The 44,574-nt window shown below is 59.1% G+C and carries 36 protein-coding genes and 1 pseudogene; 15 read left to right on the plus strand and 22 right to left on the minus strand.

Annotated features, from left to right (window positions below; translation table 11 throughout):
* Window positions 1-442: 442 nt before the first annotated feature.
* From IAE33_RS19085 to IAE33_RS19100, 4 genes are all read left to right on the plus strand, one after another.
* Window positions 443-1,564: an NAD(P)/FAD-dependent oxidoreductase gene (locus IAE33_RS19085; RefSeq protein ID WP_201164657.1), complete on the plus strand. Its 1,122-nt coding sequence runs from the start codon at window positions 443-445 to the stop codon at window positions 1,562-1,564.
* Entirely contained in the window at window positions 1,558-2,577 is a 1,020-nt protein-coding gene (locus IAE33_RS19090; RefSeq protein WP_201164658.1) for an arsenic resistance protein, read from the plus strand. Before IAE33_RS19085 ends, IAE33_RS19090 begins: the two co-directional genes overlap by 7 nt.
* Window positions 2,578-2,677: 100 nt before the next feature.
* Complete coding sequence (locus tag IAE33_RS19095; RefSeq protein WP_201164659.1) at window positions 2,678-2,887, plus strand: hypothetical protein; 210 nt, start codon at window positions 2,678-2,680, stop codon at window positions 2,885-2,887.
* Window positions 2,887-3,213 carry a hypothetical protein gene (locus IAE33_RS19100; protein ID WP_201164660.1) on the plus strand — a complete coding sequence of 109 codons (327 nt, stop codon included), beginning with the start codon at window positions 2,887-2,889 and terminating at the stop codon, window positions 3,211-3,213. The genes IAE33_RS19095 and IAE33_RS19100 overlap by 1 nt, the downstream gene beginning before the upstream one ends.
* A 522-nt stretch (window positions 3,214-3,735) precedes the next feature.
* On the opposite strand, the gene IAE33_RS19105 is transcribed toward IAE33_RS19100, so the two are convergent.
* The 3 genes from IAE33_RS19105 to IAE33_RS19115 all read right to left on the minus strand — a co-directional run bounded on the left by IAE33_RS19105 (window position 3,736) and on the right by IAE33_RS19115 (window position 7,686).
* On the minus strand, window positions 3,736-3,966 hold the full coding sequence (locus tag IAE33_RS19105) for a hypothetical protein (protein WP_201164661.1): 231 nt from the start codon (window positions 3,964-3,966) through the stop codon (window positions 3,736-3,738).
* A 133-nt stretch (window positions 3,967-4,099) separates the two neighbouring features.
* A complete protein-coding gene (locus IAE33_RS19110; protein ID WP_201164662.1) occupies window positions 4,100-5,758 on the minus strand; it encodes a UvrD-helicase domain-containing protein in 1,659 nt (552 codons plus the stop codon).
* Window positions 5,755-7,686 (minus strand): ATP-dependent nuclease, encoded by a 1,932-nt coding sequence (locus IAE33_RS19115; RefSeq protein WP_201164663.1) that lies wholly within the window; start codon window positions 7,684-7,686, stop codon window positions 5,755-5,757. Before IAE33_RS19115 ends, IAE33_RS19110 begins: the two co-directional genes overlap by 4 nt.
* Before the next feature lie 1,947 nt (window positions 7,687-9,633).
* On the opposite strand from IAE33_RS19115, the gene IAE33_RS19120 reads away from it, so the two are divergent.
* A complete protein-coding gene (locus IAE33_RS19120; RefSeq protein WP_201164664.1) occupies window positions 9,634-11,367 on the plus strand; it encodes a DUF262 domain-containing protein in 1,734 nt (577 codons plus the stop codon).
* Between the two features lie 187 nt (window positions 11,368-11,554).
* Window positions 11,555-12,112 (plus strand): hypothetical protein, encoded by a 558-nt coding sequence (locus IAE33_RS19125; protein ID WP_201164665.1) that lies wholly within the window; start codon window positions 11,555-11,557, stop codon window positions 12,110-12,112.
* 162 nt (window positions 12,113-12,274) lie between these two features.
* Here IAE33_RS19125 and IAE33_RS19130 read toward each other — a convergent pair whose 3' ends face one another.
* The 5 genes and pseudogenes from IAE33_RS19130 to IAE33_RS19150 all read right to left on the minus strand — a co-directional run.
* Window positions 12,275-13,741 carry a tyrosine-type recombinase/integrase gene (locus tag IAE33_RS19130; RefSeq protein WP_201164666.1) on the minus strand — a complete coding sequence of 489 codons (1,467 nt, stop codon included), beginning with the start codon at window positions 13,739-13,741 and terminating at the stop codon, window positions 12,275-12,277.
* Between the two features lie 84 nt (window positions 13,742-13,825).
* A complete protein-coding gene (locus IAE33_RS19135) occupies window positions 13,826-14,473 on the minus strand; it encodes a hypothetical protein (RefSeq protein ID WP_201164667.1) in 648 nt (215 codons plus the stop codon).
* A 41-nt stretch (window positions 14,474-14,514) separates the two neighbouring features.
* Complete coding sequence (locus tag IAE33_RS19140; RefSeq protein WP_201164668.1) at window positions 14,515-16,581, minus strand: integrase; 2,067 nt, start codon at window positions 16,579-16,581, stop codon at window positions 14,515-14,517.
* The gene (locus IAE33_RS19145; RefSeq protein ID WP_201164669.1) at window positions 16,568-18,859 is read right to left on the minus strand and encodes a hypothetical protein; all 2,292 of its coding nucleotides are present in this window, start codon (window positions 18,857-18,859) and stop codon (window positions 16,568-16,570) included. Before IAE33_RS19145 ends, IAE33_RS19140 begins: the two co-directional genes overlap by 14 nt.
* Before the next feature lie 532 nt (window positions 18,860-19,391).
* Window positions 19,392-19,709 (minus strand): annotated as a pseudogene (locus IAE33_RS19150) (nicotinamidase); the annotation flags it as partial.
* Between the two features lie 138 nt (window positions 19,710-19,847).
* Between IAE33_RS19150 and IAE33_RS19155 the strand changes: the two are divergent.
* Window positions 19,848-20,552, plus strand: coding sequence for an NUDIX hydrolase (locus IAE33_RS19155; protein WP_201164670.1), 705 nt, complete (start codon window positions 19,848-19,850; stop codon window positions 20,550-20,552).
* Window positions 20,553-20,561: 9 nt separating this feature from the next.
* Here IAE33_RS19155 and IAE33_RS19160 read toward each other — a convergent pair whose 3' ends face one another.
* Entirely contained in the window at window positions 20,562-21,974 is a 1,413-nt protein-coding gene (locus IAE33_RS19160) for a purine-cytosine permease family protein (RefSeq protein ID WP_201164671.1), read from the minus strand.
* Between the two features lie 378 nt (window positions 21,975-22,352).
* Between IAE33_RS19160 and IAE33_RS19165 the strand changes: the two genes are divergently transcribed.
* Window positions 22,353-22,985 (plus strand): LysE family translocator, encoded by a 633-nt coding sequence (locus IAE33_RS19165; RefSeq protein ID WP_028633778.1) that lies wholly within the window; start codon window positions 22,353-22,355, stop codon window positions 22,983-22,985.
* Between the two features lie 85 nt (window positions 22,986-23,070).
* On the plus strand, window positions 23,071-25,242 hold the full coding sequence (locus IAE33_RS19170; protein WP_201164672.1) for a response regulator: 2,172 nt from the start codon (window positions 23,071-23,073) through the stop codon (window positions 25,240-25,242).
* Here the strand turns inward: IAE33_RS19170 and IAE33_RS19175 are convergent.
* From IAE33_RS19175 to IAE33_RS19220, 10 genes are all read right to left on the minus strand, one after another.
* On the minus strand, window positions 25,239-27,035 hold the full coding sequence (locus IAE33_RS19175) for an ATP-binding protein (RefSeq protein WP_201164673.1): 1,797 nt from the start codon (window positions 27,033-27,035) through the stop codon (window positions 25,239-25,241). The two genes, IAE33_RS19170 and IAE33_RS19175, sit on opposite strands and share 4 nt — an antisense overlap.
* 73 nt (window positions 27,036-27,108) lie before the next feature.
* Entirely contained in the window at window positions 27,109-27,672 is a 564-nt protein-coding gene (locus tag IAE33_RS19180; RefSeq protein ID WP_201164674.1) for an NUDIX hydrolase, read from the minus strand.
* A 2-nt stretch (window positions 27,673-27,674) separates the two neighbouring features.
* A complete protein-coding gene (locus IAE33_RS19185) occupies window positions 27,675-28,427 on the minus strand; it encodes a GntR family transcriptional regulator (RefSeq protein ID WP_060483146.1) in 753 nt (250 codons plus the stop codon).
* 89 nt (window positions 28,428-28,516) lie between these two features.
* A complete protein-coding gene (locus IAE33_RS19190; protein ID WP_060483147.1) occupies window positions 28,517-28,906 on the minus strand; it encodes a carboxymuconolactone decarboxylase family protein in 390 nt (129 codons plus the stop codon).
* A gap of 62 nt (window positions 28,907-28,968) precedes the next feature.
* Entirely contained in the window at window positions 28,969-29,454 is a 486-nt protein-coding gene (locus IAE33_RS19195) for a flavin reductase family protein (RefSeq protein ID WP_028633784.1), read from the minus strand.
* 13 nt (window positions 29,455-29,467) lie between these two features.
* Window positions 29,468-30,949, minus strand: coding sequence for an aldehyde dehydrogenase (locus IAE33_RS19200; protein ID WP_201164675.1), 1,482 nt, complete (start codon window positions 30,947-30,949; stop codon window positions 29,468-29,470).
* The gene (locus tag IAE33_RS19205) at window positions 30,946-31,779 is read right to left on the minus strand and encodes an alpha/beta fold hydrolase (protein WP_028633786.1); all 834 of its coding nucleotides are present in this window, start codon (window positions 31,777-31,779) and stop codon (window positions 30,946-30,948) included. Before IAE33_RS19205 ends, IAE33_RS19200 begins: the two co-directional genes overlap by 4 nt.
* Before the next feature lie 68 nt (window positions 31,780-31,847).
* Entirely contained in the window at window positions 31,848-32,444 is a 597-nt protein-coding gene (locus IAE33_RS19210; RefSeq protein ID WP_003256068.1) for an amino acid synthesis family protein, read from the minus strand.
* A gap of 348 nt (window positions 32,445-32,792) precedes the next feature.
* A complete protein-coding gene (locus IAE33_RS19215; protein ID WP_060483149.1) occupies window positions 32,793-33,833 on the minus strand; it encodes an LLM class flavin-dependent oxidoreductase in 1,041 nt (346 codons plus the stop codon).
* A gap of 75 nt (window positions 33,834-33,908) precedes the next feature.
* Window positions 33,909-34,394 (minus strand): flavin reductase family protein, encoded by a 486-nt coding sequence (locus IAE33_RS19220; protein WP_028633788.1) that lies wholly within the window; start codon window positions 34,392-34,394, stop codon window positions 33,909-33,911.
* 314 nt (window positions 34,395-34,708) lie between these two features.
* Here IAE33_RS19220 and IAE33_RS19225 point away from each other — a divergent pair, with 314 nt between their 5' ends.
* Window positions 34,709-36,109 carry a purine-cytosine permease family protein gene (locus tag IAE33_RS19225; protein ID WP_201164676.1) on the plus strand — a complete coding sequence of 467 codons (1,401 nt, stop codon included), beginning with the start codon at window positions 34,709-34,711 and terminating at the stop codon, window positions 36,107-36,109.
* A gap of 57 nt (window positions 36,110-36,166) precedes the next feature.
* Here the strand turns inward: IAE33_RS19225 and IAE33_RS19230 are convergent, their stop codons facing one another.
* Window positions 36,167-37,792: a methyl-accepting chemotaxis protein gene (locus tag IAE33_RS19230; protein WP_201164677.1), complete on the minus strand. Its 1,626-nt coding sequence runs from the start codon at window positions 37,790-37,792 to the stop codon at window positions 36,167-36,169.
* A 219-nt stretch (window positions 37,793-38,011) separates the two neighbouring features.
* Window positions 38,012-38,923: an AraC family transcriptional regulator gene (locus tag IAE33_RS19235; protein WP_201164678.1), complete on the minus strand. Its 912-nt coding sequence runs from the start codon at window positions 38,921-38,923 to the stop codon at window positions 38,012-38,014.
* Between the two features lie 101 nt (window positions 38,924-39,024).
* Between IAE33_RS19235 and IAE33_RS19240 the strand changes: the two genes are divergently transcribed.
* The 5 genes from IAE33_RS19240 to IAE33_RS19260 all read left to right on the plus strand — a co-directional run bounded on the left by IAE33_RS19240 (window position 39,025) and on the right by IAE33_RS19260 (window position 43,517).
* Window positions 39,025-39,588 carry a carboxymuconolactone decarboxylase family protein gene (locus IAE33_RS19240; protein ID WP_201164679.1) on the plus strand — a complete coding sequence of 188 codons (564 nt, stop codon included), beginning with the start codon at window positions 39,025-39,027 and terminating at the stop codon, window positions 39,586-39,588.
* A gap of 99 nt (window positions 39,589-39,687) precedes the next feature.
* Window positions 39,688-40,752, plus strand: coding sequence for an acyl-CoA dehydrogenase family protein (locus tag IAE33_RS19245; protein ID WP_201164680.1), 1,065 nt, complete (start codon window positions 39,688-39,690; stop codon window positions 40,750-40,752).
* On the plus strand, window positions 40,749-41,570 hold the full coding sequence (locus tag IAE33_RS19250; RefSeq protein WP_201164681.1) for an ABC transporter ATP-binding protein: 822 nt from the start codon (window positions 40,749-40,751) through the stop codon (window positions 41,568-41,570). Before IAE33_RS19245 ends, IAE33_RS19250 begins: the two co-directional genes overlap by 4 nt.
* Window positions 41,557-42,762 (plus strand): ABC transporter substrate-binding protein, encoded by a 1,206-nt coding sequence (locus tag IAE33_RS19255; RefSeq protein ID WP_201164682.1) that lies wholly within the window; start codon window positions 41,557-41,559, stop codon window positions 42,760-42,762. The genes IAE33_RS19250 and IAE33_RS19255 overlap by 14 nt, the downstream gene beginning before the upstream one ends.
* Entirely contained in the window at window positions 42,762-43,517 is a 756-nt protein-coding gene (locus IAE33_RS19260) for an ABC transporter permease (protein WP_201164683.1), read from the plus strand. The genes IAE33_RS19255 and IAE33_RS19260 overlap by 1 nt, the downstream gene beginning before the upstream one ends.
* Before the next feature lie 33 nt (window positions 43,518-43,550).
* On the opposite strand, the gene IAE33_RS19265 is transcribed toward IAE33_RS19260, so the two are convergent.
* Complete coding sequence (locus IAE33_RS19265) at window positions 43,551-44,237, minus strand: GNAT family N-acetyltransferase (RefSeq protein ID WP_028633797.1); 687 nt, start codon at window positions 44,235-44,237, stop codon at window positions 43,551-43,553.
* Window positions 44,238-44,574: the final 337 nt, after the last annotated feature.

Consider the following 44,574-nt stretch of genomic DNA (forward strand, 5'->3'; position numbering starts at 1 on the left):
TGTGAACACCTCAAAAATTGGATAGGTGTCCAACTTTTGTGGGGCAGTCCATACCTGCAGCAGCAGAAAACCCAGATCTAGAGCATTGGAGAGTACCACAGGGATTCTCGCGCCTTGTCAGGCCCCAGGGAATGCAAGCGATCGCACGCGGGTTGCGTAGGTTTTCATGCCGCGCTTAGGAAGAGGTGGCGGCTTGGTACCTTTTCGGGTGTGACGGCTGGTTTCTGTACGGTGCCAATGTTGCGCACCCTGAATGGATGATAAGCGTGAATTGATATGTTATAACGTGCCAATTGATCTTATTTCACAGGGTCTGATCGCTTGCGTTTGCGGGAGGTTTTTCGCCCTTTGGATCATCTCAAGAGTGGCTGACGGAGAGACCTGCAGCCAACGATAGGACGCGGGCTGGCTTAAAAACGGCTCAGCCTTCCAGAGGATACTCATGCGCAGCGTTGACGTGGTAATTGTAGGCGCCGGGCCAGCGGGCATTGGCATGGCCATGGCACTGCAGCAAGTTCGTGGGCTGGAGTGTGAGGTGCTGGAGCGTGGGCAGCTCGGTGAGTCGTTCCGTCTGTGGCCCACCCAGACGCGTTTCATAACCCCCTCCTTCTACAGCAGTCCTTTTGGCCTGGCTGACCTGAATGCAGTTGATCCAATCAGTTCACCTGCTTTGTCTGCCGGTACAGAGCATTTGAGCGGTCTGCAGTACGCAGATTACTTGAGGTCGGTTGTAGAGACTGCGCAGTTGGCAGTGAGCTGTGACTGCGAGGTACATGAAGTCGCGTCAACCGCAGATCACCGCTTCCGATTGACGACCGAGCAGGGTGACTACGATACAAAGTTCCTGATCTGGGCTTGTGGCGAGTACCAATTCCCTGATCTCAAGCCTTTTCCGGGCGCGCAATGGTGCCTGCATTATGCAAGCGTGACAGATTGGCGGGACATGGAACCAGGCCATTTTACAGTCATCGGCGGCTACGAAAGTGGAGTAGATGCTGCATTCAACCTCCTACAGCACAATCATGGGGTGCGCCTGCTCGTACGTCGGAAGACTTGGGATCTGCCCGATGTAGATGATCCTAGCCAAGTTTTATCGCCATATAGCCGCGAGCGCTTGCGTGTGATGGAAGACGCTGGTGCACTGGAAGTCGTCTACGGGGTCGATGTCGTCGAAGTAAGCTGCGATAACCAAGGGGGTGTCCGTGTCCATGCTGGTGATGGCCGTTACTGGGACAGCCAGACTCCACCGATACTGGGAACTGGTTTCGTCAAGGGCGGTGGTGCGCGACAGATTGCTGAACATTGGTCGTGGGATGAAGCAGGGCGCATTCGACTGAGTGAAAATGATGAGTCCTTGCGCACGCCTGGCCTATTTCTGGTCGGCCCGCAGGTTCGCCATGACGCGATGATTTATTGCTTCATCTACAAATTTCGACAACGGTTTGACGGTATTGCGCGCGAGATCGCTAGGCGTTTAGAGCTTGACTGCACTGCGCAGATATTGACTAGCGGCACTTGGGGCCCTTTTGGCAATCCTGAATGCTGCGAGGGTTGCGCATGTTGAAGACGGTGTTCTCCTCCCCAATGCCACTGGGCGCGAGTTTGGCTACCATCATTTTGCTGTGCTCCATCGTGATCGGTGCCGCGGCGGGCAGTAGTGCGCCAATCGCAGGAAAATGGCTGGGCCAGCAGGTGGATTACACACTGTTACTGTTGGTAGGTTCTCTGTTTTTCAGCGTACGCTTGGATGCATTGCTGGAGGTAAAAAAGCATTGGCCGTTCATGCTTGCAGCTTTGGTAGCAAACTTCGTCATTGTACCGTTGATTGGTTATGGTGTAGCAACGTTCTTCCTAGGCTCGCAACCCCTGGTGTTCGTTGGCTTGGTCATCTATTTTATGTCGCCTTGTACCGATTGGTTTTTGGGGTTTACTCGGCTGTCCGAAGGTAATGTTGCGCTCGGTTCAGCGCTGATCCCGATAAATATGACCTTGCAGCTGCTGCTTTACCCACTATATATGATTCTCTTCGCGCAGCATGCGGTCACCGTAGATCCAGGCGTCATTGGTACCACGCTGTTTCAATGGTTTTTGGCGCCGCTGATGGTCGCGTTATCTGCGCATAAATTTTTACGTGCCCGACTAGGCACAATACGGTTTCAGAAACTTCTGTCGCACATTGATCAGGGGCTGCCTTGGGTAATGGGGCTGCTGGTGATGGAGATATTTGCCGCTAACATCGACGTAATCCTTTTGCACAGTGGCGTGTTTGCCAAAGCACTCGTCGCAGTCTTCATCTTCTTCGTACTCACCTTTTTGATGGGAGAAGGGCTCAGTCGTCTGCTACATTTCCGGTACCCTGAGCATGCATTGCTGAGCATGACCACTGCAGCTCGTAACGCACCGCTAATGCTCGCTGTGACCATGGTGGCGCTCCCGGGCCAGCCGCTGATCTACGCCAGTTTGATAATAGGCATGCTGCTTGAGTTTCCTCATTTAACCGCTCTGTGCCGAGTGTTGTTAGGCTTGCAGCGACGACAAACCGTTGCTCATTTGAAATCAGCGGCTGGAGATCCTTGATTTGGTTTAGGTCGCCTACCGAAGTCGCTGTTGGATCCCTGTGAGTATTGGCTCGCCGAGACTCTACTCGATCACAAGATAACGCTATCAAGGGGGCGTGATGAACAATCATCTGATTTTACAATATGGCGCGGAAGTCTTTGTAACTGGCGGTTTCAAAATCTGTATTCGGCAGATTCAGGAAGATACTCAGCAACTGCTTGTTTTTGATGATGAACAAATCGATGGGCTGATAATCGCTTTGCAGCGGGCTCAGCAGCAGGCGCGCCACGAGAGGAAGTTAGACATAAAGCAAGGAGGCGAAGAGTGATGAACTCTGGGCACTCGCCTTCGCCTGAACAGGCATACTTCGATGTCCCAGAAGTCTCTCTTGAAGCTGCCCCTATTCGAATTCCTCACAAATTTTCGTACGCAAACGATTCTTACCAGATGTTCGTGCATTTACTGGGTGTGGGCAGTGAATTTAGTTCGCCGCGCTGGGCGGTTGCGATAGAGGTGCTTCAGGGTCAAGAAATTATGTTGCCTGTAACTCGGGTCGACAGTGAGCTGTATGACTATGTGGACACGGCGCGGCAGGTTGGCCTCAAACACGTGATGCAATGGGTAGAAAACCACCAACTTTCTGGCAGCGTTTGATCATGCGCAATAAACGCTCAACCTCGGTGTGAGCCTAGACCTTGCCTCCAATTTGTACAGGGCGCGGCTCGCTGCGTTTACTGTTCTTTTCCCAGTGCTGTGCCGATTGGAAATTGCCAGATGGTTTGGCGACCCGCAGACGCTGACGCTTCTCAGCCCAGATATCTACCGCCGACGCTGTCCGGTCTCGTTGTGATGAAGCTCTCGCCGAAATCCCAACGAGATTCTCAGGTACCTATCAGCATCGAAATGCCTTTCCACTTGTTAATTCATACCGTGAAAAGGCCATATTCATGTTGAGATGGTTACGCCCGCTTTATCCGAGGGCTTGCCTGGGTACTAGAGCTTTCAGGGGACGAGGGTCAACAGACCGGCCATCACTCGCCCAGACGTGAGCAACGCGGTGATGACCGGCGCTTCAGTTAGCCGTATAGAGGTAGCCTTTAGTGGGAGAATGCAGACGCGCTGCGCCGGGAAGCCAAGAGCACCTCCGCGTCCGGTCAACCCAATGACAGCCACTGATCAACACTGAGCGCTAAGGTTTGCCTCGTTTGCATACACCAGTGCTTCTTCCGCCAACTCAAGCATTTTCGCTAGCGTTTCCGCATCCACGGCGTGTGCATCACGCAGCGCGTATGCCTGGTGCAACAGTTCTCGATGATGCTTCGTGGGTTCGCTGATCAGCGCATCGGTGTCTTGGAGGAGGTGATACCACTCGGGAATGGTGATCAGCTTGGTTTGTTGAGCGAGCATGTGGAACCTGTGACTTATGCTGTATGTGCATACAGTATCAGAAAACGTTTCTCAAGTACAGGGCAGTGTGAGCCTCGTCTGGATTGAGCTGCGCCCAGTTTATGAGTCGCATCACAAATGTTGCCCCGAGAGCCTATAACCGGCCCGTAAGATGCCTTGTCACTTGAGAGACGAACTCGCCATGAGGAGTGCGGTGCTCTGTCCAGCGACCCGCGCCCTTGGGCTTCGCTCGGTGCTCTGCTGTTGTGATCAAAAGTCGTTCTTTGGCACGTGAAACGCCTACAAAATAGACGCAGCGTTCCTCCGCAAGCTTGCCCCAGAATGCCTGGGTTTCGACCCCGAGAATGATGACCGTGTGAAACTCAAGCCCCTTGCTTTTGTGGATTGTGAGAAAGCGTACGGCCTGGTCGTCTGACAGCCGGGCGAGCGCACCGGGAATGGTGTTCTCGCTGACGAGGAGCGCTCCGATCCTATCTCGGACTTCGCGCAGAATTTCACGCAGGCGCGGCTTCGACTCGTAGTCTCCAGAAAGCGCCGTTAGAATCGGATAGCCTACGTCCTTGAGGAAGCTGCTTGAGAGAGTCCACCAGGCCTCATAGGGCGAGGTGGTTTTAGCCGCGGCCTTAACTTGGCGCACATGGGCGCGATATGTCGTTTCAAACAACCTGTGAAGGTGGTCACGACTGGCCTCCTCATAGGGGGTGAACAAGTCCATCAGACGCGCCCAGGCATCCGACTGGCCTTTGCCATACAAGCAGGTGAGGTAGTCAATTATCAGCCGGGCTGCAGGCTCTTTTAGCAAGTCCTGCAGCTCGCTGTCGTTCCGTGCAGCAATGCCCCGGCTGGCAAGCTCCGCCATCAGGGCCGAGCCGTAATCGTCAACTTGGCGAGGCATCAATATTGCGATTTCTCGCGGTGGAACTCCCGCTTCGATCCACTGGCGAATGTTGTCAGCCAGCACCATCGCTTCTTGTGAAGAATGCTGGAAATGAACCGCCAAGACCTCCCCCTCATCACCCGAGATCAGCTCTGCCGGCGTCACTGCTGCGGGGTCAATTTCACGGATGATTTCATTCTGAACGCGCAGCAGATTGGGCTTCGATCTGAAATTCGCGTATAGGTGGAGGGGAAGGGCATCGAAGTCAGTCGCATACGTCTTGAAGATGCCCTCCAGCGCTCCCGCCCACCCCATGATCATTTGCTTGCGATCTCCGACTGCGGTGAGGTGGATGCCGGTACCGAGGAAGAGCAGCTTGATGAGCTCATACTGGTCAGCGGTGCAATCCTGGAACTCGTCCAGGAACACATGCGCGTAGGTTTTGCGGATTGCGTTCCGGGCAACCTCGCTGCGCTGAATGATCTTGATGGCGAGGGGCAGAAGCTGCTTGAAGGTGATCTGCTTGCCTGGAATGGCCTCTGCGCCAATTGCGTAATCCGGACTTAAGCCTTCCTCCGCAATGATGGGGAGGAATTTATCGATGATCCGTTTTGCGAAGCCATGGAACGTCACACTGTCGAAGCGTGATGCGAAGTTCCAGCCACAGCGGAGCTGAATCCTCTCCTTCAGGTTACGACTGGCATCTGTCTTGAACGACACCGCAAGGATTCGCTTGGGGAAGCGGCAGCTGTTGGTTCGCAAAAGGTAATCGGCACGTTGGGCCAGCACCTCGGTCTTGCCGGCGCCTGGCCCCGCGGTAAGCAAGATCGACCGATCAAGCTCGCGAACCACGCTCCATGCATTTTTCTCCAAGCGCACGCCAGGCGAGGGAGCCCATTGATCATGAGAAATCACTCGGGAGATTCCTCGAGCTTGGCTTTGAGCCGGTCTGCTAGCCGATTAAGGGACGGTGGAAGCGAGGCCAACAGCTCCGCGTCAGTAAGGTTGCCCAGCGCATCCAAGTGAGCTGCAGGCTTACTGCTGAGCTTGAACAGCTTGTGGTAGGCCGCGAAGAGTTGCTGCTCATCAGCATCGTACTGCCCCGGATTGAAATGGCTCTTGCCAAGGACGGTTACGTGATCGTGCGGTGTAGGGGCTGAACGCTCGGCACCAAAAGCATCGGGAAACGCTTTGAGCATCGCGAAATCCAGATCCAGTGGATCCGAGAAAAACACGTCTCGTTTTTCCAGCTCCGCAAATATGCTTGTTGGGCCTTCGTTGCCATTTGGGAAACAGTGCGCACTCCTTATCAGATATTGAGGATTATCCCAGGCAAGGCGCTCCCAATCACTGGGGATGTTACGCGCGGGATCAAACCTGTCGAGTTGGTCACGTATGTAGTTCACACGGCCCCAGCCACCTTGATGGCGACCCACATCGAGGTCGAGCAGTGTGATATGAGGAGTACCTAGCGCGTTCAGCAGTCGCCAGAAGTGATTCACATGCCGGCCTCCCAGCGGAGCGATCGCCACAGCGTACTCATCAACGGGAGCTCCCTTGGCTTGAAGAATGCGAGGCAGCACGATCTCTTCACTGTCGCCTTCACCGAGCACCACCAGGCGTGCGAAATAGAGTTCGGGGAAGGCTTGGACAGCTTCTCTGACGAACTTGTATGCGTCGCTGCGCTTGTCTGGGAGCACGATGGTCGATACATCCGTTTCGCGCTTTGAATTCAGACGCAGGTACCTAATCTGGTCAGGTTCAACTCGTCTGAGCATCGACGGGGCCTGCGTGGCGATCAATGCTTGTGCGTCCACACCCACGGATGATTTTAGGGAGCTCACGATACGCCCCAGGTAATGAGGAGACAGGCTGTTCTCGGGTTCTTCGACCGCCAGAATCGTATAGGCAGCAGGCTTTAGTTTGAGGGGATCGAACGAGGTGTTCTGTCCTGATCTGACGTCGCGGCCAATGGTCAGGGATGTGAGAACGAGGGAGAGGTACAGCATCGATTTCTGTCCGTCACTGAGCCTTGCGTAATCCACGTGGCTTTCACCATGGCCAGGCGTGAAGGAGATCGAGAGGTGCCGCAGGATGGCCTCTATTTCAGAGTTCGCGAAGGTAAGAGATGGATTTGCGAAGAAGTCGCCCTTGTGAAGACGTTGCCATGCACCACTTAGGCTAGTGCTCAAGGTCTTGATCGACTCGTTTTCCGACAAGCAGTCAGTGATTTGCTCAGTTAGCTGCTTGATTGAGTCCCGGTCATCGCTCCAGTTGACGGCTCGAAGGAGGCGGCCTAAAAGCGCGCTAGCACCAAAGGCAATATGATCAGCAGGATCCCGGCGAGCAGGTAGGTAATGAACGTGTATCTCGTCTCGTTCACGCTTCGCAACGGGCTTGAGCGTCGTGGGCTGCCCATGCTCGTCCATCCGGGTCACGTAGAGTAAACGCTCCTCTACCTCGCCATCAGCGTGGAGAACGCCTTCCAGGCGGTAGCGAATACGGGGAACCCCGTCAGCCGCCTGTAGCGTCATTTGCGTGAAAAATGGCGGTACTGTGTCGTCTTCCTCATCATCGAGCGTTTCGTCGAACGTGAAGTCCGCCTCAATCCAGAGCGAGCGCTGAGCGGGTATTTCCTGCTCGTTCAAGGGGACATGGAAATCTGATCGACGCAGGCGACGTAGGCCTGGCTCGAAACCAAACATGCGCGCCAATGCCTGCAGAGTTGCAGTCTTCCCGGAACCGTTTGGCCCTAGAAGGTATGTAACGCCGTCGAAGGTTATGTCAGCGACGTCTTGTCCAAACGACTGAAAACCGCTGATCCGCAGACTGCAAATCTTCATGTGATGGGATTCCTTTCGGCTCCTCCTGATCTCTCGCTCGGACTTACGAGAATAGGGTGAGGAGGTGGCACCGTGCCGCTACAAGATACGGCATGCCCTATGGAGTGACTAGATAGGCCGGATTCCATAGGTGTATAGCTTTTAGGCCAGCGAATCGGTGCTGGTTCGAATCGAAGTGATCCATGGCGGGGAAGGGTGGAGTTGGGTAGAAGCTTGTAATGAAAAACGTATTCGAGTGGGGGAGCAGGGCATGCTGAGGTGCGGCGGTGGGTTCTGCTCGCAGGTATTACGGTCTAGGTGTGTGTGATTTATTTAGCCTGCCAAGATCGATCTTTGCTGATAACCGATCCTGTCTGACCTGCTTGTAATTGCCTGGCTTTGCCATGGTGGAAGCAAGGCTGCCCAATCCTGGTGAGAAAGGCTACCCCTGAGCGGGCTGGTATCAAGGTGACTCAGGGGTGAGCGGCGCTGCCTTGTCCTGATTTTTCTGGCGCCTCAGCCGCTCAGCAACTGCAAACAGGTTATCTGCCGGGTCTGGGCGATGACTCTGGTAATTATTGCGCGCCAGAGCGGCAAACTGGATCCTGGTAGCTACCTCAATCAATGGCACTGATCGTCGGGTGCTTCGTGCTCGATAGGCATGATGAACAGTAGAACTCACGAAAGAAGGGGCTCTTGCGAGCCCCGGCTCACTACTGGCGATCTAGCATTCCACGCAGTTCCTTGAGCGTTTCCGGCATGGATATTGATCGCCGCACCTCCAGCCAAGTGATCTTACGATCAAGCCCAGCATCTGGGCCCCACTTATGGATCAACGTGCTTATCCGGTGCGACTGCATCGGTTGCTTCGGATCACGTTTCGATGGGAAGAGGTAAGAGCCAGGCCCTAGCTTACTGGCTACCGCGTACGCCGATACCTCCTTGGACATGATGAGTTGGTAAGCACCTCCGGTAAATTTCTTGCCCACAGGGCACCTGGCACCCTCTGCGCTGACGAGGCCATACTGAATCTCACCCAACCGTAACCCTGACATCAGTAATTCAAACAGGGCGAGACCGCGTAAATCGCCTGACTTCACCAACGCACTCTTGATAACAAACAGCTCGTGCGGCGTCAGTGGCTTTATTCTGTCGGGCCACGTGTATTTACCAGCCATACCTTCTCTACGCTCGATAGAGCGAGATTCCCGCATTTTGAGGAGTGTGCGCCCTAGGTGAGTTGAGGCGTCGCGGCCTGGCTGATGAGGAGTCTCTGGGGTGGAAGTAGCATCAGGGAGATGACTGAGAGCTTTTAGCACGTTCAGGGGCAGCGACCTCACAAGCGGTTCAATTGTGAGAGTCACTGGAGTGATCGCTTGGTCGCGAGACAGCCTTTCGCTTATAGCTCCTGACAGAAGAGCAATGACTTCATCCTCGCTGGGTACTTGAGTCTCATCCGATAGCTCGTCGACTGACTGATACGCATCGTGGTAGTCCCGGTAGCCCAAGCCTCTGGCCAAAACTTCTAATGACTGTGACACGGTAATTTGCTGGGTGCTAGGCCAGGTTCGGCGAATATTTTTGGCAAGTCGCTTAAAGCCGTGTTGGGGCAGCAGGTCGGCAGGGGTGAGGGGGACGCGCATCGCAATTCTCCAATACTCGTCAGGGTGCTGGCTGTCCGCTGACTATTGTCGAAATGCGTACAAGGAGGAGGGGTGAAGCACCTGTGACTACGTCTTCGCTGGCCAGCCGCTCGATCCAGGTCGACCGATAAGCAAAGCGTATCATTTGCGGTTAGAGCCTGTCTAATTCTCCCTGGGGACGCTACGACGATGACTTCATTTAGCGCATTGCCACAACTTGTGGCACAGTGCTATCGCGCGGGTTTGCCTGCGTTTCAGTGCTGTGCTGGACAGGATTTTTTGCCAGTAATTACACGTTGAGCGAAAGCCCAGAAAGGAGGTTGACTTGCTTGATGCTGCGCAGTTGCGAATTGAGGCCGCACACAAGAAAGTTGCGGAGGTCTTTTCCAAAGAGTATGCGTTCACTATCCCGGCGTATCAGCGCCCTTATGCTTGGGAGGCGACCCAGGCGGAGGAGCTATTGGCAGACTTAAAAGACGCCATGGCGCAAGACTCCGCAGCAGGAGGATTCTACTTTTTGGGTAGCATCGTCCTAGTGAAAGCCCATGGAAATCCGGCATCGCGCGTGGTGGATGGTCAGCAGCGGCTAACCACGCTGACGCTCTTGTTCAGTGTTATTCGTGACCTGACGACGGACGCTGAGAAGCAAGTGCAGCGCGAACGCTACATCAAGCAAGTAGCCAATGATGATGAGGGCATCCCTGAGGCGCTGCGTCTGCAGTTGCGGCCTAAGGATCAGGGCTTTTTTGAGAAGCATATCCAGAAGCGTGGTGTGACTGATCACCTCCCGTCACTGGATGGTCTGACAGACTCAAAGGCACGAATCGTAGAGAACGCCAAGCTCATTCGCGACAGGTTAACCGCGATGGGTGAGAAGGAGCGTGATGAGCTGCTGCGCTTCCTGCTGCAGAACTGCTATCTCGTCGTTGTCGAAGTGCCATCGGATACAGCTGCGCGACGTATTTTCACTGTTTTGAATGCTCGAGGCCTCGATCTTTCGGCTACTGACACCCTGAAAGCCGATCTGCTGGCGAGAGCAGGCGTGGAAAAAGAGTCGTACCTTTCTCAGCGCTGGGAAGAGGTAGAAACGGCACTTGGCCGCGATAGATTCAGCGCCCTGTTCACTCACATCCGCATGCTCCATGAGCGTGACAAGCCTCGGTCTGCGCTTGAAAGCGGTTTTGCAATTCATGTCCCCGTGTTTCGCGATAACCCAGGCGCATTCATCGATACGGTGTTGGAACCTTATGCTGACGCGCTCCTGTTGGCACGGGATGACCAGCAGCTACGCAAGCGCTTCGGCCCCAAGTGCGCTGACCTGGTGCGCTCACTGGAACGTCTGGATAACCGAGACTGGTTGCCCCCTCTGCTTCTTTGCTTGCGACTGTCCAATGGTGGAGCCGACATCGACGTCTTAGAGTTTGTGTTCCAGCTCGAAAGGCTTGCCTATTTCCTCTTCCTGACCCGCGCCGATGTGAATGCGCGGATGTCGCGCTATGTTGATGTACTAGACGACATCGACCCGCCCATTGAGCCGAAAGCTCGCTCCACCCAGCGCGGGCGCTCCGGCGGACTGAAGATTGAGCAGCCTGAGGCATCGATGCTTTTCAGCGCATTGGATGGCAACGTGTACCTGGTCTCGAAGGTCGTCAAACCACTATTGCTTCGTCTGGAGCAAGCTTCCACTGATGGTTCAGCCAATTACAACTATCCGGTGATTTCGGTTGAGCATGTATGCCCCCAAACCATCGCACCTGGTTCACAGTGGGCTCAGTGGTTTCCCGATACTGATGCTCATGCAGCGTGGGTGCACACCCTGGCGAACCTCGTGCTGCTCAACACGCGTAAAAACTCTGCGGCGCAGAACTACGACTTCGACAGGAAGAAGATGAAGTATTTCGCCTCTGGCGATACCTGTGCGTTCACCCTCACCAACGAAGTGCGTAGCTATCCTCAGTGGACACTCGAAGAGCTGGAGCTTCGCAGGGTCGAATTGCTTGAGCGGTTCGCCAAGACCTGGCGTTTGGAGTCGAGCCTTGCAAAGTGGTGGGAGGAGTAAAGGCGAGGGCGTGAAGCGTACCTTGTAGTAAGCTGCCGCTTGCGTATTCGTTGGCGCAGGGGGTCGCTAGCATCTAGGGATGCCTGAGTGCTGAGGCCGCCTGTGCGGATACGTAGATACCAAGGTCTGACGGCTGTTTCGCACGGTCTGAGGGCCTTGCCCTGAGCTATTGGAAGCAATTACAAGCATGCATCAACCGATTTCCGAATCTCAATTCGAGACGCTTTATGACCACTACATGGACGTCCTTTCCAGCTACCTGGACGACCTATCTGAGGGTGGAGAGAGCACCGGTACGCCTCCCTGGTTTTCTTGTGTTGTGCCTGATGCCATCTATGAGCTGGTGAGCGTAGCGGGCGTCAGGGATAAACTCTCAGTACGCAAGCTTGATGAGCTGTGGCGCCTGGCGGGCAAGCACTATTCCCGGTTTGAGCTGTATCGGATTTTCAGGGAGAGGATTGGTGGTAGCTCGGCTATCGAGCTGTACTCGCCCGTCATGCGCAAGATCGCTCGAAAAAGCCCGGAGCTTGAGGCGGGGGCCAGTGTATTCGAACCTCTCTCAGCGCTCGGCGCTGCGCTTTACGCCGCGTCGCAGGAGCAAAGAGAGGAGGGGCCGCAGGTGGACGCTTTGCCGCAGCTTGCCTGGCGAGACTTCAATCAGGTTCTGCTCAAGCGGCTGGTGCTTGATGGTCATCTGACAGGTGAGGATCGCGACCAGCTAATCGCGAGGGAGCTCGGTTTGTGAATTCTTTGCGAGCTGATTGTGAGGGCGGTTCGTTGCAGCAGCGCTTTTAGCAGGGAGCTGCCAGTAAGGTTGTCGTAGCCACCTTGAAGAGCCCTCACCCGCACCACGATATCTCATCAGCTCCCTCTTGCCGCCTTGAGATGCTCAGACCGATGAGAACGGTCACGCTTGCTCCTCAAAGAACGTTTTATTGAGCTCGTCGAGCGACTCATCTCCGCCTGTAGCTCCAGCTTTCAAATCCTCTTCCCGCTGCCGTTTCAGCTCCTGAAGGCGCATCTTGTATTCAGGGATGGAGATTCCTTTATCCAGCTCATCGAGCAACTCCTCTTCGGCGCGATCGTAGATCCGGTTGGTTCGGACGATATGCACAGAAGCTACCGTTTCTGCATATCCTTCAATCTGGGCGAAGGCGAGGTGGATGTAACGCTCAACAGAAGATGCAGACTGCTGACCCGTCCACATCATCACCTCCGCGATGAAGTGGGCACTATTGATCAACGTATTGCGGAAGTCATCTTGGTTCTTGAACTTGTGGCGCTTGATCAGCAGTACGAAGAGATTGGTGATAAATGCATGACGGAACATGTGGCCACATGCCTGATGATCAATCTCCGCGTGTTTTCGAAGCGCGCTGATTTCGGAGGTCAGCGTGTACTTGCTCAGCGGCTTCCCTGTGATTTCCTGCACCATCAGGAAGCCGTGATCCTTGCCGCCCTTGTAGCGTCGCATCGTTTTTTTACGGGCCATGTTGATGTATTTGTTGGCTTCAGTGAGCACAGCACGCGAAATGGGGATTAGGCGCTCCGATGGCCCCCCCACCTTGAGCGTGATCAAGCGCAGCATGGGTCTCTTCATGCTCATGGCGTTCTTGATGTCATCCACTCGGATGTTAGCGATCTCGCCTCTCCTAGCGCCAGTGTGCTCATACAGCGACAGCATCATGTTGCGTCTGAGCTGTACGTGTCTTGACGAACTGAGGCTGTTCACAGCGGCTCTCAGCGCCTTGATGTCAGCGAGCGTAATCGGATCCCGAGTGTGATGGCGGCGACCGGCAATGGTAAGAGAATGGTGATGCAGGAAAGTTTTTTTAACAGTGCGCCCTCCTTTGGTCGTCACCAGAAACTCTTCCTCCGTAACGCGGATGCTGCCGTTCTCGGAAACAAATTGCGGTTCGCCATAAAACCGCCCAACGAACTGGAGAAAGTCAATACACGCTCTGCCGACGTCTATCAACGTTGTCTCAGTCCGCACGCGAACCGCAGGATTATCTAGCGCCCTTTCTTCTCTCAGATCCTCGATGAGCTTGGAGAACAGTTGATCATTGAGCTGAATGAAGTCCAGCTTCGCATCGAAACAAAAGCGTATCAGTGGGCTGATCCTGGCAGCGTAAACACCGATCGTGCCGCCTTGCTCTCCTTCTCGCGACAACCCCTGGCTGCGGCCCCGACCTGGTCGGTCACGAAGGGCAAGCATGTACAGGTTGGCGATTGAGCAGGGCGCGCCGTTTGGCCACGTCAAGAAGGGCAGGCCGCCAGCATTTTTAATCTCGGTCTTCCCCAGCGCACGATGCCCGAACAGCTTGAGGTCAGGCAGGACGGAAAAGAGTTTTCGGGTCTTTTGGTTTTTCATGACATTATCTGTGAGTAATTGGCCAGGTTCAGCTGGAGCATTCGTGCTTGCTGCTTTAGGCTGGTGCCCTCAGGGCTGAGCCTACTATCGGTAGTCGTCCAAATCGGTGACCTTCCTGTCGGCCTCCCTTTTGGCTTGGCCAGCAACGCCAGTAGTGCCAGCTTGGGTGTCTGAAGGCAGGCTATTGAACGGAGGAGGGTTGAGGCCCACAAGAGCAGTGAGCGTCTCGATCGCATCCTTGGCACGCTTTTCTAGGAGCGCAGGTTTAACGTCTTGTCGGATGGTACGGAATTGGCCGATGGCTATGGACAAGCCCTGGAGCAGCAGCATGTTGATCATCTGATGCTGCTCCAGTTGAGTCTCAAGTTCAGCAGCGCGCTTGGATAGGCCGTCCTTTGTCCTCTTGTTCGAGGATTCGCTCCGATTCTTGAAGCCTGTGATCGCATCCGCCGCGCCGACCCGCAATGCATCAAAGCCCTCGAAGCCCAGCTCAAACACGTTAGCCGTGTGGGCTTTGAGTGTATTAATGCTCATGCGCTCTTTGCGCTTGAGTTCGCCATCCTCCTCGAATTCGATCTCAAAAGCAGCGACGGCGCCTTGGCTATTCAGGGCCTTCAAGAGCTCTTCGTTCTCCGCGAAGCGGGCTGGTTGACGAATGACCAGTTGTAAGAGGTCTCGCAGCGCCAGTAAGGACTTGGCATTTTTTTCATATGCAGCAGTTACTTTGTTCATCACTCACCCTGAAAATTTCAGATAATTGATTTTAACAATGGTCATGCTGCGTGCTCCACAATTTTCACAACAACGCGCATTTGTTCGCCGTTTTCATCTTCAAAGAAATCAGGGTCAATCTCAACCAACCCTTCCTTCTGAAGGTGGGTGATTTCGTCCTCAAGGTCATCAATGTCCCACAGGAGAAATTCATCCGACCCATAGCGTCCTCTCAGGAATTGTTTCAGGTTCTCGTAGCTTTCAAGACCGTTGTGATGCATCTGTTCAGCCACATGCTGCGATTTAGAACTCATCAACTCCGCTCCCGTCATGCTCTCCGTGATATAGTTCCAAACGTGGCGACGATTGGTGTGCGCAAGCATCCACTGGAGAGTTTCGAGTCCACCAAAAGAGCTGCTGTGGTAGAAAAGCATAGCGAAAAAACGTCTGAGTTGATGCTGTCTGATGTAGTAGCGCTCCCCGACATTATTTTTCGCAGTTTGAAAATAATCGCAAAAATAGTCGAGACTTCTGTTGAAGTTCTCACTGGTGCAGCTGTAGAAACCTCGGCTACCGCGTGAGCAGGGGACTGCAAATAGGCTCGTCATCTCCTTGATATAACCGATCCTCTTCAGGACTTTTTGCATCCGGATCAGGCTCTTGATCATCTCTACCGCGATTGGCTCAATGGGACGTGCCTGGATATTACGAATGCCAAAAGTGCTTGTTGTGCTTTTTCTGTTCAAAAACAACAGCCACTGCTCTGTTGAGTCAAGGCAGGTTAAGCATTTGAGATCAATTAACTCGCCGGATCGTCGAGCCATCATGGCTCCTACGACGATTTGAACGCTACCAATATATACGCGGACGAGTTCAGACAAGGACGCGTTGCTCCGGAGTTCGGAGAAATAGTCCTCTCGCACTCGTTTTTCATCGCTATCCATCAAGCTCGCTTTCGTCACCCCTAGCTCAATGGTTTGCGCTCGCAGAATCTTAGACAGAGCAGTGCCATGAAATGCCCGCGGTGATTTACCAGTTCGCACGCTTTGAATGGCAAGTTTGCAGAAACTGCTGATGAGATGCTCGCCATTTTTGAGATGAAACTCAATGGCATCCCTCACTGCGCCAAGTGCAATCGCGCTGGGTAGCGTGCGGTATCGTCCCGGCTTGGCGAGGTCTGCCTCGCACGACAGGATGGCGTTGATATCATCAGGGGCCGGAGCAGGAACTCCAGTTTCATGTAGTGTGCCGATCCTGTGAAGCACCATTTGGAAAGTTGAAAATTGTTTAGTCGATGCTTGCTCAGTGGAGCCTGTTGTTACGCGGACAGCTGGACACTCCCTGCGGTTACCCGTGCTTTCCGCTCCATAGGACAGGGTAGCGATGGGGGGGCGCTTTCTCTTTTTAGCAAAAAGAGTTTTTGCATAGATGATTTCGGTGATTGAAGAGACCTTGATTTGCCAGCGCTTATTAAATTTATGTAGTAGGTCTTGGTTATAGAGGGCGGCGCGGGCGTAGGGGATGTCCGAAACAGCGATGCCGAGACTATTTTCATCCTCTTGCTCAGAACTTACCAGGCGCATGGCCGGATGTTTATTGAGGATTTCTTCAAGTAGCTCTCTTGGTAGAGACTCAATGAGTTTGATGCATAGGCTTCCAACGGAGGGCTGCCAATCGAAGAAATTATCGGCATCTTCTTTGCCAGCTTTCTGAAGGATTGCAATGAGATGATTTTCATTTAGCCCTTCAAGGCCGAATGTTGCCAGTTGATAATAATTGCTATTGAGCAGCAGGTGGTCGATGATTCGGCCGGTGTAATCGAATAATGTTCGCTGACTAGAAATGGCGTTTGTTTCTGAGATCATGTCAGAGGCATTTTTAGTCGAGGTGATTAGATATTGCTTGAGACCTTCTAGAAGATCTTTATGTTTAGGGCTCAGGAGGCTTCCACCATCCTCCAGAGTCACGTTCCAGTCAATGATAGCTACGCCCTTGGTGCCAAGCTGGTATTCCCAGATTGGGGCATCAAATGCGCTGATCAGCCATCCCGCATTGCGATACATTGAAGTTTTGTCCGCAAAGTATTTGTCGAGATATTCGAATTGGGAGGAAATATTAAGCAGCGTCATAGATGAGCCCCTCCATGCGCGAGGGGTCGCAGTGCTGTTTGGCTAACGCTAGGTGCTCATGAAGGGTGCCATCGTTATCTCGTTCGATTTCTGCGGTGATGACGCTGGCGAATTCTGCCCAGTATTTCGCCTTTCCACTCACCTCGCAGGGTCTCGTGGCGTGTTTGACTGCTAGCTCCAGTGAAAGCAGGGCAGTGAGGCTGCCGGCGCCCACCCCAATATGAATTTCACGCGACCCTGCAGCTGCGGTTGGGAGCCGTTGTTCGGCGCCTTCCGGATCTACTAGGTGCGCAGGAATCTCTTTAATCGCGTGGTTCTCCAAGAATCGGTGTAGTTCATCCATGCTCTCAAAACTCGTTGCCTTTAAGATGTACGGGCTTTTTTCCATTGCAAGGACGATCATTCCTTTCTGAAAAATTCTCACCCACCTTGACTGGAAGAAGGCCAATAGGGACTGAGGCAGATAGTGGGCGAGCAACTGCGCCGAATACTTGGCGTGCCCTAGTGCCTTTGCCATTTCCTTCACGTCTTTGGTCTTCAGGTAAACGGCTACGCCGCAAGAAGCACGCAGCCTCGACAGTGATACCCTAGAAATGAAGTCCACAAGTGCCTGATCGCGAAGCTGGATGTGAGGTGCAAATTGGTGCTCCAGGCGGGCTCTTAGCTTGGGGTGTTTCTTCAGGGCCGAAGGTGACCATGGTCTGGTTGTTTCCCCGGGATTGGTAAATGCTTCTCCACAATCAAGAAACAAATAACGCCAGCGGTCATCATTTTTCTTTCGCAATTCATCCCGTAGCGGCTGAGTAATTTCAATGACTTCTTTGATCCATCGGGCTGAATCATCAGTCAAATCGACTTTCATTTCACTGAGGCTAGCACCCCGGCGATCCTTGAATCCAATAAGTTGATATCCCTTGTCGGTAGCGAGAAAACCACTGGTCACACCTTGTGGGTTGTAAAGCTCTAGCTTGATGAGGAATCTAGTGGTGATTTTTGGATGCTCGGAAACCAAAAGGCATTGATATGGGAATAATGTCCCAGCTGTAGGGATTCCAAGCTCGTGTGCCATTGGGGTTCGTTTTGCGTCTTGCCCATATTGTCGCTTGAACTCGACAGGTGATTTCGGGAATCCGTTCACCTCGAATGTCGCACAGTGGTCTTGAAGTAATGTCCCCCGCTTGGTGGGTCGTGGTTGACCTGGAATGTACGGCTGCCCGATTTTGGCAAGCTCTGTGCGTCGACGGGCCCGCTCAAAGAGGCTTTTAGATTCAGCCAAAGCCCAGCAGCGGACAACAGAAATGTCGTAATTAACTTTGTGAAAGAGAAGCTCAATTGCTTCACTGTCAGTGATGTGGAGGGGGATCTCAGTGATCAGTTGGTTCTGGACTTCTACGCCATGATCATTTACTTTCAGTTTGTGTTTGGCGCCAGTCGTAGCCTGGGTTTGAATCCTGGGTAAAGAAGTGAAAGGCCGAGCCCACAGTCCAGGCCCGATGAAAACTCCTTCAATGTTACTGATGAAGGAATTCCAACCCCGAACTAGGCTCAGACTATTTCTTGAGTTATCGCGAGAAAAATAGTCCCTCATATAGCTCATGAAAAGATGCTTGATGGCAATAGGGTCGGTAAACGTTGAGGCAGGCCAGGTGTTGGCATTTGCTGCGAGGAATTTACAGAATCTGTTAATCTCCGTCGTACTAACTACGGCGCTTTTTCCTGTGAACGACTTCCAGGCTTGATAGAGATCGTCAGTGAATTTTTGGCCGTGGGAATGCCATAGTTCTGATAGCTTCAAATAGGCCGGGCTTCCGGTTGAGGCCTTAATAGGCCAGCTGCTCCAATAGCGAACGGCGCTTGGGTCAAGATTTTTATAACTATTCTCTGATAATTTCCGCCATTCTTCTTTGCATGCGTCGATATTTGCGGGGATTGCCGTGATGTCGGGCATTCCCGGAACTTCTTTGCGAAGATGGGAAAGTGTATCAATGAATTTCTGGGCCCAGTTGGCTTTTGTGGGGGAGTGGCCCTCTGTGAAAGAGTCTGACAACAACGCGCCCACAAAGCCTTGAACAGTTTTGAACAGCACCCTCTTTCGTGAGAGTGAAGTGTAGCCGAACTTGATTCTTGTGACGTCGCAAAAGCACTCAAAGAGTTTTAGAGGGGTAGCGATAGCTGGGATTTTATTCTCCTCAGCGTGGCGCTTCATAGCTCTGACAAAAGAAGCAGGTAGTTTTCTATGCGCGAAAGCGGAGAGGTACTGTGAAGACGAGATGATCATGAGTGATCCAGAACTTTTTGAAGATTCAACACTGTTGCCGTACACCATATGCATTCGAAACCAGCGGTGACAGCACGCAATGGCCAGCGCGCTAGCGCTGGTGTGTCAGCGAGCGCATGACCTTACGCGGGTTGCTATCAGAGACAGGTCGGTTCGACTCATTCGAGTGACGACCTCATGACGGACAGCAATACGGAAAGGCCCTTGTGCTTGTTCGCGGTGATGCCGTTATCAGGCGAAGGGTATTCGTGGGAGGGAGCGGGTATGAACAAGAGGGGCGGTGACGGCTTGCGTTTGCCGACCTGAGGGCATGCGGGGGTGCGACATGGTCGAAGTGAGAAGGGCTCGGGATCCCTGACCTACCAACACACGGCGGTGACAGAGGTGCCCTCCCGTGTCAGTGGAGGGTTCCGTGGCTGGGCTCGTACTTGAGTTGACAGTTGTCATGGTCATTTTTCGTGTAATCGTGCTGGTCAATGCTGCGTATAATAGCAACTGAATGATGTATTGACAAGATAGTGCAATCAGCAAACCAGTTCAAGTAGTCGTAGTCGATAGGGGCGGGCAGCCCCGGCAGCAGTTCGAAACCGGGGGTGCCGGGTACACAGTGGCTGACCCAGGTAAGGTCGGCGTTGGCCATGCTCAGCGGTTGCAGCATATGTGCAGGGTCTGCCACAACCCAGCTGGCGTTGGCCGGGTGGGCGTCCTTGCTGCCAAGGCGCACGTCAGCGCGCAATGCCATGGCGTTGAGGTCGGGTGCGATCTCGTTGCCGTCGGGCACCGGCAGCTCGTGAGGGGCGTTGGCGGTGAAGCCGTTTTGCGCATCGACATCGAAACTGGCGATCTTCATGGCGGATCTCCTCGCTGGAATGGCTACATAATCCACCTGGTGTATTATGTATGTCAAGCCGCATCTGATAACTGCATTGGGCTTGCATTACTTTGCTGCTCTGGTGAATTATCACGGCCATTAACCAGGAGCCACCCTTTGAGTACAGCCGAAGTACTGGCCAGCGTCGACATCGTCGCCTTGCGCCTGTCGCCCGATGGCCAGCAGTTGCAGGTGCTGCTGCACCGCCGCGAGCGTGAACCCCATGCAGGCCAGTGGGCATTGCCCGGGGTCATCATCAATGGCCGCATCCCTGACACCAGCCTGGATGGCGCTGCCGACCGCGCCTTGCGTGAAAAAGCCCGGGTAACCCCCTGCTACCTGGAACAGGTGGGTACCGAAGGCAATGCCTTCCGCGACCCGCGTGGCTGGTCGCTTAGCACCTGCTACCTGGCATTGCTGGGCCCGCAACAGGCGGTAGACGGTGAGCAACTGGGCTTCTTCGACCTGGGCAGCGTGGTTGACCGCAAAGTGTTGCTGCCGTTCGACCACAACCTGCTGGTGCAGGGTGCCCGTGATCGGCTGGCCGCCAAGACGGTATACAGCAGCCTGCCGCTGTACTTGATGGGGGAGAGGTTCACCGTGCTGGATGCGCTGGGCGCCGTGCAGGCGTGCCTGGGGCAGCCGGTGAATGGCACCTCGCTGCGCAAGCGGCTTGAGCGCCTGCGCGAGCTGGGCTGGGTAAGGGACACCGGGCAGAAGAATCAGCCGCGGCTGGGGCGGCCGCAGCAGCTGTACCAGTACACGCCCCAGGGCGAGCGGCCGTTCATGTTCGACCGCAGCCTATTGCCTGAGGGCAGTTGAGCGGTACGGTCAGTGGCCCAGTGCTACCTTGGCGCTGGTCTGGCGACGACGGTAGGCGCTGTCGCGGCTCGCCAGCCACCAGTACAGCGGCGAGGTGACCGCCAGGCCAACCAGCCAGGACAGGTCGGCGCCATTGATGTGTTCGGAGATCGGGCCCACGTACAGCGGGGTGTTCATGAACGGGATCTGCACCGCGATGCCGATCGCATAGGCCAGCAGAGCCTGCGGGTTGTAGCGGCCGTAGATACCGCCGTCCACCTGGAAGATCGACTGAATGTCGTAGTCGCCTTTGTGAATGGCATAGAAGTCGATGAGGTTGATGGCCGTCCAGGGCACCAGCACCACCAGCAGCACCAGCACCATGTCCACGAAGTGGCCGATGAAGTCGGCCGAGGCGAACACCGCCGCCACGCAGCAAGCGCCCAGCACGATCAATGAAAGCACCGCACGGCTCTTGGCGGTGGGGATCCAGCGGTAGGCGAAGGTTTGCACCAGGGTGATGATCGACAGCACTGCCCCATACAGGTTGAGGGCGTTGTGGCTGATGACGCTGAGCAGGAACAGCACCAGCATCAGCGGGCCGAGGCTGCCGGTGGCCAGCTTCACCGCCTCCATGGTGTCCATGCCAGCCGGGATCGCCAGCACAGCGACGGCGCCGAAGATGAAGGACAGGCTGGAGCCCAGGGCCGAACCCAGGTAGGTGGTCCAGAACGTCGAACTGACCTTCACATCAGCGGGTAGGTAGCGCGAATAGTCCGACACATAGGGTGCGAAGGCGATCTGCCACAGGGCTGCAAGTGAAACGGTGGCCAGCCAGCCGGCCAGGTTGAAGCCCCCGCGGGTGAGGAAGTCGTCACTCTGCACATGGCTGAAAATGTAGCCGAAGCCCACCACGATACCGATGCCCAGCACCCAGGTGCCGATACGGTTGAGCACGTGGATGAAGCGGTAGCCGATGATGCCGATGATCCCCGACCCCAGCGCACCGATGATGATGCCCACGGGCACCGGCACCGACTCGGCCACGCCATGCAGGGACTTGCCGGCAAGCACGATGTTGGATGCGAAGAAACCGATGTACATCACGCCGGCGATTACCACCACCAGCAGTGCGCCGAGCGAACCGAACTGGGCGCGGCTCTGAATCATCTGCGGGATGCCCATTTGCGGGCCTTGGGCAGAATGCAGCGCCATCAGCACACCACCAACCAGGTGGCCCACCAGGATGGCAACGATGCCCCACACCAAGTTCAGGTGAAACAGTTGCACGCCAAGGGCGCCAGTGACGATGGGGAGCGGCGCGATGTTGCCGCCGAACCACAGTGTGAACAGATCCCTTACCTTTCCATGGCGGTCTTGCGGGGGCACATAGCCGATCGTGTGTTTTTCGATGAGAGGGGCCGAGCTGGCTGCACTGGTCATGACTGACTCCAAGGCAAGGTAGGGCATGGGGAACTGCCCGGGGGCGTGCCGGCGAAGGGCAACGCGTTCTTGTTGGAGCGATGATGCGGGGCGCGGAGGTAACGAGAAATTAGTAAATATGTACCCATAAACCTTAAAAAACCTAAGGCTGACAAAAGCTTAAGCGGTGGACGGCAGCAAGAAGGGTGCCAGTGCCCTGAAGGCCCCGCTGCAGAGCCCCTAGCCCGATGGCGCCTGCTTGCCCATGGGCCGAACTGGTGCGTGGCGGGCCAACACAGGGCATGAAAAACAGCTGTGCCGGCGGCACGCCGGTGAATTCCCGTGCGCAACCGCTTCGGCTAAGCTGGCACCTCCCATTGCGCGACAAGGATGTGCCTGATGCCCGATACCACCCAACTGCTGGCCTTCGCCCTGATATCCCTGGGCATGGTGCTCACGCCCGGGCCTAACATGGTCTACCTGATCTCGCGGTCCATCTGCCAGGGCCGCATGGCCGGCCTGATCTCGTTGGGCGGTGTGGCCATGGGTTTTGTCTTCTACATGCTCTGTGCGGCCCTGGGGATCACTGCCCTGGTCATGGCGGTGCCTTACGCCTACGACGGCCTGCGTATTGGCGGCGCCCTGTACCTGCTGTACCTGGCCTGGCAGGCGGTCAAACCCGGTGGGCGCTCACCGTTCCAGGTGCGTGATCTGCCTGCCGACAGCCCGCGCCGCTTGTTCGCCATGGGCTTCGTCACCAACCTGCTCAACCCAAAGATCGCCGTGATGTACCTGTCGCTGATGCCGCAGTTCATCAGCCCGGAGCACGGCAGTGTGCTGGCACAATCCCTGGTTCTGGGTTCGCTGCAGATCGCCATCAGCGTAACGGTCAATGCGCTGATCGCGGTGATGGCCGGCTCCATCGCCGTATTCCTGGCGGGGCGCCCGCTGTTCCAGCAGGTTCAGCGGTGGTTGATGGGTACGGTGCTGGCGGCATTGGCTGTAAGGATGCTCGCCGAAGGTCGGCGTTGAACGAGCGTTCAATGAACGGGGAACGAACGCCGGCTGCGCCGCTCTTATCCGAAGACGGATGGCATAAGCCGCGGATTCCCCCGAAATGAAATCGCTTCAACAACTACCTGTGGATGCAGGGCAACCACCGCTGTGCTTCCTGCTGAACGGCGGCACCATCGGCGGTTTGATGCAGTCGATGCAGTGGGGCGATTCACCGCTCGGGCCGCCCCATGGCTGGTCACCGCACCTGCAAGCGGTGATGGCCACCCTGTTGCCCGCCCAGGCGCAGGTTGTGTTGTTCTGGGGCGAGTCCTATGTGGCGCTGTACAACGATGCTTACGCTCCCACCATCGGCAACAAACACCCCCATGCGCTGGGCCGGCCCGCCCAGGAGAACTGGTCTGAGCTGTGGGACGACCTTGAGCCGTTGCTGCGCGGGGTGCGCGAAACCGGCCAGACCTTCTCGGCCAAGGATCGCCCTTTCTATATAGAACGCAGTGGGCACGGCGAGACGGTGTATTTCGACGTGTCCTATTCCGCGGTGCGCGAGGCCGACGGCAGCGTGGGTGGCATTCTGTGCCTGGTATCGGAAACCACCGAGCGGGTGCGCTTCCAGCAGCGCCAGGCCTTCTTGCTGGAGCTGGGCCGTACGTTGCCCGGGCTGGGCGGTGCCGAGCGCATCGAGGCCTACGCTGTGCAACGCCTGGCCGAGCAACTTGGCGCTGCGCGGGTCTGTTTTGGGGAAGACCAGGGTGATGGCGAGTGCTTCACGGTCAGCCAGGACTGGGTCGACGGCGTGCCTTCAGTGGTCGGTACCCACCCGTACCAGGCCTTCGGTGCTGACTTCCATGAGCAGTTGGCGGCTGAGCAGACGGTGCTGCAGGTGTATGACAAGGCGCCGCCGCACCTGGCAGGCCTGGGCGCTGCCCTGCATGTACCGGTGGTGCGTGCAGGCCGCCTGGAAGCGGTGCTGGGCGTGTATTTCCGCGACGCGCGCAAGTGCCTTGAGGAAGACTGCCAACTGGTGGAAGAAACCGCCAAGCAAACATGGGCCGCCATCATTCATGCCCGCGCCGAACGTGCCTTGCACTTGCTCAACCAGAGCCTGGAAGAGCGCGTGGCGGCGGCACTGGCGCAGCGTGAGTCGGCCATGGTGCAACTGCATGAAGCCCACAAGATGGAAATGATCGGGCAATTGACTGGCGGCATCGCCCACGACCTGAACAACATGCTCACGCCCATCATCGGCTCGTTCGAGCTGTTGCACCGCCAGCCGAACGCCGAACGCGCCCCCCGGTTGATCGACGGCGGGCTGCAAGCTGCAGAGCGGGCCCGCAACCTGGTAGCGCGCCTGTTGAGCTTCGCCCGCCGCCAGACACTCAAGCCCCAGGCCGTGTGCCTGGCAACACTGCTGGACGACATGCGTGAGCTGATGGCACGTTCCATCGGGCCCACCCTGACCGTGCACGTGGATATCGACCCGGCACTGCCTTCGGTGGTGGTCGACCCTCACCAGTTGGAGCTGGCGTTACTCAACCTGGTGGTCAATGCCCGTGATGCCACAGGGGATGGGGGCTACCTGCAGATCGTTGCCGGGCATGACCCGCATTGCCCTGTACCGCCAGAAGGCATGGCCGCAGAGCGCCTGGTGTGGATTGAGGTCAGGGACAATGGCTGCGGCATGGACGAAGAGCAGGTGCGCCGCTGCATGGAGCCGTTCTTCTCGACCAAGGGCATCGGCAAGGGCTCTGGGCTGGGCCTGCCGATGGTGCAGGGCCTGGCGGTACAGTCCGGCGGAGGGTTTGCCATCCGCTCAACGCCGGGGCAGGGCACCCAGGCTACCTTGTGGCTGCCGGCCAGCAACGCCACGGCTGCCTGCCGCGGCAGTGAAAGCGCTGAAGCACCGACGGCCGCCCGCCCCAGCCGGGTGCTGCTGGTGGACGATGAGGAAATCGTGCGCCATGCCACAGCCCTGCAGCTGCGCGACCTGGGCTATGAAGTGACCGAGGCGGCGAGTGCGGCCGCCGCACTGCGCCTGGTAGACAAGGGCTGGTTGCCGGACCTGCTGGTAACCGACCACGTGATGCCGGACATGACCGGGGTGCGTTTTGCCCAGCAGATGCGCCAGCGGCATGCCGAGTTGCCGGTGTTGATCATCACCGGCTACGCCAACCTTACGCCGTCCCAGTTGAGCGGCTTTGAGGTATTGCGCAAACCTTACCGCCGGATGGAACTGGCGCAGAGTGTGGCGCAGTTGCTGGCGGCCAAGCGTTAAGGCTCGCCCGGTAACGCAGCGGCTTGCGCCTGCTGGGGCAGGTACAGCGTGAACGTGGTGCCCTGGCCCTGAATGCTGTTGACCTTGACATCACCCCCGGACTGCTTGGCGAAGCCGAACACCTGCGAGAGGCCCAGGCCAGTGCCCTCACCCGGTGCCTTGGTGGTGAAGAAGGGGTCGAAGATACGCTCGAACAATTCCGCAGGGATACCGGCCCCGGTGTCGCTCACCGAAATGGCGGCGAAGGCGCCGGCCTGTGGCGCCTGGCCTTGTGCTGCCGGCAGATGCTGATCGGCCAGCAGGCGCAGCTGCAGTGTGCCGGCACCGCCCATGGCATCCCGGCCGTTGAGCATCAGGTTGATGACGGCGGTTTCCAGCTGGCTGATGTCGGCACGGATATGGCACGGCGCCTCGGGCAGTTGCAGTTGCACGTGGATGCGCGCACCCGCCGCCGTGTCGAACATGTCGGCCATTGCCTCCAGCCGCTCGCTGGCTTCGAACACCTGCGGGTTCAACGCCTGACGCCGGCCAAAGGCCAGCAACTGGCCTGTGAGCTTGGCGCCGCGTTCCACGGTTTCGGATATGGTCTTGATGTAGCGGTCGCGCCGCTGCTCATCCAGGTTGGGGCGCTGCAGAAAATGCAGCGACGCGCGGATGATGGTCAGCAGGTTGTTGATGTCATGTGCTACGCCGCCAGTCAGCTGGCCGATGGCTTCGAGTTTTTGCGCCTGGCGCAACTCGGCCTCGGTGTGCAGCAACTGTGCGGTGCGCTCCTGCACCCGCTGCTCGAGGTTGGCGTTGAGGGTTTCCAGCGCTGCGATTGCCTGCTGCACTTCACCGTGGGCCTGAGCCCGCTGGATATGCGCCCAACTGCGTTCGGTCACTTCACTGATCAGCGCCCGCTCGTAGTGGGTCCAGGCGCGCGGCGCGCCGTTGTTGATGGCCATCAGCGCGGTCAGCCTGCCGGCTTTTATCAGCGGCATGCAGCAGGTGGCCGCGATGCCGATGGCGGCGAACGTGGCGGCCTCGTCGGCGGCCAGTTCGCGGTGGCTGTCGTGGATGATCAGGGGTTGGCCGTTGCGCAGGCGGTTTACCGCCAGGCGGCCGAAGTCATGCAACTGGTAATCGCCCAGCAGGTGAGGGGCCCCGGGGGCCACCGCTTCGCCACAGATGGTGAAGGTGTCCTGGTCGGCCTGCATCACCGCATAGGCGCAGCTGGAAAGCCCCAGGTGTTCCACCAGCATGCGCGTGGTGATCGCCAGAATGTCTTCGGGTGCTGAAGCCTCGGCCACCGCCCGTGCCAGGCTGTCGAGAAACTTCAGCCGCTGGTTGCTGACCACGTTGGCGGTGGTTTCGGTGACGGTGTCGAGCATCCCCAGCACGCGGCCATCATGGCCACGTATGGGGCTGTAGCAAAAGGTGAAATAGGCACGCTCGGGCGTGCCATCGCGGTCGATGAGCAGCGGGAAGTTCTCGATGAAGACTGCTTCGCCCGCCAGTGCACGGTCTGCCAGTACGCGGATGTCCGACCAGGCCTCGTGCCAGACTTCACTGAACGGGGTGCCCAGCGCCAGCGGCTTCTGGCCCAGAATCGGCAAGAATGCATCGTTGTGCAGGGTAATCAGGTCGGGGCCCCACAGCACTGCCTGTGGAAATCGCGAGGCCAGGCACAAGGCCAGTGTGGTCTTGAGCGCATCGGGCCAGCCATCGAGCGGGCCCAGACGGGTGGATGCCCAGTCATGCTGACGGATACGCTCGCCCATGAGGCCACCGCCCTCTAGCCACTTCGCCATGTGTTCTGCCGGTCGTGAATACAAAGGCCCCTAGGGTGCACCGAGAATACGTGGTTGGCGAGCAGTTTGTGCGCTAGCGAATGAAGTGCACTTTGCCGGTGTCGTCATTGCCTGTGTAGATGCCATAGACCCCGGCCTGGCGCTCGAGAATATAGCGCTCGAGGATCTGCCGGATGGCGGGGTAGTAGATGTCATCCCAGGGGATCTGGTCGGGCTCGAAGAACCGGTAGGCCAGGGTTTCCGGGCCGTACTGGCCGGTTTCCTCGGTGGCGATGGCGCGGAAGATGATGTACACCTCGCTGATCTTCGGCACGCTGAAAATCGAATAGGGGCAAACGATTTCGGCGCGCACGCCGCTTTCTTCCCACACCTCGCGCAGCGCTGCCTGCTCGGTGGTTTCGCCGGCCTCCATGAAGCCGGCGGGCAGGGTCCAGGTGCCCGGGCGCGGTGGAATGGCGCGCTGGCAGAGCAGGTACTTGCCGTCGCGTTCGATGATGCAGCCGGCGATGATCTTGGGGTTGATGTAGTGAATGTAGCCACAGCCGCTGCAATGCAGGCGTTCGTGGGTATCGCCGGTGGGAACGCCCCGTGCCAGTTCCGTTGTGCAGTGTGGACAGTAGCGCGGGGCATTGGGCATGATCAGCGACCTATGCGGGGTTCCTTGAGGGCCAGGGGCTCGACGATGTCGCGCACCTTGGTGGTGTCGTCCTGTTTCTGACGCAGGTATTCCAGGGCTACCTTGGCCGCAGCGCGCACGTGCTCAACGCAAGCCTGGTGGGCCACCACAGGGTCACCGCCCTTGATCGCCTCGACCATCTTTTCCATTTCCAGGTTGCTGGCGCCTCGGCGGTTCACTTGCGACACCGAGGTTGCCCGCAGGTAGCTGATGCGCGCCTGCAATTGGCGCAACTGCTGGGCCGCCACCTGGTTGCCCGAGCCTTCCAGCAACACGTCGTAGAAGCCCTGCACCGAATCCAGTACCTGTTGCAGTTCGCCTTCTTCCAGGGCCTCGCGGTTTACCTCCAGCGCACGTTCCAGGGCGCGGATGTCCTTGGCCTTGGCGTTGAGGGTGAACAGTTGCACGATCAGGCCTTCGAGTACGCAGCGCAGCTCGTAGATATCGCGGGCATCCTCGAGGGTAATGATGGCCACACGAGGGCCCTTGGCGTCTGCGAACTCCACCAGCCCTTCGGACTCCAGGTGGCGAAGGGCCTCACGCACCGAGGTACGGCTGACCCCGAGGCGGTCGCAGAGGTCGCGCTCGACCAGGCGATCGCCCGGCAGCAGGTGGAAATTCATGATCGCACCGCGCAGCTTGTCGAGCACGATTTCGCGCAGGGTGACGGGGTTGCGGTTGACCTTGAAGCTGTCGTCGAGTGGCTGGCGTTTCATCAAGTGCGCTCTGAAAGAGGCTGCCCGATTACGCTCGCAACAGCACCATGAACCGGGGTGCTCCTTGCGCGGGTTCGAACAGCCCGGTGTTAACGGGTGGGCTCCGCATCAGCCTCGGCGAACGCTTCCCGGGCCAGGCGGAAGCTGTCCACCGCGGCCGGTACGCCGCAGTAGATGCCGACCTGGAGCAGGATTTCGCGTACCTGCTCGCGGCTAAGGCCATTACGCAGTGCGCCGCGAATGTGCAGCTTGAGCTCGTGGGGCCGGTTGAGTGCGGAAATCATGGCCAAGTTTATCATGCTGCGTTCTTTGAGCGACAAGCCTTCACGGCCCCACACGTGCCCCCAGCAGTATTCGGTGACCAGTTCCTGCAGCGGTTTGGTGAATTCGTCGGCGTTCTGGATAGAACGGTTGACGTAGTCCTCACCCAGTACCTGGGTGCGGATTTGCAGGCCTTTCTCGTATTTTTCGTTGCTCATGCGTGGTGTTCCTATGTGATTGGGTGGCCGGGGGCTGTACGGCGAACCCGGCTATGCCAACGTCAGCCCAGGGGCGGCAAGGCGCCCAGTTTGCCCTTGTGATAAACCATGGGCGTCACCGGCTCGGCCGGCAGCACCAGGTTTTTCACGGCGCCGACGATGATCGCATGATCACCACCGTCATACTCGCGCCACAGCTCGCACTCGATGATCGCGGTAGCCTTGGCCAGCAGCGGGTTGCCAAGTTCGCTCAGGTGCCATTCCACATGCTTGGCTTTATCTTTGCCCTTGCCGGCGAAGGCATAGGCTTCTGCGGTCTGTTCGGCAGACAGCAGGTGAATGGCGAACTGCTTGCTGTCACGCAGCACAGGGTAGGTATCAGACGCGTAGTTGGGGCAGAACAGCACCAGCGCCGGGTCGATCGACAGCGCGCTGAAGGCACTGGCGGTGATGCCGACAATGCCGCCATCCGCGTCCAGGGTGGTGACCACGGTCACGCCGGACGGGAACGAGCCCATCACGTCTTTGTAGATGCCAGGTTCGATCATCGGGTGTTACCTCTTAGCGCATCACGAACGGGTCGGGCATGGGCGCGGTGGACAGGTTGATCCACACGGTCTTCAGCTCGGTATAGGCCAGCACCGAATCGATGCCGCTTTCACGGCCGTAGCCGCTGTTCTTGAACCCGCCGATCGGTGCCATGGCCGAGACGGCGCGGTAGGTGTTGACCCAGATGATGCCCGAGCGCACGTCGCGGGCCAGGCGGTGGGCGCGGCCCAGGTCGCGGGTCCAGATGCCGGCCGCCAGGCCGAACTGCGAGTCGTTGGCGATGGCCAGCGCTTCTTCTTCGGTCTTGAAGCGGATCACCGCAGCGACCGGCCCGAACACCTCTTCCTGCATGATGGTCATCGAGTTGCGGTCGCACTCGAACAGGGTGGGCTCGTAGAACCAGCCGTCGCCTTCAACCTCGGCACGCTTGCCCCCCATGTGCAGCTTGGCGCCTTCGGCCTTGGCTGCGGCCACCAGGGTTTCGACCACTGCCAGCTGTTGCGCCGTGGCCATGGGGCCCATTTCGCTGGCGTCATCCTGCGGGCTGCCGATGCGGATACGCTTGGCCCGGGCGATGAGGCGTTCGACGAACTCATCGAAGATCTCGTCCTGTACCAGCAGGCGCGAACCGGCCACGCAGCTTTGCCCGGAGGCGGCATAGATACCGGCTACTGCGCCGTTGATGGCGCTGTCCAGGTCGGCGTCGGCGAAGATGATGTTCGGCGACTTGCCACCCAGTTCCAGCGACAGCTTGGCGAAGTTTTCTGCACTGCTGCGCACCACGTGCCGGGCCGTGGCGGCGCCACCGGTGAACGCGATCTTGCGCACCAGCGGGTGGCGGGTGAGGGCAGCGCCGGTGCTGGGGCCGTAGCCGGTCACCACGTTGACCACGCCGGCAGGGAAGCCAGCCTCCAGCGCCAGGCGGGCGAGCTCGAGAATGGTGGCCGAAGCATGCTCGGACGGCTTGAGCACAATGGTGTTGCCCGCCGCCAGGGCCGGGGCCAGCTTGATGGCGGTGAGGTACAGCGGGCTGTTCCACGGGATGATCCCGGCCACCACGCCGATGGGCTCGTGCACGGTGTAGGCGAACAGGTCCGGCTTGTCCAGGGGCAGGGTGCCGCCCTCGAGCTTGTCGGCCAGGCCCGCGGTGTAGTGGAAGAACTCCGGCAGGTAGCCGACCTGACCGCGGGTTTCGCGGATCAGCTTGCCGTTGTCGCGGCTCTCCAGTTGGGCCAGGTGCTCTTTGTTCTCGGCAATCAGGTCCCCGAGGCGGCGCAGCAGTTTGCCACGCGCCGTGGCGTTAATGCTGCGCCACTGGGGGCTGTCAAAGGCGCGCTGGGCGGCCTGCACAGCCAGTTCCACATCGGCCTCGTCGGCGTCGGGCAGTTGTGCCCAGGCCTGGGCCGTGGCCGGGTTGAGGCTGTCGAAGGTCTTGCCGCTCTGGGCATCGTGCCATTGGCCGTCGATGCACATCTGGAAACGAACGAGGGTCATGCAACAATCCCCTTGGCGGATTCGGTCAGGCTGCGGGCGTTTGCAAGAAAGTCCAGCAGCATCTTGTTGACTTCACGTGGTGCTTCCACTGCCATCATATGCCGTTGTTCAGCAAGGACCACGCTGTGGGCGCCTGGAATACTGGCGGCAAGCTGTCGGGTCATGGCGGGCGTGGAGCCGGCGTCGAGCTCGCCGGTGGCAATCAGCGTGGGCACCTGGATACTGCCCAGGTCGCCTGCGCGGTACATGTCCTGGGTGGCGAACAGTGAATAGGTGGTGTGGTAGCCCTGCGGGTCGTTGCCGGCCAGCACCTGGCGGATGGCGGCCACCTGAGCGGGGTTGGCCGCTTTGTATTCACGGCTGAACCAGCGCTCGAGCGCGGCGTCGACGTTGGCGTCAGGGCCAAGCTCCGCGGCCTGTGCGGCACGGGCGATAACGCCGGCGCTCTGCTCGGGGCTGCGGTTGAACACGCTGTTGAGCACCACCAGCGCAGCCAGGCGCTGCGGGTAGTGCAGGGCGAAGGCACGGGCCACCAGGCCCCCCATGGAGAAACCGATCACGGTTGCCTGGGGGATCTGCAGGTGGTCCAGCAACTCGGCCAGCTGGGCGGCGTAACCCTCCAGGCCGGTGTCGGCAGCTGGCAGGGCGCTTTGGCCGTGGCCGAGCATGTCGTAGGCGATGACGCGGTAGTCGTTGGCCAGGCCAACGATCTGCCCGCCCCACATTTCCTTGTTCAGGCCCACGCCGTGGATCAGTACCACAGGTTGGCCCTGGCCCACGCTCAGGTAGCTGGTGCCGGCGGGGGTGCGTTCAGCGACAGGCTGAATCATGGAGGGCGCTCCTTGAAGGTCGGGCGCGGCGGGTACACACGCCACGCCCCGGCCCGTCTTGGTTATTGTTATTGAGCGTTGGCTTTTTCGGCAGCCAGTTCTTCGAGGTCGATATAGCGGTTGCCGATACGCGGGTGCAGGCGGCCACCGTCGGCAGCGCCCAGCACCACCACGATCTCGTCGGCACGCGGCGCGTCTTCGATCTGCATTTCCAGGGTGATGTAGTGCGAGCGCAGGCCTTCGTCGTCCTTCTGCATCATCGGGATCTGGATCGAAGTGCCAGGGCCGCCGCGCTTGTTGGTAAAGCTCAGGTAGCTCTTGGCCTGGACCGCTTCGCGGTAATGGTTGCCGAAACGCAGGGTATGGATCACGGCCGAGGCGTGCTCGATTTCGCCGTCTGCACCGACCACGGCGGCTTTGCCATAGGCCTCGATCTTGTCGGCACCGCCGATGGCAGCGGTAAGGCGCTCTACCATCAGTGCACCCAGTTCCGAGCAGTTGGCGCGAATTTCGGGCTTCAGATCTTCAACAAAACCGCGACCGGCCCAAGGGTTCTTGATGACCACTGCCAGCCCGACCATGGTCACGGGCTTGTCGGTGGCCTTGCCGCCTTCGATGCGGGTCTCTTCGGAGTAGGTGACGATCTTGCGAATTTCGAAACTCATGGATGGCTCCTGGTGAGGTTGATCAGTTCTTGTTGTCTGATGGTATACCATAATATTTGTTGTGCAAGAGGTGCCAGGAAATTTCTCGTTCGCGGGGACGAAAGGTGGCGGGCGTGGGTGTGGTGGTGGTTGGGAGATCGAGCGCCGCCCGCGCGGCGCATCGCGAGCTGCGCTCGCTCCTACGCTTGTTTCGGGCCAATTATTCCTGCGCCATTTGCGCGCGAACGCTTGGCCCTTGATCGCCCAATCAACACAAAGCTAATGGCGTACACCTAAAAAGCCCGCTCACGCGGGCCGCTCGGGCTCACGGGAGCGGGCGTATCCCGCAATCAATCAGGCAATGGGAATTCAGGCGAACGCCGGCACCACTTCCTTGATGAACAGTTCAAGCGACTTTTTCTTCTCGGCATGGGGCAGGCTGTTGTCGCACCAGAAGCTGAACTCGTCGACGCCCAGCTCCTGGTAGTAGCGGATGCGCGCGATGATTTCTTCCGGCGTGCCGATCATGGTGTTCTTGCGAATATTTTCCAGCTGGAACGCCGGCACTTCGGCGAACTTCGATTCCGGGCTCGGCGCCAGGAAACCGTTCACAGGCACGGTCTTGTTGCCAAACCAGGCATCGAAGGTACGGTAGAAGCGCGAAATGGCCTGCGCGCCCACCTTCCAGCCTTCTGGCTCGTCTGGGCTGTGCACGTGGGTGTGGCGCAGCACCATCAGTTGTGGGCGCGGCACGCCCGGGTTGTTGTCCAGGGCTGCCTGGAACTTGTTCTTCAGGTCCAGCACTTCCTCGTCGCCCTTCATCAGCGGGGTGACCATGACGTTGCAGCCATTGGCCACGGCAAAGTTGTGCGAGTCCGGGTCGCGGGCGGCGATCCACATCGGTGGCGTGGCGTTGAACGGCTTGGGTACGCTGGTGGAGGTGGGGAACTTGTACACCTCGCCCTCATGGGCGTAGTCGCCTTCCCACAGTTTGCGCACCACCGGCACCATTTCGCGCAGGGCCTTGCCGCCGTCCGTTGCGGGCATGCCACCGGCCATGCGGTCGAATTCGAACTGGTAGGCACCCCGGGCCAGGCCCACTTCCATACGGCCGTTGCTGATCACGTCGAGCAGGGCGCACTCGCCGGCCACGCGGATGGGGTTCCAGAACGGTGCGATGATGGTGCCGGCGCCCAGGCGGATCTTCTCGGTGCGTGCCGCCAGGTAGGCCAGCAGTGGCATGGGGCTTGGCGAGATGGTGTATTCCATGGCGTGGTGTTCGCCAATCCACACGGTGCTGAAACCGCCGTCTTCGGCCATCAGGGTCAGTTCGGTGAGGTCTTCGAACAACTGGCGGTGGCTGACCTGTTCATCCCAACGTTCCATGTGCACGAACAACGAAAATTTCATGGGGGGTTCCTCAACGCTTGAAAATGTCTGGCGCCGCGCAGGGCTGGCGCCATGGGCTTTGATAGGGGGAAGGGGTCAGGCGAACGCCGGCAGGGTGGCCATTTTGCCGCGGCAGTACACCATTGGCCGCGGCGCTTCATCCGGGACAATCAGGTTGTGCACTTTGCCGACCATGATGGCGTGGTCACCGCCTTCGTACTCGCGCCACAACTCGCACTCGATCACGGCGGTAGCCCCGGCCAGGATCGGGTTGCCCAAGGCGCTCAGCGACCATTCGATGCCGGCAGCCTTGTCCTTGCCTTTTTTGGCGAACGCATAAGCCTGCGCTTGCTGTTCACCGGAGAGCAGGTGAATGGCAAAGCGCTTCTGGCGAATGAGCACTGGGTAGGAATCAGACGTGTAGTTGGGGCAGAACAGGACCAGCGGTGGGTCCATCGACAGCGACGAGAACGCGCTGGCGGTCAGGCCGACGACCGCGCCGTCGTCGTCCAGGGTGGTGATGACGGTAACGCCGGACGGGAAGGAACCCAGGACGTTTTTGTAGACGGTTGCGTCGATCATCTTGTGTACCTCTAAAGCTGCGGTGGGCCGCGGTTTTTATCGTTGATGTGTCTGATGGTATACCGTAATACCTATTTTGCAAGCGGAATTTTTGTACGTGGAATATGCGCGATGAACGGCTGCAGGCCACGTATATAAAGGGGTTGAGCACCAAGTTGATTTTTGCCAGCCGCTGCGGAAACGGATCAGCTGGGTTTTTTTAATGCGTATCAGTGTTGTCAAAAGTTTGGAATACCATAATATGGTCCGCAGCTGAGAGGCCGCCTTGATGCGGTTTCCTACAAAGATAAAAACGACCTTTCGAGCTAAAAACCATGTCCCAACCGTCGTCGCAACACCAGTTTGTCGAGAACCACACGGTCGATTACGTTCCACCTGCCGAGCGCCATGGGAAGGCGCGCGACCTGTTCACCCTCTGGTTCAGCACCAACATCGCGCCACTGCCCATCGTCACCGGCGCCATGGTGGTCCAGGTGTTTCACCTGAACCTGCTGTGGGGGCTGGTCGCCATCGTGCTGGGCCATCTGGTCGGGGGCGTGGTCATCGCCCTTGCCTCTGCGCAGGGACCGCAGTTGGGCATTCCGCAGATGGTGCAGAGCCGCGGCCAGTTCGGCCGCTACGGTGCGCTGCTGATCGTCTTCTTCACCGCGCTGATCTACGTCGGCTTCTTCATCTCCAACATCGTGCTGGCAGGCAAGACCATTCATGGCATCGCCCCGAGCGTGCCGATGCCGGGGGCCATCGTCATCGGTGCCCTCAGCGCCACGGCCATCGGCGTCATCGGCTATCGCTTCATCCATACGCTCAACCGTATCGGTACCTGGGTGATGGGCTCGGCGCTGCTGGCCGGTTTCATCATGATGTTCGCCCAGACCCTGCCCGCCGACTTCCTTACCCGCGGGGCCTTCAACCTGTCCGGCTTCATCGCCACGGTGTCGCTGGGCATCATCTGGCAGATCAGCTTCTCGCCGTACACCTCGGACTACTCGCGGTACCTGCCCCGTGAGGTCGGGATCGCCAAGCCGTTCTGGGCCACCTATTTCGGCGCCACCCTGGGCACTATCCTGTGCTTCAGCTTTGGCACGGTGGCGGTGCTGTGCGTGCCGGAAGGCACTGATGCGATGGATGCAGTGAAACAGGCTACTGGCTGGCTTGGGCCGATCCTGATGGTGTTGTTCCTGCTCAACATCATCAGCCACAACGCCCTCAACCTGTACGGCGCCGTGTTGTCGATCGTGACCGCCATCCAGACCTTCGTGGCCCACTGGACGCCCAGCATCAAGGTACGCGTGGTACTGGCCAGCGTGATTCTGGCGGGTTGCGGCCTGGTGGCCCTGAATGCGTCGGCCGACTTCATCGGCCAGTTCATCGGCCTGATCCTGGCGTTGCTGCTGGTGCTGGTGCCCTGGGCATCGATCAACCTGATCGACTTCTACCTGATCAAGAAGGGCCAGTACGACATCGCCTCGATTTTCAGCGCCGACGGCGGCATCTATGGCCGCTTCAACCACCACGCCATCATTGCCTACGCCTGCGGCATCCTGGTGCAGTTGCCGTTTGCCAATACATCGCTGTATGTGGGGCCGTACTCGAACATCGTCGAAGGGGCAGACCTGTCCTGGCTGTTCGGCCTGTTGGTGACAGTGCCGCTGTATTACTGCCTGGCGACCCGAGGCAAGGTGGAGAAGGCAGGGCGTGCAGTGACGGTGAAGTGATCCCCCTGCCAGGCTGAATTGACCGGGGGCCGCCATGCGGCCCCCGGTCTTTATGGGTCAGACCTTGAACTGCGCCACCATGGCATTGAGGTCCACTGCCAGGCGCGACAGGTCCTGGGCCGCTGCACTGGTCTGGTTGGCACCGGCCGAGGTCTGCATGGACAGGTCGCGGATGTTGACCAGGTTGCGGTCCACTTCCCGCGCCACCTGCGCCTGCTGCTCCGATGCGCTGGCAATCACCAGGTTACGCTGGTTGATCGAGGCGATTGCCTCGGCGATCACCTCCAGCGCCTGGCCGGCACCCTGCGCCACTTCAAGCGTGCCAGACGCTCGGTCCTGGCTGCTGCCCATGGCGGTGACCGCACGCTCGGTACCGTTCTGGATACCGGTGATCATCTGCTCGATTTCTGCGGTGGACTGCTGGGTACGGTGGGCCAGCGCGCGTACCTCGTCGGCCACGACCGCAAAGCCCCGGCCCGCCTCGCCAGCGCGGGCCGCTTCGATGGCGGCGTTTAGCGCCAACAGGTTGGTTTGCCCGGCAATGGCGCCGATCACATCCAGCACCCGGCTGATCTCGTTGGCACTGCTGGCCAGTTGCTGGATCTCGCCGGAGGTGCCGGTCACTTCCGCCACCAACTGCTCAATGGACGCCAGCGCCTGGTTGACCCGGTCACGGCCGTCGCGTGTCGTCTGGTCGGCACCTTTGGACGCATCGGCCGTGCTCACGGCGTTGTTGGCGACTTCCTCGACAGCGGCGGTCATCTGGTTCACGGCGGTGGCTGCCTGATCGATTTCCGCGCTTTGCTGGTGGAGGCCGCGGCTGGTGTCCTCGGTCACGGTGTGCAGCTCTTCGGACGCCGACGCCAATTGGTCGGACGACGCGACGATCTTGCCGATGGTTTCGCGCAGGTTGCCCTGCATGCGGCTCAACGCCGCCAGCAGCAACGCGGGCTCGTCGCGGCCGACCACACGGATCTGCTGGGTGAGGTCACCGGTTGCGACACGTTCGGCCACGGCCACGGCGTCTGCCAGGGGCACCACGATGCTGCGGGTGAGCAGGGTGGCGATGGCCAGCAAGGCCAGCATGATGATGACCAGCGCGCCGATGATGGCCACATACGCTTCATCGGCCACGTCACTGCTCAACTGGGAAGCAGCTTCGGCACCTTTGCCATTGAAGGTGATCAGGGCGGTCATGGCCTGCATCATGGTGTCGGCGCGGTCAGTGAGCGGGCCAGTGATCGACTGCTTGGCGTTGTCCAGGCGGCCGGCCGAGATGTCCTGCAGCACCTCGGTCTGGACCTGCAGGTAATCCCGGTAGGTACCTTTGAAGGTTTCGAACAGGGCGCGGTCTTCTTCGCTGACTATGGTACCGACGTAGTCTTCGATGCCTTTTTGCAACTGCGCTTCTACCCCTCGGATCAGCTCCAGGTTGCGGCTGCGTTCAGCGGGGTCGTCGTCCAGTGCGCTGCGCAGGGTGAGTGCGCGGGCCCGGCCAAGGTTGCTGTTGATATCGCTGAGCGACATCACGGTGGGCATCCAGGTCAGGCGTATTTCATCCGTAGACTGGTCCATCTTCTGGGTTTCATACAGGGCGGTCATGCCCAGTATCAGTACCAGCAAACCCAGCACGGCAAACACGCTGGCTGCGCGAACGCCGATTTTCATATTCCTCAACTGCATCAGATGCTCCTACGGTGGCAGGCAGGCCTCGGGAGCTGGTGACGCAATGCCATGTCACCGGAAAGGCGCCAGGCTCTGGAAGCGCTGCGGATTAGGGAGTGGACCGTACCCTCACGAATACTGTTTTGCTTTGGATGATTACATATAGCCATTATTGTTGAACAGTCATACAACGTAACGGCATGAGTGGCAGGGCGCGCTGGACAGCGCTCCGCGCTGCTAACGGCTGTCGTGCTGGCGCCGGTACGCCCCAGGCTGCACGCCGATGGCCTTGGTGAAGGCCCGGGTGAACGCGGCAACCGACTGGTACCCGGCTTGCACGCCCACTTGCTCCACCGTGTGCCCCGCCCGCAGCAACTGGCTGGCATGGCGCATGCGCAGCGCCAGCAGTACCTGCCCAGGCGACTGGCCGGCCAGTTCGTTGAAGCGTTTGAAAAATGCCGACCGCGACAGGCCGGTGCACGCCGCCATGCGTTCCAGTGTCCAGGGCTGCCCGGGGTCACCGATCAGTTGCTCCAGCAGTTCGGCAAAGTTGGGCTGGCGGGCGAGGGCGATCAAGCCCCCATACTTCTGCCCGGCATGCACTTGTTGGCGCAGTGCATACAGGAACAGCAGATGAGTCAGGCGCTCCAGCAATACCTGTGACGGCCCGGCCGGGCGCCGGCATTCCTCCATAATCAACCCGAACAGCGCCTGGGCTGCACTGCCCGCCGGGTCGTCGGCGCGGAGCACGATAAGGTCGGCCAGCCCTTCGGCAATCAGCGAAGACAACCCGCTGCTGAAGTGGAAAAAGCCGCACACCAGCCCCACGCCGTCCACCGCTTCGGCATCCAGCGTCTGCATGGCCTGGCGCGGTTGGGCGCAGGCGCCCGCGGTGTCCTGCTCACTGGCCAGCCGGTAATCGATGTCACGCAACAGAAACACCGCATCACCACGCTCGAGCCGCACCGGTTGCGCTTGCCCGGCTGCGTGCAACCAGCAATGGCCCTGTACCACCAGGTGAAAACTGGCGTGGCCCATGCCATGGGTGCTGGCGTGCCAGCCGCCGCAATAGCGGCCCACGTGAAACAGGCTGGCATCGAGTTCCAGGCTTTCTAATAACCATTCAATGAGGTGGCTGGCGCAAATCATCTAATACAAACACTCTGGAGCAAGTAAAAGCGACTGATGAATATGGAGCGAATTTCTTATAACCAACAGACTGTGGGCACACCCAGTATGGAGACTACCTCATGTCCTCGCGCATTACCCTACATACCCTGCAAAGCGCCCCCGAGGCGGCCCGGCCGTTTTTGGAAAACGCCCAGAAGAACGCCGGCTTCATCCCCAACCTGCTGGGGGTGCTGGCCAATGCACCGGCTGCGCTGGAAACCTATGTGACCGTTTCTGCATTGAACGGCAAATCGGAACTCACCCTCGCCGAGCGCGAGGTGGTGCAGTTGATTGCCGCCACCCAGCACGGTTGTGACTTCTGCGTGGCAGGCCACACGGCCGTGGCGCTGAACAAGGCCAAGCTGCCCCAGGAGGTGGTCGATGCACTGCGTGCCCGCGGTGAGTTGCCCGATGCACGCTATGAAACCCTGGCGGCCTTTGCCCGCGAAGTCATCGCCACCCGTGGCAATGTCAGTGATGCGACCTACCAGGCGTTCCGTGACGCCGGCTTCACAGAAGGCAACACCCTGGAAGTGATTCTGGGAGTGAGCCTCGCAACCCTGTGCAACTTTGCTAATGTGTTCGCCCAGACGCCGCTCAATGACGAGCTGGGCAAATACCGCTGGCATCAGCCGTCTGCCTGATTCACCCAACGGGCTGCCAGGTGGGTGGTCGGTGTAGGAGCGGCCTGGTGCCGCATAGGGGTCGCCTGGCGGCCGCGGCGTTTTACAAGGAGCAAGATCATGCAAGATTGTGCATTTCGGACGTGGCTGGATGCCAACGCCGAAGCCATCGACCGGGGCCAGTGCGAACCGCATCAGGTGCTGGCGCACATTGCCGACTCGCAGCTGTTGCAGGTTGGCGTTGACCCTGCGTTGGGCGGGGTCGGCGGCCAGGTCACCGATGCCGTCGAGGCAATTGCCGCCATCGCCAGCCGCTCGCTGGCCACGGCGTTCGTGTGCTGGGGGCAGCGTGCCTTTATCGAGTACCTGCTGTACAGCCCTAACCAAGGCCTGCGCGAGCGGCTGCTGCCGCAGCTGCTAAAGGGTGAACTGGCCGGCGCCACCGGCCTGTCCAATGCCATGAAGTTCCTGTCTGGCATCGAGGCGCTGCAGGTGCGTGGGCGCCCCACCTATGATGGCTGGAACCTCGAAGGCCGCCTGCATTGGGTGACCAACCTGCGCAAAAGCGGCTTCGTGGTCGCTGCAGCCATTGAGGACGATGCCGGGGGGGCTCCGTTCGTGCTGGCTATCCCGTCCGGGGCACAGGGCCTGGAACGGTCCGACGACCTGCAGTTGATGGGCCTGCAGTCCAGCAATACGGCGGCGCTGGCTTTTCACCAGGTGCAACTGGCCCGCGACTGGCTGCTGCATGAAAACGCCCGTGAATTTCTGCCTCAGGTCCGGCCTGCGTTTCTCGCATTGCAGTGTGGCATGGCCATCGGCCTTGCGCGCCGGGCGTTGCAGGAGGTGCAACTGCACCTGCATGGGCGGGCGTCGTTCCTTGAGGAGGCGCAGCAGGTGCTGGCCGCACGGCTGGAAAACACCGTTGCCGAGCTCAAGCAGGGGCTGTTGGACGAGCGCTTCCGCCAGCAGCCGGCAGCCCTGTTCAAGCTGCGCATCACCCTGGCCGAATGTGCGGCCGATGCTGTACAGCTGGAGCTTCAGGCTAGCGGTGGCAAGGCCTACCTGAGCGAGTATGGCGAAGGCTTTGCCCGGCGCTGGCGCGAGTCGGCCTTTGTGCCGATCGTGACGCCGAGCCTGGTGCAGCTTCGCGCCGAGCTGCAGCGCCAGGCCGCCTCGGCATGACGCAGGTAGTGCTGGAAGCCCGGGATATCAGCCTGGGTTACCCTCGCGAGGGCGGCTGGCAGCAGGTGCTCGCCCAGTTCGATCTCCAGCTTGCACCGGGGGAGGTTGTGAGCATTCTGGGGCCAAGTGGTGTGGGCAAATCGAGCTTGTTGCGGGTGTTGGCGGGCCTGCAGCAGCCCCGCAGCGGCACCGTGAGCCTGCATGGGCAACCGTTGCAGGGCCCGCATCCGCGCCTGGCGGTAGCGTTCCAGGACCCGAGCCTGTTGCCATGGCTGAACCTTGAAAAGAACGTCGCCTTCGGCCTGGACTTTGCGCGCCAGCCCAACCTGGCCGCGCACGAGCGTCGCGCACGGGTCGACCATGCCATCGCCGCCGTGGGCCTGGGCCATGCGCGCAACCAGTACCCGGCGCAGCTGTCGGGCGGCATGGCTCAGCGAACGGCGCTGGCCCGCTGCCTGGCGCGCCAGCCACAGGTGCTGCTGTTGGACGAGCCGTTCGGGGCACTGGATGAAGTGACCCGGGCCGATATGCAGCAATTGCTGCTGCAACTGATCGCCACCCATAACACGGCGGCGGTGCTGATTACCCACGACATCGACGAAGCCCTGCTGTTGTCCGATCGGGTACTGCTACTGGGCGATCACCCAGCGCATGTCCTCGGCCAATGGCCCATCGACCTGCCGCAACCGCGGACGCAGCAGGTCGAGGCGCTGGGCGCCTTGCGCATCGACATTCTGAAAACCCTTCGGCGGGCAAGCCGCACAGTCGAACCCCACCCAACCCTGTTGCCCTCGGAGGCTGTCCATGTGCATGGATGACTGCTGCTCCTCTTCTTCACGCCGTGATTTTCTAAAGCTCGGCGCCATGTTCACCGCTGCCGGCGCCTTGCCGCTGCTGTCCAGCCTGCAGGCGCGCGCTGCCGCCGAGCCGGATGCGCCTGTGCGCATTGGTTACCTGCCGATTACCGATGCCACACCGTTGCTGGTGGCGCACAATAACGGCCTTTTTGAAGCCGAAGGCATCAAGGCCGAGCGGCCGGTGCTGCTGCGCAGTTGGGCGCAGGTGATCGAAGCGTTCATCTCCGGGCAGGTCAATGTCATCCACCTGCTGTCGCCAATGACCGTATGGGCTCGCTACGGCAGCAAGGTCCCGGCCAAGGTGGTCGCCTGGAACCACGTGGGTGGTTCGGGGCTGACGGTGGCGCCGGATATCAGCGATATCAAGCAGCTGGGCGGCAAGACCGTAGCGATCCCGTTCTGGTATTCCATCCATAACGTGGTGTTGCAGCAGATGCTGACCGACAACGGCCTTGAAGCCGTTTCCAAGCCCGCCAACGCGCCGTTGGCGGCCAACCAGGTCAACCTGCTGGTGCTGCCACCTTCGGACATGCCCCCGGCCCTGGCCAGCAAGCGCATCGCCGGTTACATCGTTGCAGAGCCATTCAACGCCCTGGCCGAGAACCTCAAGGTGGGCCGGGTGCAGCGCTTTACCGGCGATGTGTGGCGCAATCACGCGTGCTGCGTGGTGTTCATGCACGAGCACGACCTCAACAACCGCCCGGAATGGTCGCAGAAGGTGGTCAACGCTATCGTCAAGGCCCAGCAATGGACCCGCGACCATCGCGCCGAGGCCGCCGCGCTGCTGTCCAAGGCCGGCCCCAACAAGTACACGCCCCATGAGCCCGCCGTGCTGGCCAAGGTGCTGGCGCCCGCTGCCGACGACCGTGCCGGGTACATCGCCAGCGGCGCCATCCGCCATCAGCAGTGGGATGAAAAGCGTATCGACTTCCAGCCTTACCCGTACCCGAGCTATACCGAAGAACTGGTAAAGCGCCTGAAGACGACGTTGATCGAGGGGGACAACCGCTTCCTGGCCAATCTGGACCCTGCCCACATAGCGCGCGACCTGGTGGATGACCGCTTTGTGCGCAACGCCATTGCGGCAGTAGGTGGGCCCTCGGTGTTCGGCATCGCCGACAACTTCGAGCGCAGTGAGGAGTTCGCGGTCTGATGCGCCAGCATGTCGTTCATGCCAGCCTCGGGCTGGCCGGGTTGCTGGCGCTGTTGGTGCTGTGGTGGGCTGGGGTGGAAGTGTTCGGCCAGGCCGATGGGCTGTCGGCGCGGTTTTCACCGGCGGCGACCCTGGCCAGCCTGGTCGAGCTGTTAGGGCAGGGCGAGGTGTACGGGCATATCTGGGTGAGCCTGAAGCGTATTCTGGTGGGCTTGCTACTGGCGTTGCTGATCGGCGTACCCCTGGGTTTGCTGGTGGGCAGCTACCGCCACCTGGAAGCCGCAACCACGCCGGCGTTCCAGTTTTTGCGCATGATCTCGCCCCTGTCCTGGATGCCCGTGGTGGTGATGCTGATGGGGGTAGGGGACCAGCCTATCTATTTTCTGCTGGCGTTCGCCGCGCTGTGGCCGATTTTGCTGAACACAGCAGCAGGTGTTCGCCAACTGGACCCGCGCTGGTTGCAATTGAGCCGCAGCCTGAGTGCCACCCGTTGGGAAACCCTGTGCAAGGTCATCGTGCCCGGGGTGATCGGGCATGTGCTGACAGGCGTTCGCCTGGCCATCGGTATTCTCTGGATCGTGCTGGTGCCCTGCGAAATGCTGGGCGTGAGTGCGGGCCTGGGCTACTTCATTCTTGATACCCGCGACCGCTTGGCGTACTCCGAGCTGATGGCCATGGTGCTGTTGATTGGTGTACTGGGGTTCGCGCTGGATGCCGTGGCGCGTGGGTTGCATCGCCGCTGGGTGCACGCCTGAAACAAACGGGCTGCGCAGGCAGCCCGCGCAGCCTCAATGTACTGTCTGGCGCTGGCGCACGCAGGCCTGGGCTTGCAGGCTCAACGCGTCCAGGCGCTCGTCGCGCTGCTGTTCGGCCTCGATCATGGCATCTTCACCCTGCTGGTTGAGCAGGTAGGTGTGAATCTGCATGACCTCGGTGGTTTCGTAGATGGGCGCGATGTCCAGGCGGCCGATCAGGGCGCCGCTTGGTTGGCCGGTGCTGCTCATCAGCACCTGTGGGCCGTTGGCGGCCACTACCTGCATGCCCATGGCTTCGAACCACGGTACCTGGCTGGCGAAGGCATTCAGCTCCACACAGGCTTGCCGGCCTTGCAGGTCGCCCAACAGGGCGCGGGCGATCCCCTGGCGGCGGTGGTCGGGGTGCACTGCCAGGAACGCCAGCTCGCATGCCTGATCATCGTCCTGGGCGGGCAGGGTGAGGGCAAAGCCCAGCAGCTTGTCGGGTGCATCGGCGTCCAGTGCCAGTGTCAGGGCCACTGACAGGCCGCGTGTGCCATCCAGCGCTTGCAGGTACTGGTGCACCTCCATGCCGACGCCATACTGGTACAGCGGGTAGAGGGGGTTGTCGGCAGTGATGGCGACGCTGCTCAGCGTGCCCACGGCATGAATCACCAGCTCGCGGATCTGGTTCTGGAAGGACTCGGGTGGCACGCTGTCGAGGCGGCTCAGGATGAACATCGGGTGACGGGCTCCGGCGGGTCGGGGTAGGGCCTGCCAATGTAGGTGGCAGGTGGCACAGTCTAGCCGTTTGCTGCGGAGCGTGCGAAAGTGCCGTCGATGGCCAGGGTTGAAGTTGATGGGTTTTGACGGTGTGCCTAAGTCATCTGTAAGAGACGATGAATCACTTTCATTCGGCGTTAAGGATGACGCGTTGTAGTGTGGCAACTGCAACTGCAACTGCAAACCTAAATATATCCACGCATTAACTGAATAAACTCGGCCGCTCTTGCTTCTAAGCGCGCGGTAGTTCAGGCAACACAGATTGCGACTTCAGGAGGCCGAGCGTAGGGATTGC

The sequence above is a fragment of the Pseudomonas sp. S60 genome, assembly GCF_016647865.1.
In the GTDB taxonomy this organism is placed as follows: Bacteria; Pseudomonadota; Gammaproteobacteria; order Pseudomonadales; family Pseudomonadaceae; genus Aquipseudomonas; species Aquipseudomonas parafulva.

Coding starts and splice junctions, on each gene's coding strand:
- IAE33_RS19200 (WP_201164675.1), bottom strand. CDS start 30,949: ATGACCCTCGTTCGTTTCCAGATGTGCATCGACGGCCAATGGCACGAT.
- IAE33_RS19240 (WP_201164679.1), top strand. CDS start 39,025: ATGTCCTCGCGCATTACCCTACATACCCTGCAAAGCGCCCCCGAGGCG.
- IAE33_RS19215 (WP_060483149.1), bottom strand. CDS start 33,833: ATGAAATTTTCGTTGTTCGTGCACATGGAACGTTGGGATGAACAGGTC.
- IAE33_RS19130 (WP_201164666.1), bottom strand. CDS start 13,741: ATGAAAAACCAAAAGACCCGAAAACTCTTTTCCGTCCTGCCTGACCTC.
- IAE33_RS19180 (WP_201164674.1), bottom strand. CDS start 27,672: ATGCCCAATGCCCCGCGCTACTGTCCACACTGCACAACGGAACTGGCA.
- IAE33_RS19265 (WP_028633797.1), bottom strand. CDS start 44,237: ATGTTCATCCTGAGCCGCCTCGACAGCGTGCCACCCGAGTCCTTCCAG.
- IAE33_RS19160 (WP_201164671.1), bottom strand. CDS start 21,974: ATGACCAGTGCAGCCAGCTCGGCCCCTCTCATCGAAAAACACACGATC.
- IAE33_RS19195 (WP_028633784.1), bottom strand. CDS start 29,454: ATGATCGAACCTGGCATCTACAAAGACGTGATGGGCTCGTTCCCGTCC.
- IAE33_RS19225 (WP_201164676.1), top strand. CDS start 34,709: ATGTCCCAACCGTCGTCGCAACACCAGTTTGTCGAGAACCACACGGTC.
- IAE33_RS19260 (WP_201164683.1), top strand. CDS start 42,762: ATGCGCCAGCATGTCGTTCATGCCAGCCTCGGGCTGGCCGGGTTGCTG.
- IAE33_RS19190 (WP_060483147.1), bottom strand. CDS start 28,906: ATGAGCAACGAAAAATACGAGAAAGGCCTGCAAATCCGCACCCAGGTA.
- IAE33_RS19250 (WP_201164681.1), top strand. CDS start 40,749: ATGACGCAGGTAGTGCTGGAAGCCCGGGATATCAGCCTGGGTTACCCT.
- IAE33_RS19140 (WP_201164668.1), bottom strand. CDS start 16,581: ATGACGCTGCTTAATATTTCCTCCCAATTCGAATATCTCGACAAATAC.
- IAE33_RS19235 (WP_201164678.1), bottom strand. CDS start 38,923: ATGATTTGCGCCAGCCACCTCATTGAATGGTTATTAGAAAGCCTGGAA.
- IAE33_RS19175 (WP_201164673.1), bottom strand. CDS start 27,035: ATGGCGAAGTGGCTAGAGGGCGGTGGCCTCATGGGCGAGCGTATCCGT.
- IAE33_RS19145 (WP_201164669.1), bottom strand. CDS start 18,859: ATGATCATCTCGTCTTCACAGTACCTCTCCGCTTTCGCGCATAGAAAA.
- IAE33_RS19115 (WP_201164663.1), bottom strand. CDS start 7,686: ATGAAGATTTGCAGTCTGCGGATCAGCGGTTTTCAGTCGTTTGGACAA.
- IAE33_RS19205 (WP_028633786.1), bottom strand. CDS start 31,779: ATGATTCAGCCTGTCGCTGAACGCACCCCCGCCGGCACCAGCTACCTG.
- IAE33_RS19220 (WP_028633788.1), bottom strand. CDS start 34,394: ATGATCGACGCAACCGTCTACAAAAACGTCCTGGGTTCCTTCCCGTCC.
- IAE33_RS19165 (WP_028633778.1), top strand. CDS start 22,353: ATGCCCGATACCACCCAACTGCTGGCCTTCGCCCTGATATCCCTGGGC.
- IAE33_RS19230 (WP_201164677.1), bottom strand. CDS start 37,792: ATGCAGTTGAGGAATATGAAAATCGGCGTTCGCGCAGCCAGCGTGTTT.
- IAE33_RS19210 (WP_003256068.1), bottom strand. CDS start 32,444: ATGAGTTTCGAAATTCGCAAGATCGTCACCTACTCCGAAGAGACCCGC.
- IAE33_RS19095 (WP_201164659.1), top strand. CDS start 2,678: ATGAACAATCATCTGATTTTACAATATGGCGCGGAAGTCTTTGTAACT.
- IAE33_RS19085 (WP_201164657.1), top strand. CDS start 443: ATGCGCAGCGTTGACGTGGTAATTGTAGGCGCCGGGCCAGCGGGCATT.
- IAE33_RS19255 (WP_201164682.1), top strand. CDS start 41,557: ATGTGCATGGATGACTGCTGCTCCTCTTCTTCACGCCGTGATTTTCTA.
- IAE33_RS19170 (WP_201164672.1), top strand. CDS start 23,071: ATGAAATCGCTTCAACAACTACCTGTGGATGCAGGGCAACCACCGCTG.
- IAE33_RS19105 (WP_201164661.1), bottom strand. CDS start 3,966: ATGCTCGCTCAACAAACCAAGCTGATCACCATTCCCGAGTGGTATCAC.
- IAE33_RS19100 (WP_201164660.1), top strand. CDS start 2,887: ATGAACTCTGGGCACTCGCCTTCGCCTGAACAGGCATACTTCGATGTC.
- IAE33_RS19125 (WP_201164665.1), top strand. CDS start 11,555: ATGCATCAACCGATTTCCGAATCTCAATTCGAGACGCTTTATGACCAC.
- IAE33_RS19245 (WP_201164680.1), top strand. CDS start 39,688: ATGCAAGATTGTGCATTTCGGACGTGGCTGGATGCCAACGCCGAAGCC.
- IAE33_RS19090 (WP_201164658.1), top strand. CDS start 1,558: ATGTTGAAGACGGTGTTCTCCTCCCCAATGCCACTGGGCGCGAGTTTG.
- IAE33_RS19185 (WP_060483146.1), bottom strand. CDS start 28,427: ATGAAACGCCAGCCACTCGACGACAGCTTCAAGGTCAACCGCAACCCC.
- IAE33_RS19135 (WP_201164667.1), bottom strand. CDS start 14,473: ATGAACAAAGTAACTGCTGCATATGAAAAAAATGCCAAGTCCTTACTG.